The organism is Vibrio sp. vnigr-6D03, assembly GCF_002835515.1.
Lineage (GTDB): Bacteria > Pseudomonadota > Gammaproteobacteria > Enterobacterales > Vibrionaceae > Vibrio > Vibrio penaeicida.
Map to the genome: position 1 here is coordinate 1 of NZ_PIZL01000014.1, position 57,671 is coordinate 57,671.

Genomic DNA, 57,671 nt, shown 5'->3' on the forward strand with positions numbered 1-57,671 from the left:
TTCAAAACTAATATTTATGAAAACATAAACATGTAATTCTAAAGCTTATTATCGTTCCAACAGAACGATAATGAATTGACTGTGCCAATGACTCCTTTCTAAAGAAAGTTATCATCGTATTGGTCACTCAGTTCATTGAAACCTAAATTGTTTCCGAAGAAACTATTTGGATTATCATCAACGAGTGCCCACACAGATTGATAGGTCTATATTGTTAAAGAGCGTTGCTTTTTTGAAGGTTCTTCTCAAAGCGGACGGACATTTTAGCTACTTAAGTTGTTGTGTCAAACACTTTTTTCAACTCAGTTATTCCGTCTTGCTGTCACTCTTAATATCTCGATTAATCCGTGACAACGAGGCGGCATTATAGGGACTTAGTTTCAACGCGCAAGTGCAAAATCAAAAAAAAATGATGTTAACCGTTTGATTGCTCAGAATTACACCATGGTGGGCTATATATAAGCAAAAAGAGGGGAAAACCCCTCTTTTATTAACTCACCGTTTTTATCTTAAGCTTGATGAGCAATGATTCTATCTTTGTTTACAAGTAACTGTACCTTCTTATCGGGATTCACTTTCCCCGCAAGAATGGCTTTTGCTAATGGGTTTTCGACGCTTTGCTGAATCGCGCGCTTAAGTGGCCTTGCACCAAAGACTGGATCAAAACCTACCTCAGAAATCAGATCTAGCGCTTTATCTGATACTTCCAACTCATAACCTTTTTCAGCCATACGGTTTCCAAGCCTTAATAACTGTATAGATGCGATAGACTTTATGTGTGCTTTTCCTAAAGGATGGAACACGACACTTTCATCCACTCTGTTTAAAAACTCAGGACGGAAGTGTTTGCCTACAACCTCCATCACTTCATTTTTGATTCCTTCATAATCTAGAGTGGCAAAGTTTTCCTGAATACGAGATGAGCCAAGATTCGACGTCATGATCACTACGGTATTACGAAAATCAACCGTTCGACCCTGCCCATCTGTTAACCGCCCATCGTCTAAAACTTGCAAGAGGATGTTGAAAACATCAGGGTGCGCTTTTTCCACTTCATCAAGCAGAATGACCGAATAAGGTTTACGACGTACAGCTTCTGTTAAATAGCCACCTTCTTCATACCCAACGTAACCAGGAGGAGCCCCTACTAAACGTGCGACAGAGTGCTTCTCCATAAACTCAGACATATCGATGCGTACCATGGCATCTTCGCTATCGAACATAAAGCTCGCTAAAGTTTTACAAAGTTCAGTTTTGCCGACTCCTGTTGGCCCTAGGAATAGGAAAGAACCAATAGGCTTATTGGGATCAGAAAGCCCTGCTCGGCTTCTTCTTATGGCATTCGATACAACCTCAACCGCTTCTTGCTGACCAATAACGCGCTTATGCAGTACCTCTTCCATGCGGAGCAGCTTTTCTTTTTCTGCTTCAAGCATTTTGGAAACAGGTATGCCCGTTTGTTTCGAAAGCACCTCTGCTATTTCAGCATCCGACACTTTGTTTTTAAGCAAAGTCATCTCTTGCATTTCAGCTTGAGTCGCGAGATCTAACTGCTTTTCTAATTCAGGAATACGCCCATATTGCAGTTCAGACATCCGATTTAAATCGCCAGCCCTTCTTGCAAAATCCATGTCCATCCTAGCTTGTTCGAGTTCGCTTTTAATATGCTGCGTGCCAGAAAGTGCTGCTTTTTCCGCTTTCCAAATTTCTTCTAGTTCAGCGTAATCGCGCTCTTTTACTTCCAATTCACTGTTGAGTGCTTTTAGGCGTTTCGAACTCGCATCATCATGTTCATTCACTAGAGCTTGTTGCTCGATTTTTAGCTGAATGATCTTGCGTTCAAGTTTATCTAGAGATTCCGGCTTCGAGTCAATTTGCATTCGGATGCTTGAAGCTGCTTCATCGATCAAATCAATGGCTTTATCTGGCAGTTGGCGGTCTGATACGTATCGGTGTGATAAACCCGCTGCAGCAACAATTGCTGGGTCTGTAATTTCAACGTGATGGTGTAATTCATAGCGCTCTTTAAGACCACGTAATATCGCCACGGTATCTTCAACAGACGGTTCGTCTACCAACACTTTTTGAAAACGACGTTCTAAGGCGGGATCTTTTTCGATGTACTGGCGGTATTCATCTAGAGTTGTCGCGCCGACGCAATGAAGCTCTCCTCTCGCCAATGCCGGTTTTAGCATGTTGCCGGCGTCCATAGAGCCTTCACCTTTACCCGCTCCAACCATCGTATGAAGTTCATCTATAAATAGAATGACATTACCTTCTTCTTTCGATAATTCATTCAAAACGGATTTCAAGCGCTCTTCGAATTCCCCTCGATATTTTGCGCCCGCGACCAATGACCCCATATCCAAGGATAAAACTCGACGACCTCGAAGCCCCTCTGGTACTTCATTGTTGATAATACGTTGAGCCAAACCTTCGACAATGGCTGTTTTACCTACGCCAGGCTCACCGATAATGACAGGGTTATTTTTTGTGCGGCGCTGTAAAACTTGAATGGTACGACGGATTTCATCATCACGACCAATCACAGGGTCTAACTTGCCCTGCTCTGCTCGCTCGGTTAAATCTATGGTAAATTTTTCGAGCGCTTGGCGTTTATCTTCAGCATTAGGATCATCGACTTTCTGCCCGCCACGTACTTTTTCGATAGCTTCTGAAATCTTAGCTTCTGTTAATCCCAACTCTTTAAGTAATATGCCAAGTGGGCCTTTATCTTCAATGGCCGCCAATAAGAAAATTTCAGATGAGATATAAGCATCTTGGCGCTTCTGAGCTACCTTGTCACACATGTTGAATAGTGTGCCCATGGCAGAAGACAATTGAACATCGCCACCGATACCACTGACTTTTGGCAAGCGATCCATCATCTCGCTTAATTTTGAACGCAACTGTACAACGTCGACATTCAGCATAGTCAGCAAAGGTCTTATGGTGCTGCCATCTTGATTTAGAAGCGAAACTAAAAGATGAACTGGCTCTATATATTGATGATCGCGCCCTAGCGCTAAGGATTGTGCGTCAGAAATAGCAACCTGAAATTTGCTGGTGAATCGATCAAGACGCATAACAACCTCCAACCTTTTTAATGTTCTTTAACTAGGTTATGAGATAGGTACGCCATACTACAATTTCAAGGGGAAGAACTAAGTATATATTCCTACTGAATCTAAAGAATTCACTAAAAAGAACAGATATAGATGAGCCTATTCACGATATACATAGCTTTGTATAGGAGGAGAACTATTCCAACCAAATAAAACTGGATTGACGACCTGTGACGCCATCACGTCGATAAGAATAAAATAAATGAGGGTCGCTGAATGTACACAGCCCACTATCGTAAACCAGTGACACCCCTTCTGAATTGAGGCGCTGAGTGGCAAGCATACTCATGTTTGCAAGCCATTTCCCTGAATTTTGACCTTGTTCGAAAGCGCAGATAGCTCGATCGTTTACTGAAGTAAACGCTTCAACAACATCCTCTCCAACTTCGAATACAGCCTGACCTATAGCTGGCCCTAACCAAGCCATTACGTCTCCAGAAAAATTTTGTAGTGCTTTTTCTAAGATCCCACCAGCCAAACCGCGCCATCCAGCGTGAACTGCCGCGACCTGTGTACCCTTCGTGTCCGTTAGCAATACCGGCAAGCAATCCGCTGTCATGGCGGAACAAACAATATTAGGCTGAGTGGTAAATGTTCCATCCGCGCTAATGATTTCCTCCGAAGGGGAAACCATTGACACGACATGAGTAGAATGAGTTTGATTTAACCAAATTGGAGCTGAAGGCATACCAGATGCCGTCATTAAGCGAGAACGGTTTTCAGCAACAAGGCCGCTTTCATCATCCACGTGTGTCCCAAGATTCAAACCAGCATAAGAACCCTGAGATACACCTCCCAAACGCGTGGAGCTAATCGCTTTCACATTGTTGGGCGCATCCCAATTCGGATAAATCCACTTCATATCAATAATCGTCTAATGGGTTTTCTTTTGCATCCAAGCGCAAGGCTTCTGCCATTTCAACCATGTCATCAGGAACAGGAGCATGGAACTCCATTTCTTCTTTGGTTGTAGGATGAGCAAATCTAAGCATCACAGCGTGAAGGGCTTGTCGATCAAATCCACGGATCATATCCGTCAGCTCATCTGATGCACCTTTTGGAATTCTAGCTCGACCACCGTACGCAATATCACCCAGCAAAGGATGTTGTAAGTAGGACATATGAACACGAATCTGGTGTGTACGACCCGTTTCCAAACGTAATCGGATACGAGTGTGTTCACGGAAATGCTCTGCCACACGGTAATGTGTAACCGCAGGTTTTCCTAGTTCACTCACGGCCATCAATGTTCTCTTAGTAGAGTGACGACCAATGCCTTTTTCAATCATACCACCCGCCGTCATTCGACCAATTGCAATGGCTTCATATTCACGAGTAATATTTCTTTTCTGCAAAGCACGGACCAAACGCGTTTGAGCGGGTACGGTTTTCGCAACGACCATTAGACCTGTAGTATCTTTATCTAGACGATGAACAATACCTGCACGAGGTACTTCTGCGATATCAGGGTAATGATGCAGAAGCGCATTCAAAACTGTTCCGTCAGGTGTACCAGCGCCTGGGTGAACAACAAAATCTCTAGGCTTATTGATAACGATGATGTCATCATCCTCATAGACAATGTCTAGGGGAATATCTTGAGCTTCCCAACGCTCTTCATCTTCCAGTTCTGCTTGAAGGACAATTTCTTCGCCCCCCATGACTTTTACGCGAGGCTTCGTTATAACCTCACCATTGACTTGGATTTTGCCTCCCAAAAGCCACTCTTTTAAGCGTGAGCGAGAAAAATCGGTGAATAATTCGGCGACAGCCTGATCTAGGCGTTGACCCAATTGGCTGTCTTTTACTGTACTTGTTAATTCAATCTGCTGAGCCATATCGAACTTTTTTAAAAACCGTGAGACTAATACCCACTAGTATGGATAAAATAATAGAATTGCGTCATTGTATCCGTTAACCGGACGAAAGTAACGGACACCAAGAAATATTTAATGCAAGGAACAAAGTGCGGACATGAAAAAGCATACATTATCGGGCTTATTGGCTTTGGGGCTTCTGGTTGGATGCTCTAGCAGCAAAGAGGTTGTGCCTGATGTGCCACCAGCAGAATTGTACTCTGATGCGAAGATCTCGCTTCAGACAGGTAACTGGCGTACCGCAATTGATAAATTGGAAGCCTTAGATTCACGCTATCCTTTTGGTCCCTATTCTGAACAAGTACAACTGGATTTGATCTACGCGTATTATAAGAATAATGATTTGGCACTTGGCTTAGCCACAATTTCTCGATTCACTCGACTGAACCCAACACATGAAAAGTCTGACTGGGTCCTCTATATGCGTGGTTTGACGCACATGGCTCAAGACAGAAACTTTATGCACGATTTATTTAATGTTGATCGTTCAGATAGAGACCCAGAGCCAGTAAAATCAGCATTCAATGATTTCAAACGTCTACTTCAACGATACCCAAGTAGCCCTTACGCTGAAGATGCGCAGCAACGCATGTTCTCCCTTAAGAATCGCTTGGCAGAATATGATTTAGCAACCGCCGATTTTTATCTAAGACGCGAAGCTTGGATAGCCGCCATTAACCGGTGTCAGGAACTCCAAAAGACTTTTCCAGACACAGAAGCAGCGCGCAAATCTCTCGCCATTCAGCTAGAAGCATACAAAATGCTCGGTTTGGAAGATGCGATAGAACGAACTGAGAAATTGATGAGTCTTAACCCTGTTTAGGTTTTCCTAAATGCAGACAGAAAAGCAGCTTCGGCTGCTTTTTTATTTTCAAATAAATCAATTGGAGGAAGCGGGATATATTGATGTGACTAGCATCACAAATACTTAGCGAATAAACTTTAGACGGTCGTCTTTGTTGAATCGTATTTGCCCCCTAAAAATAGAGTATTTCTAGCGCGCTTACCCTTACCAATTTAAACATTTTTCCCAGTTCAACAAGTCTTTTTTTCAGAATCCCATCTAGGTTTTGTCTGAGATCACATTCGTATCCAAATCGAATTACTCCATTAAAAATATTGATTTAGATCACATTCTTTTCAAGCCGGATAAGTAATCTGGAGTTAACCCAATGAGGGGCGAAACAGAGGAAAAACAATATGAAAGTAAACATCACTGGTAAAAACATCGACATCACCTCTGCCATCCGCAATCACATTGAAGGTAAATTCAAAAAGCTAGAAAAGTGGCAAGTTGAGTTTATTGGTTGCCAAGCAACCATCAGTGAAGAGCCGAACAAACAAATGAAGATTGAAGCGATCATCTCAGTACCAAAAGGACAACTCATCGCTTCAGCTACAAATGAAGACTTATACATTGCAGTCAATGAAGCCGAACAAAAACTAGAACGTCAGCTGAACAAACTGCGCCATAAGCCAGAAGCTCGTAGAGCTAGCCATTCCAACAAACCTGAGTTGGAAGAAACCGAATAACACTATCTTTATTTTAGTCTTACTTAATGGCGCCAAACGGCGCCATTTTTTTACTTGACGATATATAGCTGCATTGCTTATTGTGTATAAACACCCACCAAACAACAGTAAATATGCAAACAATCACCCTGTTCTTTTTTGACTTCTTTTTTATCTCCTGAATTGGGGGCAGAAGTCGTTTACTGAAAGAAAAGTCAAAAACGAACAGAAAGCCTCCCAAAATTGGGGGGCTTTTTTTATAAGGATAATAACAAAATGACAGACAGACTGGACGGTATAAGATCGCGCCTTAACGAGCTGGATGATCAGCTTCTAAAATTGCTATCGGAAAGGCGTGAACTCAGTATCGAAGTAGCAAAAAGCAAAGTTGAAACATCAAAGCCTGTACGCGATGCCAAACGCGAGCAACAACTACTCGTAAAGCTGATTAATAATGGTAAAGATAAGTATCAATTAGATGCCCCATACATCACTAAGATTTTTCATACCATTATTGAAGACTCAGTGTTACTGCAACAGGCATACTTACAAAACCTAGTAAATCCAGGTGAGAGCAGGAAACCATTAGCTCGCGTAGCGTTTCTTGGTGCAAGAGGCTCATATTCGCATTTAGCAAGCCACCAGTATTTTAGCCGTAAAAATACTGAACTCATTGAGCTGAATTGCGAACATTTCAAAGAAATCGCTTCTACCGTTGAGTCTGGTCATGCTGACTACGGTGTTCTCCCAATTGAAAACACAAGCTCAGGTTCAATAAACGAAGTCTACGATCTCCTTCAGCACACTACGCTGTATATCGTCGGTGAACTGACTCTTCCAATTGAGCATTGCCTTGTCGCCACTTCTGACGTTCGAATCGAAGAGATAAAAACGCTTTACTCACATCCACAACCTCATCAGCAATGCAGTGAGTTTCTCTCTCACTTAAATGGTGTCACCTTAGAATCTTGTGTCAGCACTGCGGATGCAATGCAGAAAGTGAAAGATTTAGACAGAAAAGATGTCGCGGCTATTGGTAATGCTTCTAGCGGAAAACTGTATGGCTTGCAGTCCATTCAAGGCAATATTGCCAATCAAACCGAAAACCACACGCGTTTTATTGTGGTTGCGCGTAAACCGGTTGAAGTGTCAACCCAGATCCCAGCAAAGACAACGTTGATTATGTCTACATCGCAGCAAGCAGGTTCGCTTGTCGAGACTCTCTTAGTCTTGCAGCGATATGGCATCAATATGACTAAATTGGAGTCGCGCCCTATAATGGGTAACCCTTGGGAAGAAATGTTCTATATCGATCTAGAAGCGCATCTCGACTCGGAAGAAATGAATAATGCTATTTCAGAAGTTATAAAGCTGACTACTCATTTAAAAGTACTTGGCTGCTACCCGATCGAAAATGTAGAAGCAACACAAGTCTCCTTGGGTTAACAGGTAATCCCTCTCTGGTTATACATAGCTCACTCTCACACAAAGGGTGAGCTTACTCCCATTTTCCACCCTATTCAGCGCAGAAGAGCGCTCAATTCTTAAAGTTAAGTCATTTCTCACACTACAACGATCCTATTTTAAGGTAACTTGCACCTATTCGCGTTGCGTGAAAACCCAATCTCCAGATCCTTGTTTTCCCTCAGTTTGGGTAAGTCGTATTCATTGATGGAACGTATGTATATAGAATGAAGCTCAGCAAACGAACCCTACTTCTCATAATCCCAGTCGTTGTACTCAGTGCCGCTATTTCAAGTTACATCATTTACTTAGGGCAACATAACGCTCTAATCAAATTAGAAAAAAGCTCGATACAACTCAATATGGAAAAGCTCGCCAGTCATTATGGACAAGCCGCGAACTTCCTTAATAGTTACACCTATACCTTAAGCCACAGTAACGTACTCGAACGCTTTTTCAATGACACCAACAACCCTTATCGAGAATTTGAACTTAGCCGAAGCCTCCACCAAACATTAACCGATCTCACCGTCCACAATCGTGACTTTGCTGCTCTGGGGTTACTCGATAAGCAATTCAATACGCTCTTTTATGTAGAAAATCAGGTTGATCCCTATTCTTGGCTAGATAAGAAAATCACACAATTTGTGAAAGAAGGCGTCACAGCGGGTCGCTGGTCACAAACAGAATACTTATTTAACAAGGAAGCTGGCGGCGTATTAGTAAAGTATGATGTATACAATAAGGTGACATTCTCGTCGCCACAACAAAGTATTCTCCCGGAAGATTACTTCATTGTTGTCGCGATGATTGAAACGACGGAATACGACAACTTAAGGCACATTTTGGAACGAGAGCACTTAACCGTTCTCACATACGCCTTAGAACCACCAACACAAACTCGTGAGTTGACTCATAGTGTACAGCTCTCTCCGACACGCTGGGCTACGCTAGACCCCTCTAGCTTCGTGGTTGAAAACAAACTCAGTGAAATTTTATTTAAGTTATTAATTTCTTTTGGTTTATCGTCATTGATAACCGTATCTTTGCTTATTTTGCTTTTCTATCAATACGTTATATTCCCAATTACCCGACTAGCGAAGCAACTACGAGAGGTCGAAAGCCACAAACGGACGAACATTCAGCGCCTAGACAGCGACGATGAAATCGGTCACCTCTCGCATAAATTTTACGAAATGTACCAGAGCTTGGCGGACAACTACCAAAAAACAAAGCAGCTGGCTGAGATGGATCAATTAACCAAATTGGCCAACCGTCGCTACTTTCAATCTCATGTGGCGAAAGCACTCACTCTAGTCAATACAACAGACCAGAAAGAACAGCACTGTATTCTTTACATCGATCTCGATAACTTTAAGTTTGTAAACGATAAGTATGGACATAAGATTGGAGATGCTCTTTTAGTCCAGTTTGCAAAAAACCTTACCCAGATAGAAGAACGCTTGTCGTTGAAGCACAGCGTGAAAGTCATGTCTTCGCGGTTATCAGGAGATGAGTTTGCTGTGTATCTTTGTGGGGCTGATTTGGATGTCACTTTAATTCATCATTTCTGCCAAAATATTCTTCAGCCCTTACAGGCAGGTTTTGTTTCCCCAGTTGGCACATTCCCCATCACAGTCAGTATTGGCGTTGCGACCTACCCGACAGACGGTGACAATGTAGAACATTTACTCTCAAACGCTGATACGGCAATGTATCAGGCTAAGCGAGCAGGAAAAAACCAATATACGTTTTACTCAAAAGCACTGGATAAAGAGGTCCAGCGCATTAGCAGCATAGAACGTGCATTACGTCGTGCCGATTATCAAGATGAGTTTTCTTTGGTGTACATGCCCTATATGAATGCGGAAGGGACAAACGTAGTTGGAGTCGAAGCACTACTAAGATGGCATTCCAGTACGCTTGGTGAAGTCTCCCCATCTGAATTTATACCCTTGGCAGAACAGACTGGCTTGTTTGAAATAATCGATAGATGGGTAATTGAAAAAGCATTTTCTGGCTATCATCAAATGCAAAGTTTGTTTGAAAACCATGTTCAACTGTCTATTAACCTTTCTTCGGCGGAGCTCGACTCCTGTCAGCTAGCTACATTTATAGAACAAAAAGCGCAACAATATCGTGTCCCTTATGAACAAGTCGATTTTGAAATTACAGAAACATTCGCAGCAGGAAGTCAGGGGTATCCTTTACTGCACGAATTGTCTTCACAAGGGTTCCAATTAGCCATAGACGATTTTGGTTCGGGATACACGTCGTTCACTCAATTGGTTCAGTACCCAGTTCAAAAAATAAAGTTTGATCGTGAGTTTTTACTCGCCATGCTGAAGTCTAATAAACAACACATCATTAAACCACTGATAGAACTGTGCCATTCGCAAGACATTTCAGTAACAGCCGAAGGCGTTGAAAATCGTGATATGCACCAATGGTTGCACTCAAGCGGTTGCGATTACATGCAAGGCTTTTACTTTGGGCAGCCGATGTCCCTTGAGCGACTTAAAGACTGGACAGCTGCGCTAAACTCTCGATAGCTATTATTTTGGTAAAGGACTGACACACATGAGCGCCAACTTAGAATTAGCGCGAAAATCACGCACAAGCCCAAACCCCAAGCTGCCTCAAATTTAGGATTCAAAGCGTCACATTTGATTTCCGCTCGATTCAGTGCTTTTAAGATGCACTAGCGCAGCGAACCCCCCAGCCCTTTTCAAGCTCTATAACTCTATGTCGATAAAATGAAGTAGAATACAAGCGCCCGAGATCAGAGCTTGGGTACATATTTAAAGGAATGCAGCCCAATGAAAAAAGTAATAATCGCGTCATTAAACCCTGCAAAAATTAATGCGGTTAAGAGCGCTTTCAAAGAAGCGCTTCCAAATGAAGATTTTGAATATGAAGGCATCTCAGTTCCAAGTGAAGTGGCAGACCAGCCCATGTCCAATAGCGAAACGAAATCTGGTGCTATCAACCGTGTTAAGAATGCGCGTGCTGAAAAGCCACAGGCTGAATTTTATGTCGGCTTAGAAGCAGGTAACGAAGGCAATGACACATTCGCGTGGATGATCATAGAATCGGGAAACAAAAGAGGCGAGTCTCGCTCATCAAGCTTGCCTCTCCCCCCTACGGTTGTGAGGCAGTTACATCAAGGTATCGAATTAGGTGACGTTATGGATAAAACATTCGGTACAGACAACATCAAACAAAAAGGTGGCGCTATCGCCCTGCTTACGGGAAATACACTAACTAGGAGCTCGGTATATCACCAAGCATTAGTTCTGGCTCTTATCCCGTTTATCAACCCCGACCTGTTTCCCGACAACCTATAAAAAAAGCAGCAATCTAGGTTGCTGCTTTTTCACATTCTAGAGTACCCCTTACTCGCGGGTATTCTTGAGTAACTGTTCTAGCACGGCTTTATCGTTATCTGACTTGTTTTTTAACTCATTAGAACCGCGCGTAATTGTCGCTATCCCTACGCCCAACATCTGGCTGATCTGGCGCTGGGATAAGTTACCTTTGAGCAATTCATTAAAAATGTTCACTCGGGCTTGAATCGCATCTCTTTCATCCGGCGTCATTAACATGGTTAAAAGCATGCCATGCTTATCATGTTCGGCAGCTTCGGCGACCAAGTCCATAACATCTTGCCACTTTTGAAACTCTGGCTTTGGTGACATAAGACTCTCTCTGTTACTCAATCCCAGATATTGTATACCCTACATCGCTTATACCCAAGCGCCCTCAAAGATGAAGTACTGAGGGCATAACTCTAATATAAGCGATTTAATTATCTGCCAAATTAGTATTTTTCTTCCTGCTCATTTTTCGTCAAAAAATCCCCTTTCGTTCCACTCAAGAAACGGTAATAAGATTCAAACATCAAAATGTTTTGCACATAACCGCGAGTTTCTCTAAATGGAATAGCTTCGATAAACGCGAACACATCCAACTTTTGATCGCTGTTCTTACGCCACCTTTTCACTCTATGAGGACCAGCATTGTATGCAGCTAGTGCGTAAATGCGATTTCCATCGTATTGGTCGAGAAGGTAGCTAAGATACTGACTACCAATTTCAATGTTCTTTTTCACATCATGGAGTTCACTTGGCACTTTATAGGGGATACCGAATTTTCGAGCCGTATATTTTGCAGTTGCTGGCATGATTTGCATGATGCCGCGCGCGCCGACAGGAGAACGAGCTTGAACATCTAGGGCACTTTCCTGACGAGCAAGAGACATTAAGGTTATCGGCTCGATATTGTATTTGTCCCCATAAAATTCGAACCACCATCGGTGGGCAATTGGGAAACGCAAATGTATTTCGTCCCATGCTTTAGCGGCAATAGATGCTTTCACTGTTAAATGTGACCATTTCTGCATCGCAGCATAATGTGCAAGTGCTTGCTTTTCTTCCTTAGAACTTCGTTGTAACAGCCATTGCCATTCGCTTTTGGCCGCTGAAATTTTATCGAGCACAATCAATTCATGGACTCGATCCAGCGTCTTTTGATACTTCTTGGTTAAATTCGCGTCCGGTTCGCTTTTGCTTACTTCGTAATTGATAGGTGTGCCTAACGTTTGAGCCGCTACAACACTATAAAAATGGCGTTGACCTAGCATCGATTCCAATCGTTGTTCACCAGCTTGGTTTCGTCCCTGCGCCAATTCTGCTCTTGCTAACCAATACTGCCAGCGAAGATCTTCTTTCTTTGCTGATGGGAGCTTTTCAATCCACTTTTCAACGCCTTTCCAATCGGCGTGTTGGAGCGCTAAGCGAATCCTTCTTTCCAACAAGTCACTGTTTTTCGTTGTTGAGATAGCTTTGTCACGCCACGCAATCAACTCGCTAGAATCGGTATTGATGAGGCGAAACGCCGTATAATCTGACAGTTGCTGTCTTTGATCTGACGTTAGTTTCTGACCAGATACGACAAGATCTAACTGCTTAACCGCCTCTTCCGTATCCGTCCGAACAAGCTTTCTATAGCCATGCCAAGACAACTTGCGATTCCTTGGCGTAACGTAGGATCTTTTGGCGAACTTCCCAATACCATCTGGATTTTGATAAAGCTTGGCAATTTTTTCAGCTTCAGCCTTCGCTTTCTTATCATCCGGAAGTTTTTTCAGGTATGTGACCATTCGACCCTGCCTAGCTTCATAGGCAAGCACCATACGATCGAGGATTTTGTCGTCAGTTCTGTTACCCGCTTTTTCCCAAGCATCAAATAAATCATCACACGCTGAGACAACACTCTTTCCACTCAGCCATAATTTTTCAGCCCCAGCGAATGCTGCCGCTTTATCGCCGTGCTTTAACTGAGAATAATAGTAGTAGCATCGATATGTTTCACCACGAGGCTCGGTAAGTTGATAACGGTAAATGGTTTTCCAATCGTTTTCCTTAGCCAAACCATCCAAATACGCCGCGCGGATTCTTTTTGAAAATGGAAGAGTGTAGAACTGCTTTTGAAAATAGCTGACTTCATCAATACTTCGTTCACCAATATTGACAAGAAACGCTCGATAATCGGTATACGGAGTTAACACATAGTCGGCAATATCCGAGCGCATGGCATGATAGTCATCCACTTTTCTTGCATCGAGCAAGTTCTGAGCTAGTTCGTATTTCAGCCTTTGTTGTACGAGTGCACTTCCTTCTTCTGCTACGGTCGAGAACGTAGCTAATAAACCGAAAGTTGCCATACAAATCCGCTGGGAAATGTTTCGCATGAATACCTGTCCTTTTGAAAGCTTTGCCTTTATGAATGCTTATCCATGGCAATTTTAATACAACTATAAGAGCACAATTTTATGAACAACGTTTTATAGTGATACTTTAAATTCAGGCTAGAGACAACCTGACTATCAAGAATAATTTTAGATTCGATTTCGCCCTTAAGGTAACTCATCCAATCGATTATCGCGGGAGCATGGATAAACAAGGACATAAAGCTAGACTCTTATCTAATCAAGCAGTTCCAGAAAAGTCTCATCTATTCTGTAAAATTTCTTTTCCCATCCCAGTTAGTAGACGGTTTGTTATCGAAAACCGCAATCTAACGCTCAATTCTACGTATCCTTTTCTATCGCGCCTGCCATGAAAAAACAGAAGTATCTCGAATGCACTGAGTAAAATACAAAAAATGGCTCTTTCCCAACTCTAAACGCGCTGAACCTAGCATCTTTGAGTGACTTGGGTATAAAATACAGCCCTAATTTTTCGAATAACAGGAAAGGTCGGTAATGGCTGAATACGTATACACCATGTCGCGGGTGAGCAAAACGGTGCCACCTAAACGTCAAATTCTTAAAGACATTTCGCTTAGCTTTTTTCCAGGCGCTAAAATCGGTGTCTTAGGTTTAAATGGTTCTGGTAAATCGACCTTATTACGTATCATGGCTGGTATTGATACTGATATTGATGGTGAAGCCCGTGCACAGCAAGGTCTTAATGTCGGTTATCTTCCTCAAGAACCAGTACTTGATGAGTCAAAAACTGTTCGAGAAATTGTTGAAGAAGCTGTTTCTGACGTCGCTGACGCACTTAAACGCATTGACGCTGTATACGCGGCTTATGCAGAACCAGACGCAGATTTCGATGCACTTGCTAAAGAGCAAGGTGAACTCGAAGCGCTTATCCAAGCAAAAGATGGTCACAACCTAGAAACAGCATTAGAGCGTGCTGCTGACGCACTTCGCCTTCCAGAATGGGATGCGAAAATTGAGCATCTATCGGGTGGTGAACGCCGCCGTGTTGCTATCTGCCGCCTACTTCTAGAAAAGCCAGACATGCTCCTTCTTGATGAGCCAACCAACCACTTGGATGCAGAATCCGTTGCATGGCTTGAGCACTTCCTAGTGGATTATAACGGTACCGTTGTAGCTATCACGCACGACCGTTACTTCCTAGACAACGCAGCAGGCTGGATCCTAGAACTTGACCGTGGTGAAGGTATTCCATGGCAGGGTAACTACACTTCTTGGCTTGAGCAAAAAGATGAGCGTCTGAAGCAAGAGAAGGCTGGCGAAAGCGCACGTCAAAAAACAATTGAGAAAGAGCTAGAGTGGGTTCGTCAAAACCCGAAAGGTCGTCAAGCTAAGTCTAAAGCGCGTATGGCTCGTTTTGAAGAACTGACGACAGGTCAATACCAGAAACGTAACGAAACCAATGAATTGTTCATCCCACCTGGTGAGCGTTTGGGTGACAAAGTTCTTGAAGTGAAGAACCTAACTAAATCGTTCGGTGATCGCGTTCTTATCGATGATCTTTCTTTCAGTATGCCTAAAGGGGCTATCGTCGGTATCGTCGGTGCTAACGGTGCAGGTAAATCAACACTATTTAAAATGTTGAGTGGCGCAGAGCAGCCTGATTCAGGAACTGTTGAACTTGGTGAAACAGTGAAGTTAGCGTCTGTTGATCAGTTCCGTGACAGCATGGACGACAAGAAAACGGTATTCCAAGAGATCTCTGAAGGCGCTGATATTATTAAGATCAACAACTTCGAAATCCCTGCTCGTGCATACTGCTCTCGCTTTAACTTCAAAGGCAACGACCAACAAAAAATCATTGGTGAACTTTCTGGTGGTGAACGCAACCGTGTTCACTTAGCAAAACTTCTGAAAGCGGGCGGCAACGTATTGCTACTCGATGAGCCAACCAATGACCTTGATGTTGAAACACTACGTGCACTTGAGGAAGCTCTATTGGAATTCCCTGGCTGTGCAATGGTTATCTCGCACGACCGTTGGTTCCTAGATAGAATTGCGACCCATATTCTGGATTACCGTGACGAAGGTCAGGTGAATTTCTATGAAGGCAACTATACTGAGTACACAGAGTGGTTGAAACAGACGATCGGGGCACAGGCAGCTGAACCTCATCGAATCAAATATAAGCGCATTGCGAAGTAACATTATTTGTATTGTGTAAAAAAGACCGCCTATGCGGTCTTTTTTCTTATATATTCGAGATAATACATCGAACGTTGAAACGAGGCGCTTAAGCGTCACAAAAAAGCCGACTCTTTACCCATTAGCCTTGTACAACAGTTACCATAAGGCAAAATTTAAGCATGAACCGAAAGAGAGCACACTACTATGATTGAACGCCGTCGATTTTCTCGCGTAATCTACCAAGCCCCCGCAAAATTGGTGCAAGGCGACTTAACTGTAAACAGTGACATTCGAGACCTTTCTCTGCATGGTCTTTTGCTTTCTGGCTCACCTGCTAATCATGATTTCGACAGAAGCAAAATGCTGGATGTCGACATCGAGTTACCTGATAGTGACATTGTGATATCATTGGAAGCTGAAATAGTGGAGCTAAACGATAATTTTATGCGTCTTAGCATTCATCATATTGATATCGACAGCATCAGCCACTTGAAGCGACTGGTCGAGCTGAATGTTGGCGATGAAGCCCTTTTGCACAGAGAAATTGAGCAGCTATCTGATTTAGGTGCTTAAAAAAGCAATAAATGTCACGACAAATACAAATATCAATCCCGACTTCGTCTGGGGTTCAGCACTTTTTTGTGGGAAGAAAAGCAACTGCATTAGTTGTTCTTTCTCTTTTTGCCCTCCCTAGCTTACTTGGCACCTCTGTTTATCAGTATTTCTCTGCCCAATCCAGTGCAGAGAATACACTGGCAAGATCAGAGCAAAACTTCAGTCATGCTCAATCTCAAATTGACTATCTCGACCAAAAGAGCGATCAATTTAAAGCTCTGTATGAAGCTCAAATCAGCACGAACCACTCTCTGACTCAAGAACTGGAGGAAAAGAAAGGAGAAATCCTAACTCTAGGCAAGCGTGTGAATGATGTGGAATCAGTGCTTGGGATTACGCAAGAAACATCCGTCGTAGACTACGCAGAATTGTCGTTGGAACAGAGAATTGATGCCGCCGCGATCAACTCCGCTGTGCGTGCCACTATGTTTCGATTACTTCCTAATGACAGCCCTGTTCTTTATCAACGAATTTCATCCAACTACGGCTATCGAAAAAACCCAATTACAGGTAGACGCCACCGACATTTGGGTATCGACCTCACGTGCCAACGTGGAGAGCAAGTACTGGCTCCCGCAGATGGCGTGGTTGAGCTAAGACGCCCAAGTAAGAAAGGGTATGGCAATTTATTGAAGTTACGCCATGCTTTTGGATTCATGACGTCATACGCTCACTTGCAGGGTTTTAACGTCCGCAGCGGTCAGTTTGTAAAGAAGGGTGATGTCGTCGCAACATGCGGAAACTCGGGCAACTCTACCGGTCCTCACCTACATTATGAAGTGCGATTTTTAGGTAGAACATTAAACCCTAAACACTTTATGGACTGGACCCCCGAAAACTTTGATACTTTGTTCGAAAAAGAACGCAGTATTAAATGGGCATCTCTGGTCGATGTCATGAGTAACGTTGTGAAGCTGCAAGTCTTGTTGACACAAAACCCAAGCTCGGCACCTAACTCGGTTGATACCGTGAAAAATACCTCATCGACACCAGCAGTAAACTGACCGTAGTTAACTGACTGCAATAAGCTTGGAATTCTTTAATCCCAATCTGGTTATATAGAAACGGCTCCTTCAGGAGCCGTTTTTAATTTAATTGGTAGATAAAGGGTTAACGATGAATGGCATCATTTGCTTGTTTTAGTAGCTTCTGACTTTCTTCCATAAACTGCTGGGAATACCCACCAAACCACTCTCCAACCTTTTCAAAGCTTTCTACAAACTCTTGTTTGTTATCGCCCTCGAGCATTGCCAATGCATTACCAAAGCTCTGGTGGAAGCGTTTAATCATTTCGATGTTTTCATCGGAAGATAAAATGATATCAGCATACAAATTCGGATCCTGTGCAAACAGACGACCAACCATGGCAAGTTCAAGCCTATAAATTGGGGAGCTTAGCTGCAATAGATTTTCGATATTGGGGTTCTCTCCACTTAAATGCAAACCATATGCAAAAGAAGTAAAGTGGCGCAGAGCCTGGATCAGGGTCATACCATGATCGTGTTCTTGGGCTTCACACTTACACAGGCTCGCGCCCCAAATCTCAATTTGTTTCAATAACCATTGGTAAGTTTCCTCACCACGACCATCGCAGTAAACAACAACCTGCTTTGCTAAGCTTGGAACATCGGGACCAAACATAGGATGCAACCCAACAACCGGTCCAGAGTGCGATCGCAACATCGCGTTGAGTGGTTTTGACTTTATCGACGTCAAATCACACAAAATGCAATTTTCAGGAAGGTTGTTCAACTTGGCAATCACACTTTCCGTCAAATGGATAGGAACCGTTACAACAACGAGCCCTGCTCCATCGAGGATTTCATCGGCACGTTCCCAATCTTGGCTACCGAGTACTTTTACGTCATACCCAGACAAGCGAAACATACGCCCAAACAATCCCCCAAGTTGGCCATGTCCACCAACAATAACAACCGAACCCAGTTCTGGGTTAAGGCATTTGAACCCTGAATCTTTTTCGCTGGCATACGATTCGCGCATGGTTCTACGCAAAATGTCTTCAATAAGCTGAGGTGGAACACCTTGTTTTTCAGCTTCTTCTCTACGAGAAGCCAACATTGTGGCTTCGCGCTCAGGGACGTAAATAGGCAACCCGTGCTGACTTTTTACTTCCCCGACTTTCTCTACCAGTGCTAGCCTTTGCGCCAGCAGATCGACCATTTGCTTATCTACTAGGTCAATTTGATCTCTCAATTCATTCAGTTCAACTGCCATCCAGTATTACCTTATTGATTTTTTATTCTGTCTTGTAAAAACGGCACAAGCTCTTGGTGCGCATGCGTTAATAGTGCCTCAGTTGAATCCCAATTGATACACGCATCGGTGATGGAAACCCCGTAAGCCATCTCATTTACTGGAATGTCTGAAGGCTGATTACCTTCGTTAATATGGCTTTCAATCATCAGACCAATAATCGACTTGTTTCCTTCGCGGATTTGATGAATAACATCTTCGGCCACAAGCGGCTGACGACGAAAATCTTTGCGCGAGTTCGCGTGACTGCAATCCACCATCAAAGCAGCATCCAGTCCAGACTTCGACATTTCCTCTTCACATTCTGCGACAGAAACGGAGTCGTAGTTGGTTTGTTTGCCGCCACGCAAAATAACATGACCATTAGGGTTACCTTGCGTCGTCAATAAAGCAACCTGACCTTCACGGTTAATCCCCATGAAGCGGTGACCAGAAGATGCTGCCTGCATCGCATTGATTGCGGTCGCAAGGCTGCCATCCGTGCCGTTTTTGAAACCAACAGGCATAGACAAACCACTGGCCATTTCACGGTGAGTTTGTGATTCCGTTGTTCTCGCACCGATTGCCGCCCAACTGAACGTATCAGCTAGGTATTGAGGGCTGATTGGGTCTAGAGCTTCCGTCGCTAGCGGGATTTTCATTTCAGCTAGATCGACAAGTAGCTGGCGAGCTACATGAAGCCCATGCTCAATGTCGAATGTACCATTCAAGTGGGGGTCGTTAATCAACCCTTTCCAACCAACAGTGGTACGTGGCTTCTCAAAGTAAACACGCATGACGATGTAAATCTGGTCATCCAATTTTTCAGACAATGCCTTCAGACGCTTTGCGTACTCTTTAGCCGCATCCAGATCATGAATTGAGCAAGGACCACAGACAACCAGCAAACGATGATCTTTCTTATCGATAATGTCTGCTATCTCCTGACGAGATTGCTGAATAAACTGGCGTGCTTCATCGCTCAGTGGGATTTTGTCTTTCAACTGATTAGGTGTAATTAGAACCTGCTCGTCACTGATGTGTATGTTGCTCAATTCGCTCTTTTGCATTTTTATTACCTGTAAACTTTAAATTACACCCACCACAACCAGCGAGCCTCAAATCCAATAAAGAACAAAATAACAGCAAAAAAATAGATTTCAAGTGTAAACATAAAAAACATTTGGTGTAAATTTATATTTACATCTAGAATTACGAGCTCCTTAACAACTTACAGAGAACATTATCGATTAAAATAGCCTTAAATAATTACGGAAAGTGGCTATGGACCTCATACTATCTTTACTTCAGCAGATGTGCGTATACCTCGTACTGGCTTATATGCTGAGTAAAACCCCTATTTTTTTGCCACTACTTAGTATTTCTACGCGTTTAAGCCACAAACTTAGCTGTTACGTCCTTTTTTCTTTGTTTTGTATTATGGGGACGTACTTTGGCTTACAGATTAATGATGCGATCGCTAACACGCGAGCCATTGGCGCAGTCATGGGAGGTTTATTTGGTGGACCGGTTGTTGGCTTTGCCGTCGGTCTTACGGGGGGAATGCACCGTTACTCTCTTGGTGGTTTTACCGATGTTGCCTGCGCGATATCAACAACAGCTGAAGGACTCATTGGGGGAGTACTGCATAGTTACTACGTAAGAAAAAACAGGTCGAGCCAACTCTTCAACCCCTTGGTGGTCTTCTCCGTCACACTCTTTGCAGAAGTGGTTCAGATGTTGATTATATTGCTCGTTGCAAAGCCTTTTGCGCAGTCTTATCAGTTGGTCTCCGCCATTGCAGCACCAATGATCATCGCTAACTCTGTTGGTGCAGCCCTGTTCATGAGCATCTTACAAGATAGAAAAACCATTTTCGAAAAGTACTCCGCCGCATTTTCTCGGCGAGCACTCACGATAGCAGAACGTTCAGTCGGTATCCTGAGCTCTGGATTTAATGCCAATAACGCAAACAAGATAGCCCGTATTATCTATGAAGAAACCAAAGTGGGTGCTGTATCCATTACCGACAAAGATAAGATTCTTGCCTTTGTGGGAATAGGTGATGATCACCATAAACCCAATACCCCCATATCATCGAAAAGCACTCTAGATGCGATTTCCAACAACAAAATCATTTACCTTGACGGCAGAGAACAGCCTTACCAGTGCTCCTTATCTGAGAATTGTAAGCTAGGCTCGGCGCTGATTATTCCGTTGAAAGCCGGAGAAGATGTAATAGGTACCATCAAGCTTTATGAACCCAAACGAAAGCTGTTTTCCACTATCAATATGTCGATGGCGGAGGGCATAGCCCAACTGCTTTCCAGCCAGATTTTGTATGGCGATTATCAAGAACAACAAACGCTTCTCACTCAGGCTGAAATTAAGCTACTTCACGCTCAAGTTAACCCGCATTTCCTGTTCAATGCTTTGAATACCATCAGTGCCATTACAAGACGAGACCCAGATAAGGCTAGGGATCTAATTCAACATTTATCTCAATTCTTCCGGAGTAATCTTAAGCAAAATATAGAAACGGTTCGGCTGAAAGAAGAATTGGATCACGTGAACGCGTACCTCACCATTGAAAAAGCGCGTTTTAGCGATCGTCTGGAAGTTGAGTGGGCTATAGATGATACCTTGCTAGAAAAAATTATACCCAGCTTTACCTTACAGCCTCTGGTCGAAAATGCCATTAAGCACGGTATTTCTCAGCTTCTAGAAAATGGTAAAGTTCGAATATATAGCCATACCGAAAATGGCGAACACACCATAGTGGTTGAAGACAATGCGGGGCTATATCAAGCGCCTGCACAGAACCACTCTGGATTAGGGCTGGATATTGTAAATAAGCGTCTCGCTAACCTACTGGGGCGTTCATCAACATTACATATCGACTGCCAGCCACAGAAATACACAAGAATGAGCTTTAAACTCCCGACGACAGAGGCAAAGGAATGCTGACCGCTTTAATCATTGATGATGAACAATTTGCTCGAGAAGAACTGTGCGAATTACTGGCAGAAACGCTGGAGATCGATGTCATCGACCAAGCCAGTAATGCCATTGAAGGATTAAAGAAAATCAACGCCTGTAAGCCCGACGTGGTTTTTTTGGATATTCATATGCCTCAGGTTAGTGGTATTGAACTGCTCTCTATGCTCGATCCAGATACCATGCCCAATGTGGTGTTTATTACTGCTTACGACCAATATGCGATTCAAGCTTTTGAGGACAATGCATTCGACTATCTCTTAAAACCCGTCGAACCATCTCGACTTCAAAAGTGTGTTTCTCGTCTGGTTAAAACCGCTCGGTTAAAAGAACCTCAAAACATATCTGCATTCACGCAAGATAAATTAGAGCAAGTCCCTTGTATTGGGCTAAATCGCATTGTCATTATCCCAATCCAAGATGTTGAGTTTGCTTACACCGACATTTCAGGGGTGCAAGTGAAAACCGCAGAGCAAACCGCCACCAGCCAGCTAACGCTAAAAGTACTCGAACAGAAAACTTCGTTGTTGCGGTGTCATCGCCAGTATCTGGTTAACACCCAAGCGATTCGGGAAATTAAATTGTTGGAACACGGTCTTGCTGAAATTATTACGCAAAGCGGGCACCCTGTGCCCGTCAGCCGAAGATTTTTGAAGAGTTTAAAAGAGACACTGGGCATTCAGTAAAAACCGTTAAGCCGTTAAGCCGTTAGCTCGAATGATTAGGGTTTGTTGAATTTAACAATCCAGCATTCGTTTCATGGCTTCCGATGCCGATTTCCATTCATTACTGATACGTAGCTCGCTCATAGAGAAGCTTTGCGTTTTCAGCAAGCTTGTTGCATTTGGTACGGTACTTATCGGCAGTTTATCCAACGCACTGACGGTATAATCTCGGTTGTTGCACATCAGTAACATGTCACACCCAGCTTCAAGTGATTGCATTGCACGTTCTGCTGGTGATCCCATGACTCCTGCCCCTTCCATACTAAGATCATCAGAGAAAACGATGCCTGTGAATCCTAACTGCTCTCTTAATACTTGTTTCAACCAATAAGGGCTGCCACTGGCTGGCTGTGAATCGTATTCAGGGTAAATAACATGCGCTGGCATCATGGCATCCAACACACCAGATTCAATATGTGCCTTAAACACAGCCATATCTTGTTCGAAAATGAAGTCTCTTCCGTCTTTGGCTGTATCATAGTGGGTATCGGTTATTACACCGCCATGACCAGGAAAGTGCTTTCCTGTTGTCGCCATGCCAACTGTTTTCATTCCTTCCATAAATGCCAAACTGTACGTTACGATGCTTTCAATATCGTCACCGAAGGCACGATTTCCTATCGCTTTACATTCATGTCCTTTGTCTATAACAGGGGCAAAACTTAGGTCGATATCATGGGCAATTAATTCGGCAGCCATCAAAAACCCGGCTTGCTTTGCCACCTCTTTGCCATTGGGTTGTAAGGCAAAGCTTTGTGCTGGTGGAATCAAGCTAAACCCTTCTTTAAAGCGCTGTACACGTCCACCTTCTTGATCCACCCCAATCAATATTGGGCGATTGGCGGCTTGTCGGATGCTTTTGTTCAACGCAAGTAATTGCTCATTATCGTAATAATTGCGCGAAAACAGGATCACCCCACCTACAGTTGGGTGTTGCAGTATTTCTTTGTCTTCTACATCCAGCTCGTATCCGGCAACATCAATCCAAAGTGGTCCCATTATGTTCAAAGCCTCGTAGTTTAATTATACCCAAGTAACCTCAAGATACAGGATTCAGAGCCTCATATTCTGTTCCAGTTCAAGGAGAAGAACGTAGCGGAATGACCGGTCCTTTCCAAGTTCTTTGACGATGAAATTGGACAGAATATGGGCTCCCAAGGGCGAGTTTAACTGGATTTCATGCTACGTTACTGATATTTGATTTAGAATAACTAGATCTTCATATCAGTGCCTTGCCTGATATCCAGTTCCCTATCTTTTGGTATAGAAGTCGCTGAAACTAATATATTGAGGTTACTTGGGTATAACCATATAAGAATATTCGCTTTATTATTACAAAAATCTTTTAACGTAGTCAGTTAATTTAACGTCAGGGAGTCGCAGGGTGAATCAAAATCAATATTACATTGGCGTGATGTCCGGAACGAGTTTGGATGGTGTTGATGTTGCCTTGACGGAAATATCTGAAAGCGATATTTCACTCATCAAAAGCTATGTTCATCCAATGCCTATAGAGCTCAAACAGAGAGTTCTAGCCCTATGTGAAGGGCAACCGACAAGCGTGAAAACCATCGGTGAACTCGATCATGACCTTGGAATTCTCTTTGCTGACAGTGTCAATGCATTACTGGAAACCACGTCGATAGAGAAGCAAGACATCGCAGCAATTGGTTGCCATGGGCAAACTGTTTTCCACCAGCCTACTGGAGATACTCGTTTTACCATGCAATTAGGGGATGCAAACATAATAGCCTCCCAAACAGGTATTGATACTATTGCTGACTTTCGCCGGAAAGATATGGCGTTAGGGGGGCAAGGCGCGCCGTTAGTCCCCGCTTTTCATCAGTGGTTGTATGAATCCCAAGAGTCCACCACGGTTATTTTGAATATCGGTGGAATTGCCAACATTTCCGTACTACACCCTACTTCCCCACTAATTGGTTACGATACAGGGCCAGGCAACATGCTAATGGACGCTTGGTGCCAAAAGCATACCGGTCAGCCCTTCGATAAAGGCGGTACGTTCGCCAATTCTGGCAAAGTTAACCCTGCTCTACTCGCGCAGTTTATGTCGGAACCTTACTTTTCTCTTGCCTCCCCGAAAAGTACAGGGAGAGAGCTTTTTAACCTGAATTGGTTGAATCAGTTTGATGGTATTACTCATCTAAAACCAGAGGATATACAAGCTACGCTCTTAGAACTCACCGCATCCAGCATTGCTTTAGAAGTAGATAAACAAAGTTTCGGCGAAGAGCCTACCTTGTTGGTTTGTGGAGGAGGTGCTATGAACCCAGTACTGATGAGTAGGCTCAATGAATTGCTGCCTACTTGGAATGTAAAAGATACCAAAAATACGGGCGTTGACAGTGAATTCATGGAAGCAATGGCGTTTGCTTGGCTAGCCCAACGACGTGTTCATGGTCTTCCTAGTAATGCGCCTGAGGTAACTGGAGCACGTCAACTCGCTTCATTAGGTGTAATATACCTCGCAAATTAAACTCGTCACGAATACGAAACGTCGCAAATACTAATACGGACAACATCATGGCTAATGACGCACTACTCTCTGCTCTTGCACACCTTGTGTCGGAAGGACGAAACCCTGACACCATGGATATCGATCTTTTGTCTTCGCTTGAAATCGTTGAAAAACTCAATCAGCAAGATCAGCAAGTCCCGACAGCCATAGCAAAAGAACTCCCCAATATTGCCTCTGCGGTAGACAAGATTTCCAACGCTTTCTTAAAGGGTGGCAGACTTATCTATTTAGGCGCAGGGACTAGCGGTCGTTTAGGTGTTTTGGATGCTTCTGAATGCCCTCCCACGTTCGGCGTGTCAGATCAAATGGTCATCGGGCTTATTGCGGGTGGGAAAGAGGCAATGTTTAAAGCTCAGGAAGGCGCTGAAGACAATAAACTCTTAGGCAAAGAGGATTTATCGGCCATTACCTTGACCGAAAAAGACGTTGTGGTTGGTATTGCTGCCAGTGGCAGAACCCCTTATGTGATAGGTGGTTTGGAGTACGCCAATGAAGTTGGAGCTTACTCTATTGCATTGTCTTGCAACCCTAGCTCTCCCATTGCGAAATGTGCCCAACTCGCCATTAGCCCAGTCGTTGGTCCCGAAGCGTTAACCGGGTCGACGCGTTTGAAGTCGGGTACGGCTCAGAAACTCGTACTGAACATGCTTTCAACAGCGAGCATGATCCGAATAGGGAAAAGCTACCAAAACCTCATGGTGGATGTAAAAGCCAGTAACGAAAAGCTCATTGCCCGTGCCGTTAGGATTGTTGTTCAAGCAACGGATTGTTCAAAGGAGGAAGCCAGAGAGAAGTTAGAACAAACTCACTATGATGTGAAGCTGGCGATCCTGATGTTACTGACTGGCTCGGATCTCAACACAGCTCAAAAACAATTATCAAACCAACAAGGTTTTTTACGCCGTGCAGTCGAAACATCCCAAGCAGAAGAATCTGAGAGCGAAAAGCAAAACAAAACATCCTCACAATAAGTTTCTTTCAGGGACTCTCTTTTCAACCTCAATGAATCAGGCGAAGTTACTCGCTTCGCCCTGAACCTTGATTCCAGCCTCGTTGCCATTCCATCCGAAACTTTTGTGCTTCTGGCATACCTTCACAAACACCTTCATAAAAACTGCCGGACAACCCAATCTGATAGGCAAAGGCAGGATTGCAATACTCTTTGACACCAGCGAGATAGCCTTGATCATAATCTGCATGATTTACTTGACCATATTCCGCCAAATTTTGAAAAGAACGCTGGGTCTGACCTTTTACGCCATCTCGGTAGCCAACTGAATACCAGTCACTGTCATCGGTCAAAAACTCGCTGGATGAACACCCAACAAGCAATGTTCCCATTACTAAAGCCACTAAACGTTGTTTCATTGTTATACCTGATATTTACCTAGAACTATCAGTTTACGATGAAAGCACAGGCTCTGCCTGATTTTATTCTAAGGCAGCAATTTGCGACGTGTTGATCGTTCTTCTTTCCGAGCACACGTTTTCCGTTTCCAATAAGGTGACGTCCTCCTCATTGAGCTGAGCAACGAAACTGGGCTGCTTTAAATATTGATTGGTAAAAAGCGTTTTTCCGCCAAATGGAGCAGGCAAAGCAATTGAGGTGAGTGCTCGCTTGACGTCTTTCGGATCTGAGCTTTCAGCTCGTTTGATTGAGTACGCCAATGCCAGCACAGATAAATAAGCTGAAACAAAGCCACCAGAAACGTACACTTTCGCAAAATCTCGGTATACACGCTGAGAAAACATTGGGTTAACTTGCTCAAAGAAATTACTTCCACACAGCAAAACTAAGTTAGGCAGAGCCCCCAAAGCAACTGACTCACTGCGGCTTAGGTGCGTGCAAATGACTGGAATCGGTTTACCTTTCCAACGTTGGTTAAGTTCTTTTAGAAAAGCGTAGCTCGCATTCCCCATCAGATGGTTTACGACAAATTTAGGGCGGGTAATCAGCAGGGATTTCAATGTGTATTCAAAAGTTTGGCAACCTTCTCGATAAAAGTTGTTAAAACTCAGTGCCCCACCTCCTGTATCGAAGAAAGAAGATGTCAGCGCACTTAAATCCCAGCCGAGCTGATCGTTAGGGCTAACAATCGCAGCATGAGTACCATATTTCGCAAAGGAATATTCAAGCAATGGAAGAAGGTGCTGCTCCGGAGAGGAGCCGAATTCCAACAAATTTGAATGTTTGGGCTGAGCCCCAGACAGAGACGAGGTCCAAAGCAACCCCGAATGACGCTGAACAACATCCAAGGCTAACATTCTAGAATCTAGGGTCGTCGTGCCAAAGATATGCTCGACCCCTTGGTTTAAAAGACGCTCGGTCTGTTTTGCATAACGAGGCAAATCGCCAAATGGGTCTTTATGGATAGCACCTAACTTAAAATTGAATCGAGGATTGGCATTCACTTGAGAAATACCAAACTGTGTACCTATCAAAGTTTGATAGCTTACTTTTCGGTACTGGCTTTGACTTGAATAAAGTACACCGATGGGAATGGTCTTCATCGAAACTCCTCTTGAACGTCCTGTCTAAAGTAGAGTGACATACTCGAATGAACTGAATTTGCTATGACGGCGAACCTGCCTTGAGGGCATTAACTTTTATATTTAGCTCAATTCATTCTTTTTATTGCTCATAAGTAATAGAGCTAGAGAGGAAAAACAAGAAGCGCAATATCATCACCAATCAAACAATTCTCACAAATAAGACAAGGAAGAAAATTAAATATCCATTCGATCAAACACTTAATAACCACACTTATTAAGATGACTTTTATATTCCTCTTTAATTCTCAACTTTGCGAAGGGTATTGATTAGCATCGAAACCCCAAAGCGCCCATGCTCAAACGTAAGATCCCATCCTTTAGTGAGTAAACCACTTATTCCTAATAGCAACCGCTTAACCTGCCATATCACCACTCAACTCTGTAGCTAATGAAGTCGATTTTTCCCTGTTTTAGTATCCAAGGTGAAGAGTTTAAATAATTACACGGGATGTGAATATGTTGTGGTTCCTCATGTGTGTCGCTGCACTTATCGGCGGATATTTTCTATATGGTAAGTTTGTAGAGCGTATATTTGGCGTTAAAGAGCATCGTCAAACCCCTGCTTATACAAAGCAAGATGGTGTTGATTTTGTGCCAATGTCGAACAAGAAAGTGTATTTGGTACAGTTACTCAATATTGCTGGTGTCGGTCCTATTTTCGGTCCAATCATGGGAGCTTTGTATGGTCCTGCAGCCATGCTTTGGATTGTACTTGGCTGTATATTCGCTGGTGCTGTCCATGATTATTTCTCGGGTATGCTTTCCGTAAGAAATGGAGGGGCATCCGTACCTACCATTACAGGTCGCTACTTAGGCAATGGCGCAAAACACTTTATGAACATTTTTGCCATTGTTCTACTGCTATTGGTCGGGGTGGTCTTTGTTTCAGCACCTGCTGGTATGATAACCAACCTCATCAATGACCAAACAGATTTCACCGTCACCATGACATCCATGGTGGTGTTTATCTTTGCTTACTACATCATTGCTACCGTTGTTCCTGTCGACAAAATCATTGGCCGTTTCTACCCGTTGTTCGGCGCACTGCTCATCTTTATGTCTGTTGGACTTATTACCGCGATTGGCGTGTCTGACGAACATACCATTCTAGGGGGATATGAAGTTAGCGACATGTTCACTAACATGAACCCTAATGACTTACCGTTATGGCCGGCGTTATTTATTACTATTGCTTGCGGTGCTATTTCTGGCTTCCATGCCACTCAGTCGCCTCTTATGGCTCGTTGTATGGAAAATGAAAAGAATGGTCGCTTTATCTTTTATGGCGCAATGATTGGTGAAGGTGTCATCGCCCTTATTTGGTGTGTATTAGCGCTGTCGTTCTTCGGCTCGGTAGAGTCTCTGTCTGATGCCGTGGCCAATGGTGGACCAGGCAATGTCGTATACAGCGCTTCATTTGGGCTACTGGGTGTATTCGGCGGCGTTCTTGCGTTCTTGGGGGTTGTTATTCTTCCAATCACTTCTGGTGATACAGCGTTTCGTTCTAGCCGCTTGATTCTGGCTGAATACTTCAACATGGAACAAAAAACACTGCGTAATCGTCTCATGATGGCTATCCCTTTGTTTGTCTTGGGTGGCATCTTGACTCAGGTTGATTTTGGCATCATTTGGCGTTACTTCGGATTCGCAAACCAATCCACTGCGGTTATGATGCTGTGGACGGCATCCGCTTATCTACTTCGCCACAACAAACTCCACTGGATCACCACCGTACCCGCTATCTTCATGACCACGGTGTGTGTGAGCTTCATCTTAAGCAACAATCAGCTTGGCTTTGGTCTTCCAATTAATATTTCGACAGTGGCGGGTATTATCGTTGCGCTACTTATAACGACTTACGTGATTAAAACTTCGAAAGGCAAAGGTGAATCTGAACTCGCAGACGAAGAAACACCTTCTTCCACTCCAAAAACGGTATAACCGCTAAGAGTAGAATATTTCTGTGTAGAATATGAAAAAAGGCTCGTTCGAGCCTTTTTGTTTGCTGAATGCTTATCCACATTCCTCGGCAATCAAACAGAGTTCGTCCAACCATTGATGAGTGAGCTCAAACAACTGATGGATCTGCTGATCGTCAATTTTCACCTGCTTTGCTACCAAATCCGCTAATACAACCATTCCGGGTAACGCTACCTTTTCAAACAGCACACTTAAGATGTTAGCGGAGCGCACAATTGCATCGAGTTCTTGGTTCTGTTGGGCAATGTTTAATTCCGTGACAGCGGACAGTGCTTCTTCAATAACACTGTTAATGAATACTGGCATCACATCAAAAGCCACTGCGTTTTTACGCATGATGAGATTCACATCCACTGAGTCTGTATCGATGTGCTTTTCCGTGTCTAAGCTGGGTTTGTACAAAATCCCATTAGGAAATAGCTTATTCGCGTAATTGCTCAGCGTTTCATGTAGCTCCCTTTCAACAACTGGTTTTGCGATAAGATCATCGACACCGGCTTGCTTCATTTTATCGCGAGTTTCTTTAAACAAATCCGCGGTACAACCTAGTATCAATGCATTTTTATTTAAGGAATCTTGGCGGATCATATAGGTGGCTTCAACACCATCCATCACCGGCATGTGGTTATCCATTAGAATAAGATTAAAGACTTTTTCCTGCGCTAACTTATGCGCTAATGAGCCATTTTCAATGCATTCGGTGATAAAGCCGCATTGCTTAAGCATGGATTGAAGCACCATACCATTTAAGCGATTATCCTCAACAATGAGTGCTTTCAGCCCGTTGTAATTAAGCGGTCTGTAATCTTTCACTACAGTTAGCTGAGGCTTGGCAAGGGGCAAAGGTAGTATCACGGTAAAACAACTGCCCATATCTAATTCGCTGGCCACGTTAATTTCACCATCCATTTGATTGATCAGCCTAGACACGATAGAGAGCCCCAACCCCGTACCGCCAAACTTTCTAGTTGTGGAGCTGTCGGCTTGTTCAAATGGATTAAAGAGCTTGGTCAGCGTATCCGGGCTCATCCCAATTCCGGTATCTTTGAGTTGAATAATCAAATCAATACGATCGCCTTTGATCTGCTCAGAAGTTTGAAGTTCTATGAACCCCTTCTCTGTAAATTTGATCGCGTTATTGAGTAAGTTAAACATGATTTGTCTGACACGAGCCTTGTCGCCAAACACCCATCTTTCGTGATCGACTTTGTTATCAATGTATAAATCGATACCTTTTTCTTCAGCTAAAGATTGGTAAATACTGCTCACCGAACCCATCAAGTGGGTAAAGGCAAATGGCTGGCAGTCTAAGTCAAACTTGCCTTGCTCAATTTTGGAATAATCAAGAATCTCGTTAAGTAAAGTCATCATATGCTCGCCAGATTCATGCAAATTAACCAAGTGATTTCTTTGGCTGTCACTCAAATCTGTTTTCTGCAATAACTGAGCGATACCAAGTACACCATTCATTGGTGTTCTAATTTCATGAGAAACGACCGCTAAAAATTCAGTTTTCGCTTTACTTGAATCCTCCGCCCTCTCCTTTTCGCATTTCAACAGTTCAATGATACTTTCAAGATTAGTGGCGATCTCATTCAATTCGTCCCCTTCCCACGACAGCGTTTCATTTAGCCCTTCATCATGGTTGTATACGCCGTCACGCATCTTTTCACTGTAACGAGCAAACTGCTTAAGCCGACGCGTTAAAGTTAAGTAGAGCCAAGTAAGGCACACAATTGATGCTAAAAAAATAGTAATAGTGGCGGTAAGTACTTTCCAACGCATTTCCGAAAAAAGTGCATTCACGCGATGGAGTTGATCGGACTCACGCTCTTTCGCGGTGTGTTCAAGATTATTCAAAGCATGTATTGCGGGCTCATCATTAACTTTGACCTGATCATCAATCTGAGTAACACTCAAGCGCCTGTGGTACTCAACCGGCATTTGAAAAAGTTTGCTTTGGTATTCAGTAATCACTCGGTCTACCGCATTTAGCGCGTGTTTTTCTGCGATAGTTAGATTTAAAGATTTGTATTGTGCGATAACGATTTTGGCTTCTTTAAAGTGCTCACTCGCCCCATCTTTATCTTTGAGCTTGCCTCTGAGGACATAGTTTTTGAACTGGTGAATCGCACCGTTATACCCTAGTTGGTACCGAAGATTGTTTAATAAACCAATGCGAGCAGCAACTTCATTACGATAATCAGAGTTGGCTTGTTTGTAAGCAGAAAGCGAAGATATTGAAATCCAAGTAAAGACGGAGACAATCACTAAAATAAAAACTGTGATCAGCAAAAGTTTTCTCTTGATTGAAACATTACTTGAAAACCACGAATTGAAATCCATTCGCTGCCTTACCTCTCTACTTGAACGCTCTAACACAATGAATTAGATAAAGTACTTCTTTCACCCTAATTTAAAAATAGTAAAGCCCCGAGCAGTTCGGGGCTTTATTTTATTGATATGTTCGAGATTTTTTTAAATTTCTCTCACTTGGAGCTCTCGTGGAACTTCGAAGAACATGTTTTCTTCCCGACCAAGGACTTCTTCAACCTCGTCTGCACCAAGTTCTTTAATTCGATCTAATATTTGGTTGACCAGCTCTTCAGGAGCCGAGGCACCAGCGGTAACACCAACCTTGCTCGCGCCATCAAACCATTTGGCTTCAATTGCTTCTGGGCAATCAATCAGATACCCCGGTGTACCAAGCTTTTCAGCCAGCTCTTTTAAACGCGTAGAGTTGGATGAATTCGTTGAACCTACCACAACAACGGCATCAACTTGCGTAGCTAAAATACGTACGGCATCTTGGCGGTTTTGAGTCGCGTAACAAATGTCGTCTTTGCGTGGTCCCTGGATTTCAGGAAACACACGCCGAAGCTCTTCAATAACGTCGGCTGTTTCGTCCACAGACAGTGTGGTTTGGCTAACATAGTGAAAGTTAGATGGATCGTTTACCACCAAAGAAGCAACGTCTTCAGGTCTTTCAACAAGATACATTCCACCTGTATCACTGTCGTACTGCCCCATAGTACCTTCGACCTCTGGATGGCCAGCATGACCAATCAGTACAACTTCCATGTTTCTTCGACTTGCGCGTGCAACTTCCATATGCACTTTTGTTACAAGCGGACAGGTAGCATCGAATACTGTTAATTTTCGGCGCTTGGCTTCTTGCCTAACAGCCTGAGAAACACCATGAGCAGAAAAAATAACAATATTGTCGTCTGGCACTTCATGCAGCTCTTCAACAAAGATGGCACCGCGCTGTTTCAAACCTTCAACCACAAAGCGATTGTGAACTACCTCGTGACGCACATAGATAGGAGGCTGGTACATCTCCAATGCCCTTTCTACAATGCTGATGGCGCGATCGACCCCAGCACAAAAACCGCGTGGGTTCGCTAACAGTATTTTCATTTCATTGCTCATCGTACTTTCGTTTTTATGGCGCGTAGTTTACCGTCATCCCTATTGCCGCTCAAGCAGGCAGCTATCTACGGGGGTACGGATTGGTTACCACTTATTCCACTTCTAGGATTTCGACTTCAAAAATCACGTCTTGCCCAGCGAGTGGGTGGTTAAAATCCACAGTGACAGATTCGCCAGAAATTTCTGTAATGATGCCTGGAATCTCCATGCCATCTTTACCCGAAAAGGCCATAATGGTTCCTACCTCTACCTTTTCCTCACCAATAAATCGTGCTCTGTCCATGTGGTGGATATTGTCTGGGTTCGGTTGACCAAATGCATCTTCAGCACCGAGTTCAATGTTTCTTTGCTCACCTTGAACCAAACCTAATAGAGATTTTTCAAAGTTTTCACTCAGACTTCCATCACCCATTGCGAATTTTGCAGGCTTACCCATGCTGTGCGTGCTATCCGCGACAGAACCGTCCTTGAGTTTGATCGTAAAGTGCAATGTCACAGCAGAATTTGCAGTAATCGTAGTCACAGAGTTATGTCCTTATTTTCGTTATTGGGCTTTGGCTTTTTATACGGGAACACAACTCAGCTTATGCCAATGTCTTCCAATTTTTAGCCTTTATATTAAAAAGCGCCATCCGAATCAACGGACAGCGCTTAGGGTTATTCAAATTATGTACTCATTATTGAGGTGACTCTTCCGGTTTTTTACGGAATCCATCAAGCAAAATGAGAGCAGCGCCAAGCACAATCGCAGCATCTGCTAAATTGAATGCCGGCCAATGGTAACTTCCCCAATAGAAATCGAGGTAATCAACAACATAACCATGAACCAATCGGTCATAGAAGTTATTGGCTGCCGCACCGCCGATCACCATGGCGTAAGAAATATTTAGCCATTTATCTGATGCTGGTAAGGCTCTCATCCAGCGGATCAATACACCACAAACAACCAGTGCGATGCTGAAGAACAACCAACGTTGCCATCCACTTTGATCACTTAAAAAGCTAAATGCTGCACCATAGTTATGAACATATAATAGGTTGAAGAAAGACGTAATCTCAATACGATTCGTCCAGCCATACCCCATGTTGTCCATAACGATGAACTTAATACCAATATCTGCGATGAAAATCAGTACCGCCAGCCAGAGCCAGCGAACACCCGATTGTTTCATCGATAACGCATTATCACTCATATCGAATCCCAATATTAAGCGAACTTACGCTCTTCGCCTTCACCATCGACGTTTGACACACAACGACCACACACTTTTTCGTGACCTTCGATAGTGCCTACGTCTGGCGTATGGTGCCAACAGCGTTCACATTTCTCAGCATCCGTCGCCGCAACTTCAACGAACAAACCTTCTATATCTGTCTCTTGAGCCGAGCCAGGCTTGTCGCTCAACGGTTTAACTTGTGCCGCTGAAGTTAGAAGAACAAAACGAAGCTCGTCTTCAAGCTTGCTGATCGTTGCTGCGAGAGCATCATCTGCATAAAGTGTCACTTCCGCTTGTAACGAACCACCAATCGCTTTCTCTTTACGAGCGTCTTCAAGAAGCTTGTTTACAGCGCCACGTACAGATTGAATGTCAGTCCAGAATTCGTTGTTTAGCTCTTCGCCTTCAACAAGACCGAACAAGCCTTCAAACCACTCACCCGTGAAGACAAACTTATCACGTGCGCCCGGCATTTCGTTCCAAATCTCGTCTGCAGTGAATGACATGATAGGTGCCATCCAACGAACCAGTGCTTCGACAATGTAGTAAAGTGCCGTCTGACAGCTGCGTTGAGCGTGACCGCCCTGCTTCGCTGTGTACTGACGATCTTTAATTACATCCAGGTAGAAAGAACCCATTTCGATCGAACAAAACTGCATTAAGCGTTGGGTTACAGCGTGTGTATTGTACTCTCCGTACGCTTTAACAATCTCTTCTTGTGCTGCTTGAGCGCGACCAACAGCCCAACGATCAAGTGCCACCATTTCTTCTGCTGGTACAAGATCCGTTTCTGGATTGAAACCGCTTAAGTTAGCAAGGAAGAAACGCGCAGTATTACGAATACGACGGTATGCGTCTGCAGAGCGTTTAAGAATTTCATCAGATACCGCAACTTCGCCAGTATAATCAGTAGAAGCAACCCATAGGCGTAGAATATCCGCACCTAGCTTGTTAGTAACGTCTTTAGGAGCAACTACGTTACCGATAGACTTAGACATCTTACGACCGTTGCCATCCACTACGAAACCGTGCGTGAGCACTTGCTTGTATGGGGCTTCGTCTTTCATCGCGATGGATGAAATCAGAGAAGACTGGAACCAACCGCGGTGCTGGTCAGAACCTTCTAGATATAGGTCAGCAGAGTTGCCATTGTACTCTTCACGAGAATCCACCACCGAATAGTGAGTGACACCCGAATCGAACCATACGTCTAGGGTATCCAGTACTTTTTCGTACTTGTCTGCATCTTCAGCGCCCATAAGCTCTGCTGCGTCGACATCCCACCAAGCTTGAATGCCTTTCTCTTCTACTAGCTTCGCGACTTTTTCAATAAGTTCTAATGAGTTCGGATGCAGTTCAGCCGTCTCTTTGTGCACAAATAATGCAATTGGCACGCCCCAAGTACGTTGTCGAGAAACACACCATTCTGGGCGACCTTCGATCATACCCTCGATACGGCTCTGACCCCATTCAGGCATCCATTCAACACCTTTAATGGACTCCAGTGCTTTTGCACGTAGACCCGCTTGGTCCATAGAAATGAACCACTGTGGTGTTGCACGGAAAATGATTGGGGTTTTGTGTCTCCAGCAATGTGGGTAGCTGTGTTCGTAGGAGTGATGGTGCAGAAGTGCACCTTTCTCTTTTAGGACATCTAAAACAGAATCGTTTGCTTTAAAGACATGCTGACCAGCAAATAATTCTGTATCAGGAAGGTAAACGCCGTTTGAGCCTACTGGGTTAGCCACTTCAAGGTTGTATTGTTTGCCAACCACGAAATCCTCTTGACCATGCCCAGGAGCGGTATGAACTACACCCGTACCTGAATCAGTCGTAACGTGCTCTCCAAGAACGACTGGAACAGTGAAGTCATAGAACGGGTGGTTGAACTGAGACAATTCAAGATCCGCACCTTTAGCAAAGCCTAGGTTGTGGAAGTGTTCAACACCTGCACGATCCATCACTTCTTTGGCAAGCTCGGAAGCAACGATAATACGTTCAGGCTCCGACGAATCACTCGCTTCAACTTGGATAAGTACATATTCCAGATCATCACGCATACACACAGCGCGGTTTGCAGGAAGCGTCCAAGGCGTCGTCGTCCAAATAATAACGGAGATATCACCTTGACCTTCATGACCTTCGTTTAAGTTGAATTTAGACAACAACGCAGCTTCATCTGCCGCTTTAAAACGAACATCAATTGAAGGAGAAACTTTATCTTTGTACTCCACCTCAGCTTCAGCCAAGGCAGAACCACAATCTGTACACCAGTGAACAGGTTTAAAACCTTTTAGTAGGTGACCGTTATCGGCAATCTTACCTAGAGCACGGATGATGTTAGCTTCAGTGGCAAAATCCATGGTGCGGTATGGTTTGTCCCACTCACCAAGAATACCTAGGCGCTTAAAGCTTTCTTTCTGACCTTCAACTTGCCCCGCAGCGTACTGACGGCATTTCTCACGAAACTCCGCTGCCGTCACTTTTTTACCTGGCTTGCCTACTTTCTTTTCCACCATTAATTCGATCGGCAGACCGTGGCAGTCCCAACCTGGGATGTAAGGTGCATCAAAACCGGAAAGAGTTTTGGATTTAATAATAATGTCTTTAAGAATCTTATTCAGTGCGTGACCAATGTGAATGTCACCATTGGCATAGGGAGGACCATCATGTAATACGAAAGACTTTTTGCCTTTCTTCGCTTTACGGATCTCGCCGTAAAGGTCTTCTTTGTACCAACGCTTAAGCATTTCTGGCTCTCGATTGGCCAGATTGCCACGCATTGGAAACCCTGTTTCAGGTAAATTCAGGGTATCTTTATACTCACTCATTGATTCTTAATTCCGTTATATTGGGCGAAAGTTAGACATTGTGCTGAACGGTGGAATAAACCGTTTAACCTTTAAAGCTGACGCAGCCACACCCTTGCTGCCTCAGCATCCAATTCAATTTGCGCTGTTAACGCATCCAGAGAGTCAAATTTTATCTCATCTCTTAGTTTGTGAAGTAATGACACTTCAAGTTGTTTACCGTACAAGTTTGAATTGAAATCAAACAAATGCACTTCCAGTTGTTGACGAATACCATCAACAGTTGGACGTTGACCTATATTAGCCACCCCACCGTATACTGAACCGTCTATTCCATTAACCTCAACGACATACACGCCTGAAACAGGCGATACACAGCGTTTTAACGGAATATTAGCGGTGGGGAAACCAATGGTTCGACCGAGCTTTCTACCATGAGAAACCCGACCATTTATGCTGTACGGGCGCCCTAGCATTTTCTCTGCATGAGAAAAGTTGTCGGTCGCTAACGCTTCACGGATAGCGGTACTGCTAACACGCAGCTGGTCCATTTTAAAGCTTTGGGTACTGACAACCTCGAATCCGAATTCTTCGCCAGCACTTTTCAACATCTCAAAGTTGCCTTTCCGACCTTTACCGAAACAAAAGTCGTCGCCAACGACGAGAAACTTCACATCCAGTTGGGCAACCAATAGATCTCTGATGAACCCTTCTGCGCTCATACTTGAAAAATTTGCATTGAAGTTAACGCAAAGTAACCGCTGGATGTCGAGCTTTTCTAATTGAACAATTTTATCGCGCAAGCGAGTCAGCCGCGCGGGAGCTTTATTCCGCGCAAAAAATTCCATGGGTTGAGGTTCAAACGTCATGACCATGGTGGGCAATCCCATCTTTTGAGCTTGCTGTGACACTTGTTTCAGCACTTGCTGATGACCTAAGTGGACACCATCAAAATTACCTATCGTCAATACGCACCCTTTATGGCGGGGCTTTATATTGTGTATACCTCGGATTAACTCCATGAAATCTCTAGCTTAGGCTTACTTGCCGTTGTTCAATCATTTTATTGTGCACGAAACCGACGGATTATATACCCAAACAGTAATAAGATGCGAGTTTCACTCTGAAAATAATCCACTCATTAAGAGGCGGCTTTGAGGTGGCGAATTCGAATCCCCATCACCAAGACTGACATCAAGTAAACCAGAGCACCTGAACCAATCAAAATAGCTAATTGCAAGCAACGAGAACCAAAGCTCCAAGACAACCATATATCCATTGCCGGGTTTAACCATAAAACCGCCGCCACCATTGCCACTCCTGCAATGACGAGTTTCAGTGCAAAAATAAGCGTTTCTTTGGTGATTCGATACACTTTTTGTCTATGCAGCCCACGGTACAACAATGCCATATTCACAAAGGCAGATAATGCCGTTGCAATAGCCAGCCCAACGTACCCATAAAACCAAGCAAAAATAGCGTTAAATACCATGTTAGAAGCCATGGCAATGATTCCGTACTTCACGGGAGTTTTCGTATCTTGTCGAGAGTAATAGCCTGGCGCCAGTACTTTAATCAACATAAAGTTAAGCAAGCCCGATGCGTAAGCCATTAAGGATAAGGCCGCAAACTCAACATCTTGAGGAGTGAACTCTCCCCGCATGAAGAGCACCATTAGCATCGGTTTGGAAAGTATAATCAGCCCTAACATGGCAGGAACACCAAGCAACAAAACCATTCGGACTCCCCAATCCATAGTGTGCGCAAAGCCATCACTTTGGGAATCTACATGTTTTTGAGAAAGCGCCGGAAGAATGACAGTGGCAATGGCAATCCCAAACAAACCTAACGGAAATTCTAATAAACGATCAGAGTAATAGAGCCAGCTGATCGAACCTGTCGCCAAAAAGCTGGCAATAAACGTGTCGAATAAAAGGTTAATTTGACTCACAGACACCCCGAACAACGCAGGGATCATTAAGGTTCGGATTTTTACAACGCCGGGATCGTGCCATCCCCATTTAGGTTTCACCAACATCCCCTCTTTTATTAAGAAAGGGATTTGGAAAAGAAACTGAACCAAACCACCTAGAAATACGCCTATAGCTAAGCCAATTTCCGGTTGTTCTAATTGTGGTGATATTAAAAGCGCCGACCCGATGATCATAATATTGAGAAACACCGGTGTAAAAGAGGAGACCGCAAACTTACCTATCGTATTTAGAATGGCGCCTGATAGCGCAACAAACGTAATAAACCACAAATAAGGGAACGTAATTTTCAGTAGAAAGCTGGCAAGCACAAACTTTTCGGAAGAAGGACCACCATTAAGCCAATCAAGAAACCACCCAAAACCGAATAGTGCTGTGATAACACCAGAACCAAGTACCCCAATTAATGTCACCACCGTCACAATGACACCTAATGTACCCGACGCTTTTGCGATTAACTCTCGGGTTTTGTCTTGATCGCCACTGGCATGATATTCCGTTAGAACAGGTACAAAAGCTTGGGAAAAAGCGCCCTCAGCAAAAAGGCGGCGCAAAAAGTTAGGGATTTTATTGGCAAAGAAGAAAACATCTGCACTGGCACCTGCACCCATTAAATTGGCGACGACTACATCTCTTACAAGTCCCAGTATTCTGGAAATAAAAGTCATCATACTGACGATCAAGCCAGACTTGAGTAGCTTTTTACTCACGAACATCCCCTAAAAAATACACTCAAAAATCCGCTAAAGAGCTTTCATTTGCTCAGCAGAGATAATTATTAGCAATGGTATAAAAATGCTGTTAGAATCCACGCCATCTTAACCGCGATGACCTTCTATTCCAAAGATTGTTTGGATGAGGCTGGTTTTTGCACAAATCATTTGACAATTAAGCGCAAATGAGGGATATTCCTCGCCCTTAAATTGTCACCGAACTAAGTTTTTGGGAGTTAGACCCTTGGCAAACAGTAAATCTGCTAAGAAGCGCGCTATCCAAGCTGAAAAACGTCGTCAGCACAACGCTAGCCGTCGTTCTATGATGCGCACTTACATGAAGAAAACTATCGCAGCTATCGAAGCTGGCGATAAAGAAGCTGCAACAGCTGCATACACTGCAGTTACACCGATCCTAGATCGTATGGCGACTAAAGGTCTTATTCATAAGAATAAAGCTGCTCGTCATAAGTCTCGTTTCGCAGCGGCAATCAAAGCTCTTTAATCCGAGTTTAGATTTGCAAAAAAACCGGCTTTTGCCGGTTTTTTTATATCTAGATAAAACAGAATGCATCTTATCTTTACTTCGTATCGTTCAGAATACGTTTCTCCCGCATCTAATTTTTATCTCTTAGGCATGGTTGGCCAATCAGGATCAGCTCAACCACTTTCCCATTAGTCACTAATCTTCTAGTAATTAGTCTTCACAATACAGTGCATGTAGCAATTTGATCACTTGTTGCACTTCCGAACTGCTAAGAGAGTAATAGACGGTTTGAGCTTCTTTTCGAGTTTGCACTAAACCATCTCTTCTCAACCAAGCTAAATGCTGGGAAAGCGCCGATTGGCTCAATTCAAGGTGAGAACAAAGTTCTCCAACAGAAAGTTCATTGTTGTGTAGCATACATAATATTTGCAAGCGTCTTTCGTTCGCCATCGCTTTCAAGAGTACGACAGCTTGAGCAGACTTCTGCTCCATTTCCTGTAAGTTCATTCAGCAGCCTCCATGGGCTAAAACTAAGTTACTGCATCTTCAACTTGTTATTTGTGTTATGTCAGTTGAAGTCCTTATTCATATAAATGTTATTACAACAATGTGAAGTAATACAATGAATTCTGTTAATCGAACAGCTGAATGAAATCAGCATCACAAAGATTCTTAACAGTTGGATGCTGAATCATCCTTTCTGCAAATATAACAAAATATTCTTCCTTGAGCTCATTTATCTCTCCAACCAAGTGTAGAGACACGTCATCCCCTACTTCAGATTGGTACAAACTTGGCGCAAGAAAAATTGCATCTTTATGATCTTGAGCGAACGCTTTCATCAAAGCAACGTCATCAAACTCACCGAGAATATTGGGCTGAATCCCTTGGCGATCAAACCATTGCATGACCTTTCTTCCCATTGATGTTCGACTTCCTGGCAATAGCAGTTTTCGATTCTCTAGTACTGAAGGAAACAGCTCATTTTCCAGTGGCTTTGAGCTAAAAAAGCTCATTCTACATTCACCAAGCTTTTTACTATACAACCCCGGGCTTTGGCTCGAATCGACCGCGCAATCAGATAAAATCATATCCAGCTTATGTTGTGAGAGCTGCTCAAGTAGCAACTCGTGGGTAGACTCAAAACAGCGTAGATGGATGCTATTGTCGGCAGGCACTGTTGTCATCAAGATTCGACTGACTAAACGCTTTGAAAGTGCATCAGCAACACCTACATCAAATAAGATATTGGATCTCTGGCTATAATTTACGATGTCTAACATCTCATAACTTAAACCAAACATTCGGTCTGCATACTTAAAGACAAGTTGCCCTAGCTCGGTTGGCTCAACACTGCGTCCATTTCGCTTAGTTAACTTGCCATCCATTCTTTCTTCTAGAGCTTTTATTTGTCCTGTAACTGTCTGCGGTGTTAAAAAAAGTGCATCTGCAGCTTTCGTCACCGAACCCTGTTTGCATACCATCCAAAAATAATAAAGATGATTGTAATTTAAGTGCGACATCGATTTTTCTTACTCAAAATGTGAAGAAACCATATGATACAACGCATCGTATAGAGACACTATATCTTCGGAATTTTCGATATATTAGTGTAAATATTTCGAATAAAACCGAACATACCCGAGACTTTTATGACAATGTGACAATAAGAAAGTGTGACAAATTGCAAATATCCAATAAAAAGCGCCCAACATCACTACTAACACACCAGTAAGCAATCCAATTTACATCAATAAATACAATGAGTTAAATCAACCATCATTTCAAGTTATCGATTGCGCAGAAAAAATAGCAAAAAAGCCCTTCTTAAACCTAAATGTCATATAACTGAAATATTTCATCTCTAGTATCGCTTTCAGATTCACTAACCGACCTAATTGAGAACGGTCACGGAGAAAAATATGATAAACCAAGCTACTTCAACAGCAGCGCCACATTCGGGTTCAGCTCGCTGGCTACGCTGGGCTAACTTGGCTTTCATGCTTTACCTACTATTACTTGCAGTTTCAATGGTAGGAAGTGGTTTTAAGTGGGCTTCAGGAGAACACGCTAAAACGCTTTTCGAATTTGCTTCTCACCCAGTTGCTGGTCTAATGATTGGTCTTGTTGCAACTGCATTAATTCAGTCGTCTAGTACTGTTACTTCTATTATTGTTGGACTTGTTGCTGGCGGCCTCCCCGTAGCGACAGCCATCCCTATGATCATGGGTGCTAACATTGGTACAACAGTTACCAATACGTTGGTCAGCTTGGGTCACGTTCGTTGCAAAGACGAATTTAAACGTGCATTCGCAAGTGCCACTATCCATGACTTCTTCAACCTTCTTGCTGTTATCATCTTCCTACCATTGGAAATGATGTTCGGTATTCTAGAGAAAATCTCTCATTGGCTTATTTCACCTATGCTTGCAACTGGTGATATGAGTATTAAGGGTTTCAACTTTATCAAGCCAATCACTAAACCTGTAGTGAGTGCTATCAAAGAGCCTCTTGCTTCGTTTGGTGACGTGGGTGGCGGTATCACGCTAATTATATTAGGTATCGCAACTATCTTTGTTGCTATCACCGTTATGGGTAAGCTGATGAAGAGCCTGATGGTTGGTCGAGCTCGTGACATCCTTAAAAATGCGATCGGTCGTGGACCTCTTCACGGTATCGCGTCAGGTTCCGTGGTTACTGTACTGGTTCAGTCTTCGTCCACAACAACAAGCTTGATGGTTCCACTAGTAGGTTCAGGTGTATTGAAAGTACGTGATGTTTACCCGTTTACTCTGGGTGCAAACATCGGCACATGTATTACTGCACTGCTAGCTGCAACCGCTGTTTCAGGTGAGTTTGCTGTGTTTGCTTTGCAGATTGCACTTGTTCATTTAGTGTTTAACGTGATGGCAACGGCATTTATCTACGGCATTCCATTCCTAAGAGAGCTACCAATCAAAGGAGCAGATCTGATTTCGGATATGGCAATGAAGAACAAGGCTGTGGTTGTTGGGTATCTACTGGCTGTATTCATTGTTATGCCAGGTACCATCTTAGCGCTTACCGCATAAAATCAGATACAGAACGTAAAAGCCCCTGCACTTATCAAGTGCAGGGGCTTTTTTGTTTCTTTAATCAGGCTTGTTTATCTCTAGGGGCTAGCCCGCGTATATAATGAAACACTCGAAATCAGATAGGCTTAGCCAAATCAAATAGGCGAACTTGTTTGACCAAGTACTACACGCTACAGAATTCATCCAAAAAAAACGCCACTTGAAGACAAGTGGCGTCGTTGAGTTTCTTTTAACAACTAAACCGAAAATGGATACTTAATCGCATCGTGGCATTGATAGCCCACTACTTCAAAATCATCCATGGTCACCCATGTTTCTAAATCTTCGAGAGATTGTATCTTAGGGTTAATTTTGATTTCAGGTGCAGGGAAAGGCTCTCGCTTCAACTGAACATCACGCATCAACTCTAGCTGATCTTCGTATATGTGCGCGTTGACAAGCTTGTGATACGCCTTTCCTGGCTTCTTACCCGTTATTTGCGCCATCAATGCTAAGAAAACGTACACTTGAACCATATTGAAATTTAAGCCCAGAGGAACGTCACAGGAGCGCTGTGTGCTATTTAAGTACAACGTATCACCAAGTAAGGAAAAGTGATGGCTATACATGCATGGACGTAAACAACCCATGTGGAATTCACCTGGGTTGTAAAAATTCAAGATTTCGCCACGGTCATCTACACCATTTGTTAAGTCATCGACAATCTTTCTGAGCTGGTCAATGTGTCCACCATCAGGCTTCGCCCAAGAACGCCCTTGCACACCGTACACACGCCCCATATCATCATCACCTTTGCGATAAGGGTTGTTAAGCCACGCGTCGTTGAGGTTTGCATTTGCATCCCACGTTTTGGTTCCTAATTTACGGAAATCTTCCGCATTATCGTAACCGCGAATATAGCCAAGTAGTTCAGCTACCGCAGCTTTCCAGAAACTCTTACGTGTTGTGACTAAGGGAAACTCTCCCGATGCGACATCGTAGGTCAAATCGGCGTTGATTACGGTTAGGCATCGCTTTCCCGTGCGCTCGTTTTCAATCCACGTACCCTCATCGACGATACGCTGACATAACTCTAAATACTGTTTCACTGTAGGCCTTAAACTTTAGATTTAACAGGTTGCTTGTTGGCGCTAAATGTCCAACCAATCAATGCTATACCACCAATCACCATTGGTAGTGATAAGATTTGTCCCATGGAGATCCAGTCTCCATAGAGACCAAGATGAGCGTCCGGTTCACGGAAGTATTCTATAATAAAACGGAAGCTGCCGTAGCCAAGCAAAAATACCCCTGAGACACTACCAGCAGGGCGAGGCTTCTTAATGAACCAGTTGATGATAAAGAAAAGTACGACACCTTCGAGGACAAACTCATACAACTGCGAAGGGTGTCTAGGAAGGTAGCCACCGCTCGGGAATAGTACAGCCCAAGGCACATCAGTTACACGTCCCCAAAGCTCATCATTCATAAAGTTACCGATGCGTCCCATTCCAAGCCCAAAAGGTACCAATGGTGCAATAAAATCAGTAACAGCGAAAACGGCTCTACCATTTCTACGCGCATACCAAGCCATGGCTGCGATCACGCCAAGAAGACCACCGTGGAAAGACATCCCTCCTGTCCAGATCTTGAACAAATACAGAGGGTCATCCAGAAAAACATCAAAGTTATAAAAGAATACGTAGCCAATACGCCCTCCTAATACAACCCCAAGAAAGCCTGCGAACAACAGGTCTGAAACTTGCTCACGCGTCCAGCCACTGTTTGGCATATCAGCACGACGATTTGCTAACCATAACGCAAATACAAAACCGACAAGGTACATCAGACCGTACCAGCGAAGTGCCAGTGGTCCGATAGAAAAAATAACAGGATCAATTTGAGGAAAGGTAATAAACCCCTGATTCATATTTAGTTCTCTTTACTGTTTCTAAGGGCTGTTGATGTATAAACTAACATCTGAATCCGTAATGCTTGGGGATAATCACGGTAAAAATTCAACAGCATCTAAATTGGTAACAACATTTTTCCAGCGATAAAAAGAAGGAAAACAGCGAATATTTTCTTTAATACTGCCGTTGGAAGCTTAGTCGCCCATTTGGCGCCTATACGAGTCGTTAATACGGATGTCGCCACAATACCAAATAATGCCGGCAAGTAAACATAGCCTAAGCTGTATTTAGGCAATCCTTGTGCTTCTAATCCATGTACAACAAATCCCGCCATTCCTGCTAAGGCAATAACACATCCGCAAACCGACGAAGAACCTATCGCTTTGCGCATTTCAACACCATGCCGGCTTAAAAATGGTACGGTCAATGAGCCGCCACCAATTCCAGCTAAACTTGATACAACGCCAATAAGACCACCGCAGCCTAAAGTGGTTCCAGCGGATGGCATTGGAGAAGTGGTAGCAGAACGCAAAGACATCAGCATTTGAATTGCCAGCGCCAACACGATAGCCCCAAATATTTTAATAAGGTATTGGGTGGGGATGGCTTCAGCAATAAACGAACCTGCTAATCCCCCGATAACCACCCCCGGCATCAACCATTTAATAACAAACATGTCTACGTTCCCTAACCGAAGGTGATTAAGAGCTGATGACCCAGACGTAAGTATGATGGTTGCTAAAGAAGTCGCTAAAGCGATGTGCATAATAAGATCGGTAGAGATATTCGCTGAGGGAAGAAGCCAAAGAAGCGCGGGCACAACAATTAAGCCTCCTCCAATCCCTAACAATCCTGCTAAGACGCCGACAACACTCCCCAGCAACAGGAACTGAAAGATTAGCTCTATGTTCAAGTGAACCTCTATTTTTTACCGGCGCGAACGAAACCAGCTAAGTCTTGTGCTTCCAAGTATTCGAAAACTTGGTCATGAATATTTTTTCCGTAAGGCTGAGACAACGCGCTTTTAGCTAACATCTGTAAGTCGGTCACCTTAGACTGTCTAAGTAGATATTTAACACGAGCTACGTTAGCGGTATTCATACTTAGCGAGCGATACCCTAACCCAACAAGTAATAAAGCGCCAATAGGATCCCCAGCCAATTCCCCACAAATGCTAACAGATAAGTTATGCGTTCGACATGTTGCCTCGATTTGCGCCAGAGCTTGAATCACGGCAGGGTGAACAGACTCATAAACTCCCGATACTCGGGCATTGTTTCTGTCCACCGCTAGCAAATATTGGGTCAAATCGTTGGTGCCGACCGATACAAAATCAATTTTATCAGCCATAAATGACAATAAATAGAGCATGGAAGGGACTTCCAACATGACACCAATTTGTGGTTTTAACACGTTATGATGGGTTTGCGATACCTCATCATAAGCTTGCTGGATGAGTGCCAGCGCATCGTCTAATTCTTGGTTTCCTGACAACATAGGAAGAAGAATACTCAAGTTGCTCAAGCCATCACTGGCTTTCAACATGGCACGCAGTTGTATCAAGAAGATATCAGGATGGTCGAGTGTAAAACGAATGCCTCGCCACCCCAAAAATGGATTGTCTTCTTCAATCGGCAAATAAGGTAGTGGTTTATCTCCCCCGACATCTAGGGTTCGCATGACTACTTGTTTGTTTGGGTAGGTTTCCAATACCCGTCGATATTGTTGATATTGCTCTTCTTCTGAAGGAAAGCGATGCTGAAGCAGAAAAGATATCTCGGTCCGATATAAACCAACACCATTGACACCTTGGTTAACTGAAATGTTAGTGTCGGCGCTCAAACCCGCATTAAGCAATACATTTACATGGCAGCCATCTTTTGTTTTTGCTTCTTCTTTGAGTTCTCCTTCCACCATTTTAGAGAGCTCAAACTCTTCGTCTCGTAACGATCGGTATTCGTTGAGAAGCTGGGCAGGTGGATCGACAAAGATTTCACCACTATAACCATCAACAATGCCTGGCTTACCAGTGAGCTTTTGAGGCGTAACGCTTGCGCCCATAATCGCGGGAATACCTAAAGCACGAGACAAAATCGCCGCATGCGAATTTGCCGCCCCTTCGATTGAAATCACCCCTAATAGCTTGTCTTTGGGTAAACTTGCTAACGTAGAAGCGGTCAGTTCATTCACAACAAGAATCACTGGCTGGTGAAGCTCCAGTTCGCCCACTTCATTAGAATGGAGAAAATACAGCAGCCTTTGACCAAGCTCTCGAATATCCTGAGCACGCTCACGCAAGTAAACATCCGACATCTGAGCAAAACGGTTAGAATACGTCTCCACCACTTGGCGCAACGCCCAATCCGCTCGGTCTCCTTTTTGAATTTGCTCTTTGAGATCATTCCTCAACATAGGATCGTTAAGAAGATGAGTAAACAAATCAAAAATGGCCAATGTATCTTTGTTTATATCATTATCTAGCTTCTTTCTAAGTCGTCTGAAATCCGCCTTTGCACTTTCTATGGCAAGCGCTAGCCATTCTTGTTCTTGATCTACATTTAACGTACTTGCAGGGTAGATATCCGAAAGCTTAGGCTGAGTATCATCCCACCAAAAATCACCCACCGCGACACCAGGTGATGCCGCTATTCCCGCCATTTTCTGACTATTGGCGTCATTCAGCAGCCAATGCCCTTGTGCCTGTGCATGAGCAATAATAACGGCAAGCTGAGCAGAGAGAGTGACGAGAAATGACTCTTCCATCTCTGAAAAAAGTCGCGGAGATTTCTGCTGAATAACAAGTACACCAAGTACTTGCTTGCGGTGAATAATAGGTGTGCCTAGAAAGGAATGGTAAATTCCCTCCCCAAGTTGAGGAAAGAATTTAAAATTGGGATGAGAAGACACTTCCGCTAAGTTAAGTGGTTCGGCGGTTCTGCGAACCAAACCCACCAAACCCTCATGATAACCAATATGAATTTTGTCGCCTTCAAACTTTAAGCCTTTAGTGGCCATCAGCTCTAGTCGGGATAACTCATCGTTAGCAAAATAAAATGTGCAGCACTCAGTTTGCATAGCGTGACACGTTTCTTTAACCAAAACATCCAAAGCCTCATGGATGTGTTCAACTCTAGAAACCTGTTCTACGATATCCCTCAACTGAGTGAGCATTTAGTTATCCTCTCCGATTCTTTCGCTTACCTTTTACTTTTCGTTCTCTGAACGGCATTGCAAGCGTAGCAAACTCTTTCATCGCACGCCGATAAACGTCACGCTTAAACGAAACAACCTGTCTTACTGGGTACCAATAACTGACCCATCTCCAACCATCAAATTCAGGGGTACTGCCACGTTGCATATTGATTCTAGACTCGTCACAGTCTAATCGTAGCAAGAACCATTTCTGTTTTTGTCCGATACAAACGGGTTTTGAATCCCATCGTACCAATCGTTTGGGTAGCTTATAGCGTAGCCAATGACGACTGGTCGCGACGACTTTAACGTCTTTTTGAGTTAAACCCACTTCTTCATACAGCTCACGAAACATTGCTTCTTCTGGTGTTTCGCCTTCATCAATTCCTCCTTGAGGGAATTGCCATGAATGCTGTCCGTATCGTTTCGCCCAGAATACCTGACCATGGTTGTTACAAATTACAATTCCCACATTTAAGCGGTAACCATCGCCATCGATCACTGGCTAACCTCTAATATAAATCTCTGTTAAGTGTGATTTTTCCACATATCCCCAATAGGGGCAAACTTACATGTCGCATAATGCGTTTTTTTCTGTCAGACAAGCACCGCACTGGATAAGTTTTCATCAAAGAGGAAGTTATCAACACAGGAATGAGACCAACTCCACATTTATTCACCTTTTCTGTGAATAAGTGTGTGAAGAAACCGATTACAAGGCAATTGACGTGATCTAAGATCTTCAAAGGCACCTTAGACAAGAATCACCAAAAACAACAAAAACACTTTAAATACAACAATATAAATAATTATTACTTTTAACTATAAGCTGAAATTTTCAATGAATTTAATCCACTCTTCAGATCGGTCAAAGATCAACCACAGGTTTCCTTATCCACACAAAGTGGTTAAATTTTAGCTCAAAGTTAAAATACAGGCAGAAAAACAATCAATAAAACCCTGATTATAGATCCAGTTCTTTTATTTACTTGAGTATTAAACTAAGGTCTGTGGATAAGTTGGGAAAAGATCTTTGGCGTACATTTATAAAAATGTCAGATCCAATTTCGATGTTAAGTCATTCGTTCCATAGTTATGATAAAGTGACTCTTTTATTGCTGTATTCACATTCCATGAAACCCACACCAACATCCGAGCAAGAACTTCATACTCGCGCCATTAATATTGCAGGCTATACGTTAAGTGAGCTAGCAGAAGAAGCTGGAATCTCCGTGCCTGAAAACCTGAGAAGAGATAAAGGTTGGGTGGGTCAATTACTTGAGTGGCATTTAGGGGCAATTGCAGGCAGTAAGCCACAGCAGGATTTTGTTGATCTTGGGATCGAACTCAAAAGCATTCCTATCAGCCATAAAGGGGCCCCACTAGAAACCACATTTGTGGCTGTCGCCCCCTTAATCGGTGTACAAGGACTAACGTGGGAAAATAGCCACATACGACAAAAACTATCGCGGGTACTCTGGGTTCCTGTTGAAGGCGAAAGAGAATTGCCTGTCGCTGAACGTAAAGTTGGCTTTCCTGTTCTATGGTCGCCCAATGAAAAAGAAGCGCAAATCTTAAAGCAAGATTGGGAAGAGCTGATGGAACAAATCGTTCTAGGGCAAGTAGAACAGATTACAGCTCGACATGGAGAAGCTCTACAACTTCGTCCCAAAGCAGCCAACAGTCGAGCACTCACTGAAGCCTATGGAGCAAATGGCACGCCAATCATGACACTCCCAAGAGGCTTTTATTTAAAGAAAGGATTCACGCAAAGGATCTTAGAACAGTTTTTTGATCAATGAGCCTTTGAGTGTTTGGAGGCGGTTCAATTCGCCGCCCTAGTGAATAGACATCTCAATATCATGGTAAAGCGCCATGCCACTCTCTCCGCATTCGTCATAAACGTTGTGTAGCCTTAAATAGGCTGTATGAACCCCCATTTTATGCAGTGCGCTTTTTACCAACTCCAATGAATCAAAGTGCAATGGTTCTTCTTTGCCTCGGATAGGCTCCAACTTATGCTTATATTCTACCGCAAGCAAATAGCTGGATAGATTTGCACAGCTAATCACATAAATTTTAGGCTCTTTTCCCTGCTCAATATGCTTTGCATGCAACCAATGATTAAGCTGTTCTCTTTGCATAATTCTCTTCCCTGGATCATCAAATAACCATGCACTCTTTGCAGGTCATCTCTAAAGCATAGACAAGAATCGACTTAATGTTGAACAAATCATTAACAGTTTTTACTTGACCGCATCCATAACAATCAGTTTATAGTGAAGAAAAAATGAGGAATGTATATGCAATTAAAGAAGTTACCGCATTCAACTCTTGAGATCAGTCCGTTGTGTTTAGGTACCATGACATTCGGTGAACAAAACACCGAATCAGAGGCTTTTTCTCAACTTGATTACGCCTTAGAAAGAGGCATTAACTTTATCGATACCGCAGAAATGTACCCCGTTCCTCCTAACTCGGATACGCAAGGTCGAACAGAAGAATACATAGGAAACTGGATCAAAAAGTCGGGTAAGCGAGAAAAAGTGGTGCTCGCGACTAAAGTTGCAGGCCCAAGCGGTGTCCCTTATATCCGTGAAGACATGGCACTCGACTGGCGTAACATCCACCTAGCCATCGACGAGAGTTTAAATCGCCTACAAACAGAGTATGTCGACCTCTACCAGATCCATTGGCCGCAACGAAAAACGAATTGTTTTGGACAGCTGAATTACCCTTATCCTGATGACCAAAATGACACTCCAATTCTAGAAACTTTAGAAGCCTTGGCTGATGTTGTTAAACAAGGAAAGGTTCGTTATATCGGGTTATCCAATGAAACACCTTGGGGAGTGATGAGTTATTTAAGGCTGGCGGAGAAGCACGACTTACCAAGAGCCATCACAATCCAGAATCCATACAACCTATTGAATCGTACGTTTGAAGTAGGGCTCTCTGAAATCGCTCACAATGAAGGTGTTGAATTACTCGCATACTCACCGCTTGCGTTTGGCGCACTCAGTGGAAAATATTTGAATGATGCGAAACCAGAAGGTGCGCGCTGCACGCTTTACGAACGTTTCGTTCGCTACTTTACTCCAAACGGAGTGAAGGCAACGGAAGCTTACGTAAAATTAGCGAAAGAGCACGGATTAGATCCTGCTCAAATGGCATTGGCATTTGTGAATCAGCGTCCATTCGTTGCATCCAACATCATTGGTGCAACCACGATGGAGCAGTTGAAGAGTAATATCGACAGTTTAGAAGTGGATCTATCAGAAGAGTTGCTAGCGTCTCTACAAGAGATTGGAGTGCAATACTCCAATCCTTGCCCCTGATTAACAGGTAACGTTTAGATTTTAGGGGCTAAGTACTAATAGAATAAGTACTTAGCCCCTTTTGCTACGTTGGAATTCGCGTTCGTAATAATCGTCTAAGGTGACGAACACGGCGTTCCGCGGTGGCTGATGGTTGCTCATTTGTACCAATTTGACGACCTTCAGGGTCAAGACCAATATCTTGAAGCAAATGTGCGTTGTGCCATGGAATGTTGTGCTGAGCCCTTTTCACTCTGCGCTTCCACGCACGATCTTCACGGTTAATATCTGCTTTTACTAAAAATGTGGCCAGTTGGATGTAAATAGAGTGACGCATAACTTTTTCTCCAGAAAATAAATATATAGGCTGGAAAAAGCGGTCAAAAAAACAGGATAGATTTTTATGGACTGTCCAAGTTAGACCGCTTCTCCGCGGCCCAAATGGTCACGGATTAATTAACGTTGCTTAGGTGTAGAGGTACCACGGGTATCCATGGCAAGACCTAGATCATTGGCGACACAATCATGCTGTGCGATAAAAATGTTTAGCATTTTGTGCCTCCTACTGTTAACTAATCCAAAATTGAAATGATAAATGGTGACTTGCTGTCACGGTTAAATTCTAACCCCAAGAGGATATATTTCAAGCGCATATTCACGCAGTTTATAAAAAAAGCCAATTCATCTGTATGCAACTTAACCGGAGCTTGAATAGCAGAATATATCGCAAATTATGGGTTATATATCAGAACAAAAATTCATATAACACCTTAATTAACAAACGATAAGAATACGGTTCACCACTTAAGTATTGTTTTTACCTGCTATTACTCACCTATTTTCTAGTTTTCACTAGCCAATAAAAAAACGCCCACTTAAAATAAGTGAGCGTTTTGTAAAGCAGTCATACTGATTGATGTCAGAATTATGCTCTGGTTTCCGATATGAGATTGTGCTTATTCAAAAGGCGGTACATGGTAGCGCGAGAAACACCCAACTCTTTAGCTGCTGGAGTCACTTGACCATCATGCGATTCCAATACAAGTACTAGCGCATCGCGTTCTGAACGTTCACGAATACTTCGCAAACTTCTCTGGTTATCGGCACGTTTTGGTAAATCCAGTTGAGACTCTTCAATAACGACTGAATCTGACATCAACACAACGCGTTTTATTTGATTCATTAACTCTCGAACATTTCCAGGCCAATGGTGCTGAGTTAATGCTCTTATTGCTTGATCAGAGAAGCTTCTCGCTTGCGCGTTGTACTCACGTGAGTATACGTTCAAGTAGTGATTTGCCAGTACAGCAATGTCACCTGAGCGCTCTTTCAAACTCGGAACATTAATCCTTAACACGTTAAGGCGATGATAAAGTTCTTCGTTGAAGTCATCATCCAACAGGGCTTTTTCCATATCAGAATGGTTAGCAACCAAAATTCTGACATCCACTTCTTTCGCCCCTTCTTTTGTTTCGACTTTTCCTTCCTGTAAATAGAACAGCAAATGCTGTTGCTGAGATAATGGCATGTTCAAAATGTCGTTGAATAAGATGGTTCCTCCATCGGCTTGTTCTAACAGTGGTGACTCTCCCCAGTCGTCGCCTCTGTCGATGCCGAATATGTCCATCTCCATTCTCTGCTCTGATATCGCTCCGCAGTTCACACTAAAAAATGGACCTTTAGAACGTGCCGATGTGGTATGTATCGCTTGAGCGACTTTTTCTTTACCCGATCCTGATTCCCCAAAAATCAAAATGCTGACATCGGTAGGTCCGATTCTTCGAACCTGATCTCGCAGACGTTTTATAGGCATTGACTCCCCAATCATACCCATATCACTAGTTTGACCATAGCTCGGCCAAACTTTCTTCTCCAGTTTCAGCATTCCAAGTTGGTGGCCAATTGTATTGAGAAGTTGTGCGTCTGGTATGGGCGCAGTAAAAAAATCAATACAAAAGTTTACTATGAACTGACATATGGTATCAGAGCTCAATTGAGACTCCCTGATAAATGCCAGCCAACGAACCTGCTTGTGGCTGCTGACTAAATTTGCCAGACCGTTGAGACTGAACTCATCCTGGCTTAAATCAACAATCCCAATGCAAGGACCAATCTCTGAGAACAATGTTTGTGCTTCACGAAGGTCATCACATCGCTGGCAACGCCAACCTACCTGCTCTAATACTGCAAGCCAAGGTTCGTATGTGCCTCCAACAACAACAAGTGAACCCGGTACAGAATCCATTCGGAATTGAGTACCCATTAATACTTCCTTAATCAATCTATATTGTTGTTACGATCTTCATCGTGGTTTTAAGGTGCGTGACGATTTAAAAACGATTTACATATGAATTAATCTTGCGACAATAAAACGTCTCATAGTTAAGACATAGTATAATTTGTTAAACAGTCAAGCAGGAACAGACTAACCAATAACCGTTGTCAATAGTGAGACACATAAAGATAAAGTGAAAAGATCGCTCATTTTGCAGAGCAAAATCACATATTTATAAAATTTCAGCGCTCAAATTAAGATCAAAAAAGCCACCCGAAGGTGGCTTTAATTTTGAGACATAAAATTTTTACTGCTGTGGTCGCATCGCTGGGAATAAAATTACATCACGAATGGTATGCGTGTTTGTGAATAGCATCGCCAATCGGTCTATACCAATTCCCTGACCTGCCGTCGGCGGCAAACCGTGTTCAAGTGCAGTAATGTAATCCGCATCGTAATACATTGCTTCATCATCACCCGCATCTTTTGCGTCAACCTGCGCTTTAAAGCGAGCGTCTTGATCTTCTGCATCATTCAATTCTGAGAAGCCATTCGCCACTTCACGACCGCCGATAAAGAACTCGAAACGGTCTGTAAAGAACGGGTTGTCATCACTACGACGAGCCAATGGAGAAATGTCCGCTGGGTAACCTGTAATGAATGTAGGCTGGATGAGTTGAGGCTCAGCCGTTTCACCAAAGATTTCTTCAAGCAACTGACCACAAGTCCAGAACGTTTCCACTTCAACGTGAACCGATTTTGCAATCGCAACCATCTTTTCACGATCTTGAAGGTCTTCTTCTGTAAGCGCTTGAATGTCTGCGTGCTCTGGGTTGTAGTGCTTGATCGCTTCAAACATACTCATTCGAGCATATTGACCACCAAATTCGACTGTCTCATCACCATAAGGCATAGACGTTGAACCAAGAACATCCAGTGCAACCGTGCTGAGCATCTCTTCCGTTAGATCCATTAAATCTTTGTAGTCAGAGTACGCTTGGTAGAATTCCATCATGGTGAATTCTGGGTTGTGGCGAGGCGATAAACCTTCGTTACGGAAGTTACGGTTGATTTCGAATACGCGATCAAACCCTCCAACAACCAAACGCTTTAGGTAAAGCTCTGGTGCAACACGTAAGTACATGTCAATGTCTAGCGCATTGTGGTGAGTAATGAACGGGCGAGCTGTAGCACCGCCTGGGATCACGTGCATCATTGGCGTTTCAACTTCTAGGTAGCCTTTGCCACTCATGAAGTTACGGATTGATGACACCAACTTAGAACGAACGATAAACGCTTGGCGAGAATCTTCGTTTACGATGAGATCGACATAGCGCTGACGGTAACGCATTTCTTGGTCCGTCAAACCATGGAATTTCTCAGGAAGAGGGCGCAATGCTTTGGTCAGCAATTCGTACTCTTCCATATTTACGTATAAGTCACCTTTACCAGACTTGTGCAGTGCACCTGTTACACCGATGATGTCACCGATGTCTAAGCCTTGGTATTTCTCTTTGAGTTCTTTTTGAACTGGTTTTGCTGCGTAAGCCTGAATGCGACCAGATGTTTCCTGAATCACAAGGAAAGGACCACGCTTGGCCATGATTCGGCCAGCAATAGAAACAGTATGATTCAGCGCTTCCAGTTCTTCTTTGCTCTTTTCACCGAACTCCTTCTGAAGGTCGCCAGCCAAGCTGTCACGACGGAAGTCGTTTGGGTGACCGTTCGCATCACAGTTCTTGCGAATTTCATCCAATTTCGCGCGACGCTCTGCGATCAGCTTGTTCTCTTCTTGCGAATGGGCTTCTTGTTGGGTTTCGTTTTGAACAGCATCAGTCATTTTCGATGTATCCTGTCGATTGTCGGTGAAAGCTTACAAACCTGATTTCAGGCTGGCTTCGATAAATTTGTCTAGATCGCCGTCTAGAACCGCTTGTGTATTGCGATTCTCGACGCCGGTGCGTAAATCTTTAATGCGTGAATCATCCAAAACGTAAGAACGGATTTGGCTTCCCCAGCCGATGTCCGATTTCGCGTCTTCATTGGCTTGCTTTTCCGCATTTTGCTTTTGTAATTCAAGCTCGAATAGCTTCGCTCGAAGCTGTTTCATCGCCTGATCTTTGTTCTTATGCTGAGAACGATCGTTCTGGCACTGCACCACAGTATTGGTTGGAAGGTGAGTAATACGCACCGCTGATTCCGTGGTGTTAACGTGCTGTCCACCCGCACCCGACGCACGATAAACATCGATACGAAGGTCCGAAGGGTTCACATCAATGTCGATGTTTTCATCAATCTCTGGGTAAATAAACGCAGACGCAAAGGATGTATGGCGACGACCACCTGAGTCAAATGGCGATTTTCGAACCAAACGATGAACACCCGTTTCTGTGCGAAGCCAGCCGTAAGCGTATTCACCAGAAATACGAACTGTGGCCGATTTCAAGCCTGCGACATCACCTTCAGACACTTCAATGACTTCTGCTTTAAAGCCTTTTGATTCGGCCCAGCGCAAATACATGCGTAGCATCATGTTGGTCCAGTCTTGTGCTTCTGTACCACCAGAGCCCGCTTGTAAATCGATGTAGCAGTCTGAAGAGTCGTGATCGCCTGCAAACATGCGGCGGAATTCGAGTTTCCCAAGTTTCAGTTCAAGTTCAACCAACTCAGGGTCGATTTCATCGAACGTTTCTTGATCTTCTTCTTCGATCGCTAGCTCTAGAAGGCCATCTACGTCTTCTACGCCTTGATCAAGCAAGTCGATAGTTTCAACGACTGCTTCAAGAGAAGCTCGCTCTTTACCTAGAGCTTGTGCACGCTCAGGTTCATTCCATACATCAGGTTGTTCTAGTTCTGCGTTAACCTCTTCTAGACGCTCTTTCTTAGCGTCATAGTCAAAGGTACCCCCTCAGGACATTCGTGCGCTCTGTCACGTCCTGTAGGCGGTTTTTAATGGGATTGATTTCAAACATGTCTGCTCAATTTCTGTATAATTTAACCGAGGAATTCTACTGAAAAATGTGACAGAGATACAGGAAAAATTTGCGTAATTTGAGCTTAGAAAATGAAGATGCCCGCTACTCTCAATCAGCAGCGGGACAGGGTTGAAAGGTCGTTTTGGTTACTTAACCTGAACTCGGGATAGGAGGTTAGCTAACCCAATAAAATAAATAAAAATTTTATATCGAGACATTCTAATGAGAAATTTTCACTTAAGACAAGGCGAAACCACGAACCAATAACGGGTTATTGGGAGAGGGTTCAACGCAGTATTCAGTGAAAAGAGCCATTAGAAAGCAAGTTGTTATCCCGAGTTCAGGTTACTTAGCTTCGATATGGTCGATCATCAATTGAAGTGACTGGTTGCCACGGAACTCATTAATATCAAGCTTGTACGCCAAACGTACCGTTTTTACCGATGCATCTGGCCATCGACGTAAATCCACGTTAAAGGCAATACCATCAATCATAATGTTGGTCGGGTGCCCCTTGTGTAAAGGCTCCAACATCAACTTTAGGTGTTTTTCACCCACCAGCTTTTGGTGCATTACTTTGAATTCACCATCAAACAGTGGCTCTGGAAACGCTTGTCCCCATGGCCCTGCTGAGCGCAATGTTTCCGCAACGTGCATGGAAAACTCTTCTGGCTGTAATTCGCCATCCGATAACAAAATGCCCTTTAGAGAGGCTTCATCTAAGTCATTACGAACAGCTTC

The 57,671-nt window shown here is 43.5% G+C and carries 47 protein-coding genes and 1 other annotated feature (1 of these 48 running past the window's edge); of the genes, 17 read left to right on the top strand and 30 right to left on the bottom strand.

Annotated features, from left to right (window positions below; translation table 11 throughout):
• Positions 1-509 precede the first annotated feature (509 nt).
• From clpB to rluD, 3 genes are all read right to left on the bottom strand, one after another.
• Entirely contained in the window at positions 510-3,086 is a 2,577-nt protein-coding gene (gene clpB, locus CW749_RS11655; RefSeq protein WP_101112307.1) for an ATP-dependent chaperone ClpB, read from the bottom strand.
• A 175-nt stretch (positions 3,087-3,261) separates the two neighbouring features.
• A complete protein-coding gene (gene pgeF / locus CW749_RS11660) occupies positions 3,262-3,987 on the bottom strand; it encodes a peptidoglycan editing factor PgeF (protein WP_101112308.1) in 726 nt (241 codons plus the stop codon).
• A 1-nt stretch (position 3,988) separates the two neighbouring features.
• The gene (gene rluD, locus CW749_RS11665) at positions 3,989-4,963 is read right to left on the bottom strand and encodes a 23S rRNA pseudouridine(1911/1915/1917) synthase RluD (RefSeq protein ID WP_101112309.1); all 975 of its coding nucleotides are present in this window, start codon (positions 4,961-4,963) and stop codon (positions 3,989-3,991) included.
• Between the two features lie 136 nt (positions 4,964-5,099).
• On the opposite strand from rluD, the gene CW749_RS11670 reads away from it, so the two are divergent.
• The 5 genes from CW749_RS11670 to yjjX all read left to right on the top strand — a co-directional run bounded on the left by CW749_RS11670 (position 5,100) and on the right by yjjX (position 11,325).
• Positions 5,100-5,825: an outer membrane protein assembly factor BamD gene (locus CW749_RS11670; protein WP_101112310.1), complete on the top strand. Its 726-nt coding sequence runs from the start codon at positions 5,100-5,102 to the stop codon at positions 5,823-5,825.
• Positions 5,826-6,202: 377 nt separating this feature from the next.
• Positions 6,203-6,535 carry a ribosome-associated translation inhibitor RaiA gene (gene raiA / locus CW749_RS11675; protein WP_101112311.1) on the top strand — a complete coding sequence of 111 codons (333 nt, stop codon included), beginning with the start codon at positions 6,203-6,205 and terminating at the stop codon, positions 6,533-6,535.
• Positions 6,536-6,650: 115 nt separating this feature from the next.
• Positions 6,651-6,775 (top strand) — a sequence feature (Phe leader region).
• Between the two features lie 15 nt (positions 6,776-6,790).
• Positions 6,791-7,960, top strand: coding sequence for a prephenate dehydratase (gene pheA / locus CW749_RS11680; protein ID WP_101112312.1), 1,170 nt, complete (start codon positions 6,791-6,793; stop codon positions 7,958-7,960).
• A 245-nt stretch (positions 7,961-8,205) separates the two neighbouring features.
• Positions 8,206-10,530, top strand: coding sequence for a GGDEF and EAL domain-containing protein (locus CW749_RS11685; RefSeq protein WP_101112313.1), 2,325 nt, complete (start codon positions 8,206-8,208; stop codon positions 10,528-10,530).
• A gap of 267 nt (positions 10,531-10,797) precedes the next feature.
• Positions 10,798-11,325, top strand: a complete 528-nt coding sequence (gene yjjX, locus CW749_RS11690) for an inosine/xanthosine triphosphatase (RefSeq protein WP_101112314.1) — start codon at positions 10,798-10,800, stop codon at positions 11,323-11,325.
• 48 nt (positions 11,326-11,373) lie between these two features.
• Here the strand turns inward: yjjX and trpR are convergent, their stop codons facing one another.
• Both trpR and sltY read right to left on the bottom strand, forming a co-directional pair.
• On the bottom strand, positions 11,374-11,676 hold the full coding sequence (gene trpR, locus CW749_RS11695) for a trp operon repressor (RefSeq protein WP_101112315.1): 303 nt from the start codon (positions 11,674-11,676) through the stop codon (positions 11,374-11,376).
• A 122-nt stretch (positions 11,677-11,798) separates the two neighbouring features.
• Entirely contained in the window at positions 11,799-13,730 is a 1,932-nt protein-coding gene (sltY, locus tag CW749_RS11700; protein WP_101112316.1) for a murein transglycosylase, read from the bottom strand.
• Between the two features lie 513 nt (positions 13,731-14,243).
• Between sltY and ettA the strand changes: the two genes are divergently transcribed.
• The 3 genes from ettA to CW749_RS11715 all read left to right on the top strand — a co-directional run bounded on the left by ettA (position 14,244) and on the right by CW749_RS11715 (position 17,512).
• Positions 14,244-15,911: an energy-dependent translational throttle protein EttA gene (gene ettA, locus CW749_RS11705; RefSeq protein WP_101112317.1), complete on the top strand. Its 1,668-nt coding sequence runs from the start codon at positions 14,244-14,246 to the stop codon at positions 15,909-15,911.
• A 186-nt stretch (positions 15,912-16,097) separates the two neighbouring features.
• The gene (locus CW749_RS11710) at positions 16,098-16,466 is read left to right on the top strand and encodes a PilZ domain-containing protein (protein ID WP_101112318.1); all 369 of its coding nucleotides are present in this window, start codon (positions 16,098-16,100) and stop codon (positions 16,464-16,466) included.
• An 11-nt stretch (positions 16,467-16,477) separates the two neighbouring features.
• A complete protein-coding gene (locus tag CW749_RS11715) occupies positions 16,478-17,512 on the top strand; it encodes a M23 family metallopeptidase (RefSeq protein WP_101112319.1) in 1,035 nt (344 codons plus the stop codon).
• 106 nt (positions 17,513-17,618) lie between these two features.
• Here CW749_RS11715 and tyrA read toward each other — a convergent pair whose 3' ends face one another.
• On the bottom strand, positions 17,619-18,743 hold the full coding sequence (gene tyrA, locus CW749_RS11720; protein WP_101112320.1) for a bifunctional chorismate mutase/prephenate dehydrogenase: 1,125 nt from the start codon (positions 18,741-18,743) through the stop codon (positions 17,619-17,621).
• Between the two features lie 11 nt (positions 18,744-18,754).
• Positions 18,755-19,831, bottom strand: coding sequence for a 3-deoxy-7-phosphoheptulonate synthase (locus CW749_RS11725; RefSeq protein ID WP_101112321.1), 1,077 nt, complete (start codon positions 19,829-19,831; stop codon positions 18,755-18,757).
• A gap of 214 nt (positions 19,832-20,045) precedes the next feature.
• Between CW749_RS11725 and CW749_RS11730 the strand changes: the two genes are divergently transcribed.
• Both CW749_RS11730 and btsR read left to right on the top strand, forming a co-directional pair.
• Positions 20,046-21,728 (top strand): sensor histidine kinase, encoded by a 1,683-nt coding sequence (locus CW749_RS11730; protein WP_101112322.1) that lies wholly within the window; start codon positions 20,046-20,048, stop codon positions 21,726-21,728.
• Positions 21,722-22,444, top strand: coding sequence for a two-component system response regulator BtsR (gene btsR, locus CW749_RS11735; RefSeq protein WP_101112323.1), 723 nt, complete (start codon positions 21,722-21,724; stop codon positions 22,442-22,444). The genes CW749_RS11730 and btsR overlap by 7 nt, the downstream gene beginning before the upstream one ends.
• Positions 22,445-22,495: 51 nt before the next feature.
• On the opposite strand, the gene nagZ is transcribed toward btsR, so the two are convergent.
• Entirely contained in the window at positions 22,496-23,482 is a 987-nt protein-coding gene (gene nagZ / locus CW749_RS11740) for a beta-N-acetylhexosaminidase (protein WP_101112324.1), read from the bottom strand.
• Positions 23,483-23,867: 385 nt separating this feature from the next.
• Between nagZ and CW749_RS11745 the strand changes: the two genes are divergently transcribed.
• Both CW749_RS11745 and murQ read left to right on the top strand, forming a co-directional pair.
• Positions 23,868-24,980, top strand: a complete 1,113-nt coding sequence (locus CW749_RS11745; protein ID WP_101112325.1) for an anhydro-N-acetylmuramic acid kinase — start codon at positions 23,868-23,870, stop codon at positions 24,978-24,980.
• Positions 24,981-25,027: 47 nt separating this feature from the next.
• A complete protein-coding gene (gene murQ, locus CW749_RS11750) occupies positions 25,028-25,993 on the top strand; it encodes an N-acetylmuramic acid 6-phosphate etherase (RefSeq protein ID WP_101112326.1) in 966 nt (321 codons plus the stop codon).
• A 46-nt stretch (positions 25,994-26,039) separates the two neighbouring features.
• On the opposite strand, the gene CW749_RS11755 is transcribed toward murQ, so the two are convergent.
• Together CW749_RS11755 and CW749_RS11760 are read right to left on the bottom strand one after the other, a co-directional pair.
• On the bottom strand, positions 26,040-26,390 hold the full coding sequence (locus tag CW749_RS11755; RefSeq protein WP_101112327.1) for a DUF2799 domain-containing protein: 351 nt from the start codon (positions 26,388-26,390) through the stop codon (positions 26,040-26,042).
• 63 nt (positions 26,391-26,453) lie between these two features.
• Positions 26,454-27,533: a transporter substrate-binding protein gene (locus CW749_RS11760; protein ID WP_101112328.1), complete on the bottom strand. Its 1,080-nt coding sequence runs from the start codon at positions 27,531-27,533 to the stop codon at positions 26,454-26,456.
• Between the two features lie 498 nt (positions 27,534-28,031).
• Here CW749_RS11760 and CW749_RS11765 point away from each other — a divergent pair, with 498 nt between their 5' ends.
• The gene (locus tag CW749_RS11765; protein ID WP_101112329.1) at positions 28,032-29,516 is read left to right on the top strand and encodes a carbon starvation protein A; all 1,485 of its coding nucleotides are present in this window, start codon (positions 28,032-28,034) and stop codon (positions 29,514-29,516) included.
• Between the two features lie 72 nt (positions 29,517-29,588).
• Here CW749_RS11765 and CW749_RS11770 read toward each other — a convergent pair whose 3' ends face one another.
• The 7 genes from CW749_RS11770 to murJ all read right to left on the bottom strand — a co-directional run bounded on the left by CW749_RS11770 (position 29,589) and on the right by murJ (position 39,715).
• The gene (locus CW749_RS11770) at positions 29,589-31,850 is read right to left on the bottom strand and encodes an ATP-binding protein (RefSeq protein WP_180958392.1); all 2,262 of its coding nucleotides are present in this window, start codon (positions 31,848-31,850) and stop codon (positions 29,589-29,591) included.
• A gap of 183 nt (positions 31,851-32,033) precedes the next feature.
• A complete protein-coding gene (gene ispH, locus CW749_RS11775) occupies positions 32,034-32,987 on the bottom strand; it encodes a 4-hydroxy-3-methylbut-2-enyl diphosphate reductase (protein WP_101112331.1) in 954 nt (317 codons plus the stop codon).
• 91 nt (positions 32,988-33,078) lie between these two features.
• Positions 33,079-33,510 (bottom strand): FKBP-type peptidyl-prolyl cis-trans isomerase, encoded by a 432-nt coding sequence (gene fkpB, locus CW749_RS11780; protein WP_101112332.1) that lies wholly within the window; start codon positions 33,508-33,510, stop codon positions 33,079-33,081.
• Positions 33,511-33,664: 154 nt separating this feature from the next.
• Positions 33,665-34,180, bottom strand: coding sequence for a signal peptidase II (lspA, locus tag CW749_RS11785; protein ID WP_101112333.1), 516 nt, complete (start codon positions 34,178-34,180; stop codon positions 33,665-33,667).
• 14 nt (positions 34,181-34,194) lie between these two features.
• Complete coding sequence (ileS, locus tag CW749_RS11790) at positions 34,195-37,035, bottom strand: isoleucine--tRNA ligase (RefSeq protein WP_101112334.1); 2,841 nt, start codon at positions 37,033-37,035, stop codon at positions 34,195-34,197.
• Positions 37,036-37,106: 71 nt separating this feature from the next.
• Positions 37,107-38,036, bottom strand: coding sequence for a bifunctional riboflavin kinase/FAD synthetase (gene ribF, locus CW749_RS11795; RefSeq protein ID WP_101112335.1), 930 nt, complete (start codon positions 38,034-38,036; stop codon positions 37,107-37,109).
• 119 nt (positions 38,037-38,155) lie between these two features.
• Entirely contained in the window at positions 38,156-39,715 is a 1,560-nt protein-coding gene (gene murJ, locus CW749_RS11800) for a murein biosynthesis integral membrane protein MurJ (protein ID WP_101112372.1), read from the bottom strand.
• A 247-nt stretch (positions 39,716-39,962) separates the two neighbouring features.
• Here murJ and rpsT point away from each other — a divergent pair, with 247 nt between their 5' ends.
• Positions 39,963-40,223: a 30S ribosomal protein S20 gene (gene rpsT, locus CW749_RS11805; protein WP_101112336.1), complete on the top strand. Its 261-nt coding sequence runs from the start codon at positions 39,963-39,965 to the stop codon at positions 40,221-40,223.
• Positions 40,224-40,415: 192 nt separating this feature from the next.
• On the opposite strand, the gene CW749_RS11810 is transcribed toward rpsT, so the two are convergent.
• Both CW749_RS11810 and nhaR read right to left on the bottom strand, forming a co-directional pair.
• The gene (locus CW749_RS11810; protein ID WP_101112337.1) at positions 40,416-40,712 is read right to left on the bottom strand and encodes a metalloregulator ArsR/SmtB family transcription factor; all 297 of its coding nucleotides are present in this window, start codon (positions 40,710-40,712) and stop codon (positions 40,416-40,418) included.
• Positions 40,713-40,837: 125 nt separating this feature from the next.
• Positions 40,838-41,728, bottom strand: coding sequence for a transcriptional activator NhaR (gene nhaR, locus CW749_RS11815; RefSeq protein ID WP_101112338.1), 891 nt, complete (start codon positions 41,726-41,728; stop codon positions 40,838-40,840).
• A gap of 402 nt (positions 41,729-42,130) precedes the next feature.
• On the opposite strand from nhaR, the gene CW749_RS11820 reads away from it, so the two are divergent.
• A complete protein-coding gene (locus tag CW749_RS11820; protein WP_180958394.1) occupies positions 42,131-43,276 on the top strand; it encodes a Na/Pi symporter in 1,146 nt (381 codons plus the stop codon).
• 239 nt (positions 43,277-43,515) lie between these two features.
• Here CW749_RS11820 and CW749_RS11825 read toward each other — a convergent pair whose 3' ends face one another.
• The 5 genes from CW749_RS11825 to rppH all read right to left on the bottom strand — a co-directional run bounded on the left by CW749_RS11825 (position 43,516) and on the right by rppH (position 48,865).
• A complete protein-coding gene (locus CW749_RS11825; protein WP_101112340.1) occupies positions 43,516-44,367 on the bottom strand; it encodes a thymidylate synthase in 852 nt (283 codons plus the stop codon).
• 8 nt (positions 44,368-44,375) lie between these two features.
• Positions 44,376-45,188, bottom strand: a complete 813-nt coding sequence (gene lgt / locus CW749_RS11830; protein ID WP_101112341.1) for a prolipoprotein diacylglyceryl transferase — start codon at positions 45,186-45,188, stop codon at positions 44,376-44,378.
• A 98-nt stretch (positions 45,189-45,286) separates the two neighbouring features.
• Positions 45,287-46,084, bottom strand: a complete 798-nt coding sequence (locus CW749_RS11835) for a sulfite exporter TauE/SafE family protein (RefSeq protein WP_101112342.1) — start codon at positions 46,082-46,084, stop codon at positions 45,287-45,289.
• Between the two features lie 8 nt (positions 46,085-46,092).
• Complete coding sequence (gene ptsP, locus CW749_RS11840; protein ID WP_101112343.1) at positions 46,093-48,342, bottom strand: phosphoenolpyruvate--protein phosphotransferase; 2,250 nt, start codon at positions 48,340-48,342, stop codon at positions 46,093-46,095.
• Between the two features lie 4 nt (positions 48,343-48,346).
• Entirely contained in the window at positions 48,347-48,865 is a 519-nt protein-coding gene (rppH, locus tag CW749_RS11845; protein WP_101112344.1) for an RNA pyrophosphohydrolase, read from the bottom strand.
• 631 nt (positions 48,866-49,496) lie between these two features.
• Between rppH and mutH the strand changes: the two genes are divergently transcribed.
• Positions 49,497-50,165, top strand: a complete 669-nt coding sequence (mutH, locus tag CW749_RS11850; RefSeq protein ID WP_101112373.1) for a DNA mismatch repair endonuclease MutH — start codon at positions 49,497-49,499, stop codon at positions 50,163-50,165.
• 36 nt (positions 50,166-50,201) lie between these two features.
• On the opposite strand, the gene CW749_RS11855 is transcribed toward mutH, so the two are convergent.
• Positions 50,202-50,507, bottom strand: a complete 306-nt coding sequence (locus CW749_RS11855; protein WP_101112345.1) for a DUF6482 family protein — start codon at positions 50,505-50,507, stop codon at positions 50,202-50,204.
• A 159-nt stretch (positions 50,508-50,666) separates the two neighbouring features.
• Between CW749_RS11855 and CW749_RS11860 the strand changes: the two genes are divergently transcribed.
• A complete protein-coding gene (locus tag CW749_RS11860; RefSeq protein ID WP_101112346.1) occupies positions 50,667-51,701 on the top strand; it encodes an NADP(H)-dependent aldo-keto reductase in 1,035 nt (344 codons plus the stop codon).
• A 64-nt stretch (positions 51,702-51,765) separates the two neighbouring features.
• On the opposite strand, the gene CW749_RS11865 is transcribed toward CW749_RS11860, so the two are convergent.
• The 5 genes from CW749_RS11865 to recJ form a co-directional block, all read right to left on the bottom strand.
• A complete protein-coding gene (locus CW749_RS11865; RefSeq protein WP_101112347.1) occupies positions 51,766-52,017 on the bottom strand; it encodes a DUF1127 domain-containing protein in 252 nt (83 codons plus the stop codon).
• Positions 52,018-52,605: 588 nt separating this feature from the next.
• Complete coding sequence (gene vpsR, locus CW749_RS11870; protein WP_101112348.1) at positions 52,606-53,943, bottom strand: cyclic-di-GMP-binding transcriptional regulator VpsR; 1,338 nt, start codon at positions 53,941-53,943, stop codon at positions 52,606-52,608.
• 319 nt (positions 53,944-54,262) lie between these two features.
• The gene (gene lysS / locus CW749_RS11875) at positions 54,263-55,795 is read right to left on the bottom strand and encodes a lysine--tRNA ligase (RefSeq protein ID WP_101112349.1); all 1,533 of its coding nucleotides are present in this window, start codon (positions 55,793-55,795) and stop codon (positions 54,263-54,265) included.
• 33 nt (positions 55,796-55,828) lie between these two features.
• A protein-coding gene (prfB, locus tag CW749_RS11880; RefSeq protein ID WP_101112350.1) for a peptide chain release factor 2 occupies positions 55,829-56,927 on the bottom strand; the annotation gives its coding sequence in 2 pieces (ribosomal slippage) (positions 55,829-56,851 and positions 56,853-56,927; 1,098 coding nt in all).
• Positions 56,928-57,275: 348 nt separating this feature from the next.
• A protein-coding gene (recJ, locus tag CW749_RS11885) for a single-stranded-DNA-specific exonuclease RecJ (protein WP_101112351.1) crosses the window boundary here: on the bottom strand, positions 57,276-57,671 show its end. The gene runs 1,344 nt beyond the window's last position; the window shows 396 of its 1,740 coding nt (coding positions 1,345-1,740); its start codon lies beyond the right edge, outside the window — the gene reads right to left on this strand; the stop codon is at positions 57,276-57,278.

Excerpts from the sequence above, each read along its gene's own strand:
- CW749_RS11860 (WP_101112346.1), top strand. The coding sequence starts at position 50,667 with ATGCAATTAAAGAAGTTACCGCATTCAACTCTTGAGATCAGTCCGTTG.
- CW749_RS11685 (WP_101112313.1), top strand. The coding sequence starts at position 8,206 with ATGAAGCTCAGCAAACGAACCCTACTTCTCATAATCCCAGTCGTTGTA.
- CW749_RS11710 (WP_101112318.1), top strand. The coding sequence starts at position 16,098 with ATGATTGAACGCCGTCGATTTTCTCGCGTAATCTACCAAGCCCCCGCA.
- CW749_RS11755 (WP_101112327.1), bottom strand. The coding sequence starts at position 26,390 with ATGAAACAACGTTTAGTGGCTTTAGTAATGGGAACATTGCTTGTTGGG.
- nhaR (WP_101112338.1), bottom strand. The coding sequence starts at position 41,728 with ATGTCGCACTTAAATTACAATCATCTTTATTATTTTTGGATGGTATGC.
- nagZ (WP_101112324.1), bottom strand. The coding sequence starts at position 23,482 with ATGGGACCACTTTGGATTGATGTTGCCGGATACGAGCTGGATGTAGAA.
- ispH (WP_101112331.1), bottom strand. The coding sequence starts at position 32,987 with ATGAGCAATGAAATGAAAATACTGTTAGCGAACCCACGCGGTTTTTGT.
- raiA (WP_101112311.1), top strand. The coding sequence starts at position 6,203 with ATGAAAGTAAACATCACTGGTAAAAACATCGACATCACCTCTGCCATC.
- lysS (WP_101112349.1), bottom strand. The coding sequence starts at position 55,795 with ATGACTGATGCTGTTCAAAACGAAACCCAACAAGAAGCCCATTCGCAA.
- CW749_RS11730 (WP_101112322.1), top strand. The coding sequence starts at position 20,046 with ATGGACCTCATACTATCTTTACTTCAGCAGATGTGCGTATACCTCGTA.
- CW749_RS11855 (WP_101112345.1), bottom strand. The coding sequence starts at position 50,507 with ATGCAAAGAGAACAGCTTAATCATTGGTTGCATGCAAAGCATATTGAG.
- pgeF (WP_101112308.1), bottom strand. The coding sequence starts at position 3,987 with ATGAAGTGGATTTATCCGAATTGGGATGCGCCCAACAATGTGAAAGCG.
- CW749_RS11715 (WP_101112319.1), top strand. The coding sequence starts at position 16,478 with ATGTCACGACAAATACAAATATCAATCCCGACTTCGTCTGGGGTTCAG.
- vpsR (WP_101112348.1), bottom strand. The coding sequence starts at position 53,943 with ATGGGTACTCAATTCCGAATGGATTCTGTACCGGGTTCACTTGTTGTT.
- lspA (WP_101112333.1), bottom strand. The coding sequence starts at position 34,180 with ATGAGTGATAATGCGTTATCGATGAAACAATCGGGTGTTCGCTGGCTC.
- CW749_RS11760 (WP_101112328.1), bottom strand. The coding sequence starts at position 27,533 with ATGAAGACCATTCCCATCGGTGTACTTTATTCAAGTCAAAGCCAGTAC.
- lgt (WP_101112341.1), bottom strand. The coding sequence starts at position 45,188 with ATGAATCAGGGGTTTATTACCTTTCCTCAAATTGATCCTGTTATTTTT.
- clpB (WP_101112307.1), bottom strand. The coding sequence starts at position 3,086 with ATGCGTCTTGATCGATTCACCAGCAAATTTCAGGTTGCTATTTCTGAC.
- CW749_RS11670 (WP_101112310.1), top strand. The coding sequence starts at position 5,100 with ATGAAAAAGCATACATTATCGGGCTTATTGGCTTTGGGGCTTCTGGTT.
- CW749_RS11865 (WP_101112347.1), bottom strand. The coding sequence starts at position 52,017 with ATGCGTCACTCTATTTACATCCAACTGGCCACATTTTTAGTAAAAGCA.
- rluD (WP_101112309.1), bottom strand. The coding sequence starts at position 4,963 with ATGGCTCAGCAGATTGAATTAACAAGTACAGTAAAAGACAGCCAATTG.
- trpR (WP_101112315.1), bottom strand. The coding sequence starts at position 11,676 with ATGTCACCAAAGCCAGAGTTTCAAAAGTGGCAAGATGTTATGGACTTG.
- tyrA (WP_101112320.1), bottom strand. The coding sequence starts at position 18,743 with ATGGCAGTTGAACTGAATGAATTGAGAGATCAAATTGACCTAGTAGAT.
- pheA (WP_101112312.1), top strand. The coding sequence starts at position 6,791 with ATGACAGACAGACTGGACGGTATAAGATCGCGCCTTAACGAGCTGGAT.
- CW749_RS11725 (WP_101112321.1), bottom strand. The coding sequence starts at position 19,831 with ATGCAAAAGAGCGAATTGAGCAACATACACATCAGTGACGAGCAGGTT.
- ettA (WP_101112317.1), top strand. The coding sequence starts at position 14,244 with ATGGCTGAATACGTATACACCATGTCGCGGGTGAGCAAAACGGTGCCA.
- yjjX (WP_101112314.1), top strand. The coding sequence starts at position 10,798 with ATGAAAAAAGTAATAATCGCGTCATTAAACCCTGCAAAAATTAATGCG.
- CW749_RS11810 (WP_101112337.1), bottom strand. The coding sequence starts at position 40,712 with ATGAACTTACAGGAAATGGAGCAGAAGTCTGCTCAAGCTGTCGTACTC.
- murQ (WP_101112326.1), top strand. The coding sequence starts at position 25,028 with ATGGCTAATGACGCACTACTCTCTGCTCTTGCACACCTTGTGTCGGAA.
- ptsP (WP_101112343.1), bottom strand. The coding sequence starts at position 48,342 with ATGCTCACTCAGTTGAGGGATATCGTAGAACAGGTTTCTAGAGTTGAA.
- CW749_RS11765 (WP_101112329.1), top strand. The coding sequence starts at position 28,032 with ATGTTGTGGTTCCTCATGTGTGTCGCTGCACTTATCGGCGGATATTTT.
- ileS (WP_101112334.1), bottom strand. The coding sequence starts at position 37,035 with ATGAGTGAGTATAAAGATACCCTGAATTTACCTGAAACAGGGTTTCCA.
- btsR (WP_101112323.1), top strand. The coding sequence starts at position 21,722 with ATGCTGACCGCTTTAATCATTGATGATGAACAATTTGCTCGAGAAGAA.
- mutH (WP_101112373.1), top strand. The coding sequence starts at position 49,497 with ATGAAACCCACACCAACATCCGAGCAAGAACTTCATACTCGCGCCATT.
- ribF (WP_101112335.1), bottom strand. The coding sequence starts at position 38,036 with ATGGAGTTAATCCGAGGTATACACAATATAAAGCCCCGCCATAAAGGG.
- sltY (WP_101112316.1), bottom strand. The coding sequence starts at position 13,730 with ATGCGAAACATTTCCCAGCGGATTTGTATGGCAACTTTCGGTTTATTA.